The 55,579-nt window shown below is 64.6% G+C and carries 54 protein-coding genes (1 of these 54 cut by a window edge); 32 read left to right on the top strand and 22 right to left on the bottom strand.

Annotated elements, in window-relative coordinates; all coding sequences use genetic code 11:
* The 8 genes from metF to GCT19_RS16550 form a co-directional block, all read left to right on the top strand.
* A protein-coding gene (gene metF, locus GCT19_RS16585; protein WP_013090827.1) for a methylenetetrahydrofolate reductase [NAD(P)H] crosses the window boundary here: on the top strand, positions 1-673 show its 3' portion. Its footprint begins 158 nt before the window's first position; only the last 673 of its 831 coding nucleotides appear in the window; its start codon lies beyond the left edge, outside the window; it ends in the stop codon at positions 671-673.
* 173 nt (positions 674-846) lie between these two features.
* On the top strand, positions 847-2,490 hold the full coding sequence (locus GCT19_RS16580; protein WP_018432547.1) for an ABC transporter substrate-binding protein: 1,644 nt from the start codon (positions 847-849) through the stop codon (positions 2,488-2,490).
* A gap of 204 nt (positions 2,491-2,694) precedes the next feature.
* Complete coding sequence (locus GCT19_RS16575) at positions 2,695-4,326, top strand: ABC transporter substrate-binding protein (RefSeq protein WP_152852545.1); 1,632 nt, start codon at positions 2,695-2,697, stop codon at positions 4,324-4,326.
* A 140-nt stretch (positions 4,327-4,466) separates the two neighbouring features.
* Complete coding sequence (locus GCT19_RS16570) at positions 4,467-5,477, top strand: ABC transporter permease subunit (RefSeq protein ID WP_018432549.1); 1,011 nt, start codon at positions 4,467-4,469, stop codon at positions 5,475-5,477.
* Between the two features lie 6 nt (positions 5,478-5,483).
* Positions 5,484-6,401 (top strand): ABC transporter permease subunit, encoded by a 918-nt coding sequence (locus GCT19_RS16565; protein WP_013090823.1) that lies wholly within the window; start codon positions 5,484-5,486, stop codon positions 6,399-6,401.
* 2 nt (positions 6,402-6,403) lie between these two features.
* Positions 6,404-7,408 (top strand): ABC transporter ATP-binding protein, encoded by a 1,005-nt coding sequence (locus GCT19_RS16560; RefSeq protein WP_152852544.1) that lies wholly within the window; start codon positions 6,404-6,406, stop codon positions 7,406-7,408.
* Positions 7,405-8,424, top strand: a complete 1,020-nt coding sequence (locus GCT19_RS16555) for a peptide ABC transporter ATP-binding protein (protein WP_152852543.1) — start codon at positions 7,405-7,407, stop codon at positions 8,422-8,424. Before GCT19_RS16560 ends, GCT19_RS16555 begins: the two co-directional genes overlap by 4 nt.
* Entirely contained in the window at positions 8,417-9,685 is a 1,269-nt protein-coding gene (locus GCT19_RS16550; protein ID WP_152852542.1) for a TraB/GumN family protein, read from the top strand. The genes GCT19_RS16555 and GCT19_RS16550 overlap by 8 nt, the downstream gene beginning before the upstream one ends.
* Before the next feature lie 65 nt (positions 9,686-9,750).
* Here the strand turns inward: GCT19_RS16550 and GCT19_RS16545 are convergent, their stop codons facing one another.
* From GCT19_RS16545 to pxpB, 5 genes are all read right to left on the bottom strand, one after another.
* Positions 9,751-10,707 carry a DUF979 domain-containing protein gene (locus GCT19_RS16545; RefSeq protein WP_018432553.1) on the bottom strand — a complete coding sequence of 319 codons (957 nt, stop codon included), beginning with the start codon at positions 10,705-10,707 and terminating at the stop codon, positions 9,751-9,753.
* Positions 10,704-11,477: a DUF969 domain-containing protein gene (locus GCT19_RS16540; protein ID WP_018432554.1), complete on the bottom strand. Its 774-nt coding sequence runs from the start codon at positions 11,475-11,477 to the stop codon at positions 10,704-10,706. Before GCT19_RS16540 ends, GCT19_RS16545 begins: the two co-directional genes overlap by 4 nt.
* Positions 11,478-11,685: 208 nt before the next feature.
* A complete protein-coding gene (gene pxpA, locus GCT19_RS16535) occupies positions 11,686-12,438 on the bottom strand; it encodes a 5-oxoprolinase subunit PxpA (RefSeq protein ID WP_152852541.1) in 753 nt (250 codons plus the stop codon).
* 20 nt (positions 12,439-12,458) lie between these two features.
* A complete protein-coding gene (locus tag GCT19_RS16530) occupies positions 12,459-13,511 on the bottom strand; it encodes a 5-oxoprolinase subunit C family protein (protein WP_018432556.1) in 1,053 nt (350 codons plus the stop codon).
* Positions 13,508-14,161: a 5-oxoprolinase subunit PxpB gene (gene pxpB, locus GCT19_RS16525; protein ID WP_018432557.1), complete on the bottom strand. Its 654-nt coding sequence runs from the start codon at positions 14,159-14,161 to the stop codon at positions 13,508-13,510. Before pxpB ends, GCT19_RS16530 begins: the two co-directional genes overlap by 4 nt.
* 211 nt (positions 14,162-14,372) lie before the next feature.
* Here pxpB and GCT19_RS16520 point away from each other — a divergent pair, with 211 nt between their 5' ends.
* Complete coding sequence (locus tag GCT19_RS16520) at positions 14,373-14,885, top strand: winged helix DNA-binding protein (RefSeq protein WP_018432558.1); 513 nt, start codon at positions 14,373-14,375, stop codon at positions 14,883-14,885.
* A gap of 50 nt (positions 14,886-14,935) precedes the next feature.
* On the opposite strand, the gene GCT19_RS16515 is transcribed toward GCT19_RS16520, so the two are convergent.
* A complete protein-coding gene (locus GCT19_RS16515; RefSeq protein WP_018432559.1) occupies positions 14,936-15,478 on the bottom strand; it encodes a 5-formyltetrahydrofolate cyclo-ligase in 543 nt (180 codons plus the stop codon).
* Between the two features lie 77 nt (positions 15,479-15,555).
* On the opposite strand from GCT19_RS16515, the gene GCT19_RS16510 reads away from it, so the two are divergent.
* From GCT19_RS16510 to GCT19_RS16495, 4 genes are all read left to right on the top strand, one after another.
* A complete protein-coding gene (locus GCT19_RS16510; RefSeq protein WP_152852540.1) occupies positions 15,556-17,523 on the top strand; it encodes a lytic transglycosylase domain-containing protein in 1,968 nt (655 codons plus the stop codon).
* An 82-nt stretch (positions 17,524-17,605) separates the two neighbouring features.
* Positions 17,606-18,559, top strand: coding sequence for a complex I NDUFA9 subunit family protein (locus GCT19_RS16505; RefSeq protein WP_018432561.1), 954 nt, complete (start codon positions 17,606-17,608; stop codon positions 18,557-18,559).
* Between the two features lie 29 nt (positions 18,560-18,588).
* Entirely contained in the window at positions 18,589-19,242 is a 654-nt protein-coding gene (locus GCT19_RS16500) for a glutathione S-transferase family protein (RefSeq protein WP_018432562.1), read from the top strand.
* A complete protein-coding gene (locus tag GCT19_RS16495; RefSeq protein ID WP_152852539.1) occupies positions 19,239-20,471 on the top strand; it encodes a multifunctional CCA addition/repair protein in 1,233 nt (410 codons plus the stop codon). The genes GCT19_RS16500 and GCT19_RS16495 overlap by 4 nt, the downstream gene beginning before the upstream one ends.
* Before the next feature lie 15 nt (positions 20,472-20,486).
* On the opposite strand, the gene GCT19_RS16490 is transcribed toward GCT19_RS16495, so the two are convergent.
* Both GCT19_RS16490 and GCT19_RS16485 read right to left on the bottom strand, forming a co-directional pair.
* Positions 20,487-20,681 carry a DUF2905 domain-containing protein gene (locus GCT19_RS16490; RefSeq protein ID WP_013090808.1) on the bottom strand — a complete coding sequence of 65 codons (195 nt, stop codon included), beginning with the start codon at positions 20,679-20,681 and terminating at the stop codon, positions 20,487-20,489.
* Positions 20,682-20,712: 31 nt separating this feature from the next.
* Positions 20,713-21,915, bottom strand: coding sequence for a class I SAM-dependent methyltransferase (locus GCT19_RS16485; RefSeq protein ID WP_018432564.1), 1,203 nt, complete (start codon positions 21,913-21,915; stop codon positions 20,713-20,715).
* Positions 21,916-21,928: 13 nt separating this feature from the next.
* Between GCT19_RS16485 and GCT19_RS16480 the strand changes: the two genes are divergently transcribed.
* The 6 genes from GCT19_RS16480 (at position 21,929) to GCT19_RS16455 (ending at position 28,413) form a co-directional block, all read left to right on the top strand.
* Positions 21,929-22,756, top strand: a complete 828-nt coding sequence (locus tag GCT19_RS16480; RefSeq protein WP_018432565.1) for an SDR family oxidoreductase — start codon at positions 21,929-21,931, stop codon at positions 22,754-22,756.
* An 89-nt stretch (positions 22,757-22,845) separates the two neighbouring features.
* Positions 22,846-23,241, top strand: coding sequence for a dihydroneopterin aldolase (locus tag GCT19_RS16475; protein WP_018432566.1), 396 nt, complete (start codon positions 22,846-22,848; stop codon positions 23,239-23,241).
* Between the two features lie 3 nt (positions 23,242-23,244).
* Positions 23,245-24,246, top strand: a complete 1,002-nt coding sequence (gene ttcA / locus GCT19_RS16470; protein ID WP_152852538.1) for a tRNA 2-thiocytidine(32) synthetase TtcA — start codon at positions 23,245-23,247, stop codon at positions 24,244-24,246.
* 141 nt (positions 24,247-24,387) lie between these two features.
* The gene (glmU, locus tag GCT19_RS16465; RefSeq protein WP_152852537.1) at positions 24,388-25,749 is read left to right on the top strand and encodes a bifunctional UDP-N-acetylglucosamine diphosphorylase/glucosamine-1-phosphate N-acetyltransferase GlmU; all 1,362 of its coding nucleotides are present in this window, start codon (positions 24,388-24,390) and stop codon (positions 25,747-25,749) included.
* 59 nt (positions 25,750-25,808) lie between these two features.
* Positions 25,809-27,626, top strand: a complete 1,818-nt coding sequence (gene glmS, locus GCT19_RS16460) for a glutamine--fructose-6-phosphate transaminase (isomerizing) (RefSeq protein ID WP_152852536.1) — start codon at positions 25,809-25,811, stop codon at positions 27,624-27,626.
* Between the two features lie 187 nt (positions 27,627-27,813).
* Complete coding sequence (locus tag GCT19_RS16455; RefSeq protein ID WP_152852535.1) at positions 27,814-28,413, top strand: rhomboid family intramembrane serine protease; 600 nt, start codon at positions 27,814-27,816, stop codon at positions 28,411-28,413.
* A 49-nt stretch (positions 28,414-28,462) separates the two neighbouring features.
* Here the strand turns inward: GCT19_RS16455 and GCT19_RS16450 are convergent, their stop codons facing one another.
* Entirely contained in the window at positions 28,463-28,723 is a 261-nt protein-coding gene (locus tag GCT19_RS16450; RefSeq protein ID WP_018432571.1) for a DUF6723 family protein, read from the bottom strand.
* 95 nt (positions 28,724-28,818) lie between these two features.
* On the opposite strand from GCT19_RS16450, the gene GCT19_RS42745 reads away from it, so the two are divergent.
* The 4 genes from GCT19_RS42745 (at position 28,819) to GCT19_RS16430 (ending at position 31,971) form a co-directional block, all read left to right on the top strand.
* On the top strand, positions 28,819-29,193 hold the full coding sequence (locus tag GCT19_RS42745) for a hypothetical protein (protein ID WP_193727402.1): 375 nt from the start codon (positions 28,819-28,821) through the stop codon (positions 29,191-29,193).
* A 59-nt stretch (positions 29,194-29,252) separates the two neighbouring features.
* Entirely contained in the window at positions 29,253-29,936 is a 684-nt protein-coding gene (locus GCT19_RS16440) for a lytic transglycosylase domain-containing protein (RefSeq protein WP_018432573.1), read from the top strand.
* A 190-nt stretch (positions 29,937-30,126) separates the two neighbouring features.
* Positions 30,127-30,939 (top strand): DUF2242 domain-containing protein, encoded by an 813-nt coding sequence (locus GCT19_RS16435; protein WP_152852534.1) that lies wholly within the window; start codon positions 30,127-30,129, stop codon positions 30,937-30,939.
* Between the two features lie 780 nt (positions 30,940-31,719).
* Complete coding sequence (locus tag GCT19_RS16430) at positions 31,720-31,971, top strand: hypothetical protein (RefSeq protein WP_018432576.1); 252 nt, start codon at positions 31,720-31,722, stop codon at positions 31,969-31,971.
* 78 nt (positions 31,972-32,049) lie between these two features.
* Here the strand turns inward: GCT19_RS16430 and GCT19_RS16425 are convergent, their stop codons facing one another.
* Positions 32,050-32,979: a DMT family transporter gene (locus tag GCT19_RS16425; protein ID WP_152852533.1), complete on the bottom strand. Its 930-nt coding sequence runs from the start codon at positions 32,977-32,979 to the stop codon at positions 32,050-32,052.
* Between the two features lie 237 nt (positions 32,980-33,216).
* On the opposite strand from GCT19_RS16425, the gene GCT19_RS16420 reads away from it, so the two are divergent.
* Positions 33,217-33,969 carry an IclR family transcriptional regulator domain-containing protein gene (locus tag GCT19_RS16420; RefSeq protein WP_018418696.1) on the top strand — a complete coding sequence of 251 codons (753 nt, stop codon included), beginning with the start codon at positions 33,217-33,219 and terminating at the stop codon, positions 33,967-33,969.
* A gap of 269 nt (positions 33,970-34,238) precedes the next feature.
* Positions 34,239-34,448, top strand: a complete 210-nt coding sequence (locus tag GCT19_RS16415) for a hypothetical protein (protein WP_018432578.1) — start codon at positions 34,239-34,241, stop codon at positions 34,446-34,448.
* Between the two features lie 151 nt (positions 34,449-34,599).
* On the opposite strand, the gene GCT19_RS16410 is transcribed toward GCT19_RS16415, so the two are convergent.
* Entirely contained in the window at positions 34,600-34,878 is a 279-nt protein-coding gene (locus tag GCT19_RS16410) for a hypothetical protein (RefSeq protein WP_026228116.1), read from the bottom strand.
* Between the two features lie 53 nt (positions 34,879-34,931).
* Entirely contained in the window at positions 34,932-35,690 is a 759-nt protein-coding gene (locus GCT19_RS16405; protein WP_018432580.1) for a Mut7-C RNAse domain-containing protein, read from the bottom strand.
* A 93-nt stretch (positions 35,691-35,783) separates the two neighbouring features.
* Between GCT19_RS16405 and GCT19_RS16400 the strand changes: the two genes are divergently transcribed.
* Complete coding sequence (locus GCT19_RS16400; protein WP_152852532.1) at positions 35,784-36,653, top strand: NAD(P)-dependent oxidoreductase; 870 nt, start codon at positions 35,784-35,786, stop codon at positions 36,651-36,653.
* Positions 36,654-36,760: 107 nt separating this feature from the next.
* Positions 36,761-37,396, top strand: a complete 636-nt coding sequence (locus GCT19_RS16395; RefSeq protein WP_152852531.1) for a LysE family translocator — start codon at positions 36,761-36,763, stop codon at positions 37,394-37,396.
* Positions 37,397-37,705: 309 nt separating this feature from the next.
* Here the strand turns inward: GCT19_RS16395 and argC are convergent, their stop codons facing one another.
* From argC to GCT19_RS16375, 3 genes are all read right to left on the bottom strand, one after another.
* Positions 37,706-38,653, bottom strand: a complete 948-nt coding sequence (gene argC / locus GCT19_RS16385; protein ID WP_152852529.1) for an N-acetyl-gamma-glutamyl-phosphate reductase — start codon at positions 38,651-38,653, stop codon at positions 37,706-37,708.
* 217 nt (positions 38,654-38,870) lie between these two features.
* On the bottom strand, positions 38,871-39,443 hold the full coding sequence (locus GCT19_RS16380) for a flavodoxin family protein (protein ID WP_026228117.1): 573 nt from the start codon (positions 39,441-39,443) through the stop codon (positions 38,871-38,873).
* A 91-nt stretch (positions 39,444-39,534) separates the two neighbouring features.
* Positions 39,535-40,131, bottom strand: coding sequence for a YbhB/YbcL family Raf kinase inhibitor-like protein (locus GCT19_RS16375; protein ID WP_152852528.1), 597 nt, complete (start codon positions 40,129-40,131; stop codon positions 39,535-39,537).
* 269 nt (positions 40,132-40,400) lie between these two features.
* Between GCT19_RS16375 and GCT19_RS16370 the strand changes: the two genes are divergently transcribed.
* Positions 40,401-41,090, top strand: a complete 690-nt coding sequence (locus GCT19_RS16370) for a response regulator (protein WP_152852527.1) — start codon at positions 40,401-40,403, stop codon at positions 41,088-41,090.
* A 160-nt stretch (positions 41,091-41,250) separates the two neighbouring features.
* Here the strand turns inward: GCT19_RS16370 and GCT19_RS16365 are convergent, their stop codons facing one another.
* Positions 41,251-41,937 (bottom strand): orotate phosphoribosyltransferase, encoded by a 687-nt coding sequence (locus GCT19_RS16365; RefSeq protein ID WP_013090785.1) that lies wholly within the window; start codon positions 41,935-41,937, stop codon positions 41,251-41,253.
* Positions 41,938-42,250: 313 nt separating this feature from the next.
* Here GCT19_RS16365 and GCT19_RS16355 point away from each other — a divergent pair, with 313 nt between their 5' ends.
* Together GCT19_RS16355 and GCT19_RS16350 are read left to right on the top strand one after the other, a co-directional pair.
* Positions 42,251-43,495, top strand: a complete 1,245-nt coding sequence (locus GCT19_RS16355; protein WP_152852525.1) for an MFS transporter — start codon at positions 42,251-42,253, stop codon at positions 43,493-43,495.
* Between the two features lie 293 nt (positions 43,496-43,788).
* Positions 43,789-46,071, top strand: coding sequence for an NADP-dependent malic enzyme (locus GCT19_RS16350; protein ID WP_152852524.1), 2,283 nt, complete (start codon positions 43,789-43,791; stop codon positions 46,069-46,071).
* Between the two features lie 160 nt (positions 46,072-46,231).
* On the opposite strand, the gene GCT19_RS16345 is transcribed toward GCT19_RS16350, so the two are convergent.
* On the bottom strand, positions 46,232-49,831 hold the full coding sequence (locus tag GCT19_RS16345; protein WP_152852523.1) for an indolepyruvate ferredoxin oxidoreductase family protein: 3,600 nt from the start codon (positions 49,829-49,831) through the stop codon (positions 46,232-46,234).
* 388 nt (positions 49,832-50,219) lie between these two features.
* Between GCT19_RS16345 and GCT19_RS16340 the strand changes: the two genes are divergently transcribed.
* Positions 50,220-50,420 carry a hypothetical protein gene (locus GCT19_RS16340; RefSeq protein WP_018432591.1) on the top strand — a complete coding sequence of 67 codons (201 nt, stop codon included), beginning with the start codon at positions 50,220-50,222 and terminating at the stop codon, positions 50,418-50,420.
* Between the two features lie 138 nt (positions 50,421-50,558).
* On the opposite strand, the gene hppD is transcribed toward GCT19_RS16340, so the two are convergent.
* Complete coding sequence (gene hppD, locus GCT19_RS16335) at positions 50,559-51,656, bottom strand: 4-hydroxyphenylpyruvate dioxygenase (protein WP_152852522.1); 1,098 nt, start codon at positions 51,654-51,656, stop codon at positions 50,559-50,561.
* 188 nt (positions 51,657-51,844) lie between these two features.
* Between hppD and GCT19_RS16330 the strand changes: the two genes are divergently transcribed.
* On the top strand, positions 51,845-52,342 hold the full coding sequence (locus tag GCT19_RS16330; RefSeq protein ID WP_018432593.1) for an Lrp/AsnC family transcriptional regulator: 498 nt from the start codon (positions 51,845-51,847) through the stop codon (positions 52,340-52,342).
* 86 nt (positions 52,343-52,428) lie between these two features.
* On the opposite strand, the gene GCT19_RS16325 is transcribed toward GCT19_RS16330, so the two are convergent.
* The 4 genes from GCT19_RS16325 to GCT19_RS16310 all read right to left on the bottom strand — a co-directional run.
* A complete protein-coding gene (locus tag GCT19_RS16325) occupies positions 52,429-53,097 on the bottom strand; it encodes a GNAT family N-acetyltransferase (RefSeq protein ID WP_152852521.1) in 669 nt (222 codons plus the stop codon).
* Positions 53,098-53,375: 278 nt separating this feature from the next.
* Positions 53,376-53,987, bottom strand: a complete 612-nt coding sequence (locus GCT19_RS16320) for a TetR/AcrR family transcriptional regulator (protein WP_018432595.1) — start codon at positions 53,985-53,987, stop codon at positions 53,376-53,378.
* Between the two features lie 17 nt (positions 53,988-54,004).
* Positions 54,005-54,820 carry a DUF1835 domain-containing protein gene (locus tag GCT19_RS16315; protein WP_152852520.1) on the bottom strand — a complete coding sequence of 272 codons (816 nt, stop codon included), beginning with the start codon at positions 54,818-54,820 and terminating at the stop codon, positions 54,005-54,007.
* Between the two features lie 175 nt (positions 54,821-54,995).
* On the bottom strand, positions 54,996-55,579 hold a 584-nt coding region (locus tag GCT19_RS16310; protein WP_152852519.1), incomplete at its 5' end, for a 2Fe-2S iron-sulfur cluster-binding protein.

Raw genomic sequence — 55,579 nt, 5'->3', positions numbered from 1 at the left:
TACCGTCATCGACATGGCGAAAGAAGGGCTCGAGGCGGCGCCGCACCTGTCGTGCATCGGCTCGTCGAAGGAAAGCCTGCGCGCGATTCTTAACGAGTACCGCGCGCACGGCATCCGCCATATCGTCGCGCTGCGCGGCGATCTGCCCTCGGGCATGGGCGCGGTCGGCGAGCTGCGCTATGCGTCGGAGCTCGTCAGCTTCATCCGGGCCGAGTTCGGCGACTGGTTCTGGATCGAGGTGGCCGGCTATCCGGAATACCATCCGCAGTCGCGCTCGCCGCGTCACGATCTGGAGAATTTCGCGCGCAAGGTGAAGGCCGGCGCGAACTCGGCGATCACGCAGTACTTCTTCAACGCGGACGCGTACTTCCGCTTCGTCGACGATGCGCGACAGCTCGGCGTCGACGTGCCGATCGTGCCCGGCATCATGCCGATCACGAACTTCTCGCAGCTGATGCGCTTCTCCGAAATGTGCGGCGCCGAAGTGCCGCGCTGGATCGCGCGCCGGCTCGAGAGCTTCGGCGACGACCGCGAGTCGATCCGCGCGTTCGGGCTCGACGTGGTGACGGATCTGTGTCAACGGCTCGTCGACGCGAACGTGCCGGGTCTGCACTTCTATACGCTGAACGCCGCCACGTCGACCAAGGCGATCTGCGAACGGCTCGCCGTGTAACGGCCATGCCCGCGCGGCCACAACGGCCGCGCGGTCCCCGCCAGTCGGGCGTGGGTCTTGAATTTGTCCCAAATAGCGTGGTAAGTCCCTGTTGAAGCTCATTTTTGGGCTGTCTATCATCGAAAAGCAGCTACCCCGGCTGCTGTGCGGAGGACGATATGACAGTGACAAGAATGACTGCGGCACACCGACTGTTCGCGCTTCACCAGTTCTGCCTGCCGGCTCTCGCCGCGCTCGCGGTCGCCACGAGCGGCCTCGCGCCCGCCGCGTCGCAGGCGGCCACGCTGCCCGACAAGACGCTGATTTTCTGCTCCGAAGGCAGCCCGGCGGGCTTTGATACCGCGCAGTACACGACCAGCGTCGAGTTCAGCGCCGGCTCGTACACGGTCTATAACCGGCTCGTCGAATTTGCGCATGGCAGCACGGACATCGAGCCGGGACTCGCCGAAAAGTGGGACGTGTCGCCCGACGGCCTCACCTATACCTTCCATCTGCGTCGCGGCGTCAAATTCCAGACCACGTCGTATTTCAAGCCGACCCGCGAATTCAACGCGGACGACGTCGTGTTCACTTACGAGCGCATGCGCGATCCCGAGAATCCGTTCCGCAAGGCGTATCCGGTCAATTTCCCGTACTTCAACGATCTCGGTCTCGCGAAGAACATCGCCAAGATCGAGAAGCTCGATCCGTACACGGTGCGCTTCACGCTGAAGGAAGTCGACGCGCCGTTCCTGCAGCAGATCGCGATGCCCTTCGCATCGATCCTGTCGGCTGAATACACGGATCAGCTGCTGAAGGCGGGCAAGGCGTCGGATATCAACCAGTACCCGGTCGGCACGGGTCCGTTCATCTTCCGCAGCTATACGAAGGACGACACGATCCGCTTCGACGGCAACCCCGACTACTGGAAGCCGGGCGTCGCGAAGGTCGGCAAGCTGATCTTCGCGATCACCGTCGATCCGGCCGTGCGCCTGCAAAAGCTGAAGCGCGGCGAATGCCAGGTGATGTCGTATCCGCGTCCGGCCGACATCCCGACCGTGAAGGCCGAGGCGTCGCTCGCGATGCCGAGCGAAGTGGGCTTCAACCTCGGCTATATCGCGTACAACACCACCAAAAAGCCGCTCGACAACGTGCTGGTGCGCCGCGCGCTCGACATGTCGGTCAACAAGAAGGCGATCATCGAAGCGGTCTACCAGGGTGCGGGCCAGCTCGCGACCAACCCGATGCCGCCGACGCAATGGGGCTACGACAAGAGCCTGAAGGACGCGCCGTACGACGTCGATAAGGCGAAAGCGCTGCTGAAGGAGGCCGGCTACCCCGACGGCTTCGAGCTGACGCTGTGGGCGATGCCGGTGCAGCGCCCGTATAACCCGAACGCGCGCCTGATGGCCGAAATGCTGCAGTCGGACTGGGCGAAGATCGGCGTCAAGGTGAATATCGCCACGTACGAGTGGGGCGAGTACATCCGCCGCGGGCACGCCGGCGAGCATCAGGCGATGCTGATCGGCTGGACCGGCGACTACGGCGACCCGGACAACTGGCTCGGCGTGTTGCTCGGCTGCGACGCGGTCAACGGCAGCAACTTCTCGAAGTGGTGCTACAAGCCTTACGACGATCTGATCAAGCAGGGCCGCAGCACCACCAAGATGCCCGATCGGCTGAAGGCCTATACGCAGGCTCAGGAAATCTTCAAGGACCAGGTGCCGTTCACGCCGATCGCGCATTCGACCGTGTATCAGCCGATCAGCAAGAACGTGACGGGCTTCAAGATCGATCCGTTCGGACCGACGCAATTCCTGGAGGTCGGGGTGAAGTAAGCGGACGCGGCGCGCTTTTCGCGCCGCTTTCGTCGCCGGGCGGCTCGAACGGGCCGTCCGGACCGTGTCAGTACCGTGGCAAAAACGTTTGCACGAAGTGTTTCCTATCGTCAACAGAGGGATTTTGCTCCGCTTGGTGGCCGGCCCAAGCTCAAGTAATATCCCGCTACGCCGGCGCAAGCCGGCCCTGAACCTGGAGGAAACATGAAGCAAAACAATCTGTTGCGCGTCGCGCGTGTGTCTACGCTCGTCGCAGCCGCAGCGGCATCCCTGCTTGGCGTCACGAGCGCGCAGGCCGCTGGGATTCCGAACAAAACCCTCGTTTACTGCTCGGAAGGCAGTCCCGCGGGTTTCGATCCGGCCCAATACACCACGGGCGTCGACTTCACGGCCAACACGTTCACCGTCTATAACCGCCTCGTCGAATTCGAGCGCGGCGGCACCAAGGTCGAGCCCGGCCTCGCCGAGAAGTGGGATGTGTCGCCCGATGGCAAGACCTACACGTTCCATCTGCGTCACGGCGTGAAGTTCCAGACCACCTCGTTCTTCAAGCCGACGCGCGAATTCAACGCGGACGACGTGGTGTTCTCGTTCCAGCGCATGCTCGACCCGAACCAGCCGTTCCGCAAGGCGTATCCGGTGCAGTTCCCGTACTTCACCGACATGGGCCTCGACAAGCTGATCACGAGCGTCGAGAAAGTCGACCCGTACACGGTCAAGTTCACGCTGAAGGAAGTCAACGCGCCGTTCATCCAGAATCTGGCGATGGAATATGCGTCGATCTTGTCGGCCGAATATGCGGATCAGCTGCTGAAGGCAGGCAAGGCCGCCGACATCAACCAGTTCCCGGTCGGTACCGGTCCGTTCATCTTCCGCAGCTACACGAAGGACGCGACGATCCGCTTCGACGGCAATCCGGAATACTGGAAGCCGAACGCGGTGCAGATCTCGAAGCTGATCTTCTCGATCACGCCGGACGCCGGCGTGCGCGTGCAGAAGATCAAGCGCGACGAATGCCAGGTGATGAGCTATCCGCGCCCGGCCGATATCGCGCCGCTGAAGGCCGAGCCGAACATCGACATGCCGTCGCAGCCGGGCTTCAACCTCGGCTACCTCGCGTACAACGTGACACACAAGCCGGTCGACAAGCTCGAAGTGCGTCAGGCGCTCGACATGGCGATCAACAAGAAGGCGATCATCGACTCGGTCTACCAGGGCGCGGGCCAGCTCGCGACGAACCCGATGCCGCCGACGCAATGGTCGTTCGTCAAGAACCTGCCGGCCGCCTCGTACGATCCGGCCAAGGCGAAGGATCTGCTGGCGAAGGCGGGCTACCCGAACGGCTTCGACCTCACGCTGTGGGCGATGCCGGTGCAGCGCGCGTACAACCCGAACGCGCGTCTGATGGCGGAAATGATCCAGGCGGACTGGGCGAAGATCGGCGTGAAGGCGAAGATCGTCACGTACGAATGGGGTGAGTACATCAAGCGCGCGCACGCGGGCGAACACGACTCGATGCTGATCGGCTGGACCGGCGACAACGGCGATCCGGACAACTGGCTCGGCACGCTGCTCGGCTGCGAGGCGATCAACGGCAACAACTTCTCGAAGTGGTGCTACAAGCCGTTCGACGATCTGATCCAGAAGGGCCGCACGACTTCGGACGTGCCGACCCGCACGAAGATCTACGGCGACGCGCAACATATCTTCGCGCAGCAACTGCCGTTCTCGCCGATCGCACACTCGACCGTCTATCAGCCGGTCAGCAAGAAGGTGGTCGACATGCGCATCGAACCGCTCGGCTACGCGCGCTTCGACGGCGTCAGCATCAAGTAATTCGTAAAGTTCGCACAGTACGCCGCAGTAGAGTACGCTTTCGCACGGTTAGAAAACTGGTCGAAATGGTCCGGCGACCGGGGTCACGAGCCCTCGTCGCCGGTTGCGTTTTTTCATCACCAGTACTATAGGAGCGAACTATGTTCCGCTTCGTTTTGCGCCGCATCGGCATGGTGATACCGACGTTCATCGGCATCACGATCCTCGCGTTCGCGCTGATTCACCTGATCCCGGGCGACCCCATCGAAGTGATGATGGGCGAGCGCGGCGTCGATCCCGCCATGCATGCGGCCGCGATGCACCGCCTCGGGCTCGACGAGCCCTTGCCGATCCAGTACTTCCACTACATCGTCCGAGCCTTGCACGGCAACCTCGGTACCTCGATCATCACCAACACCAGCGTGATGGGCGAATTCCTCGCGCGCTTTCCCGCCACCGTCGAACTGTCGATCTGCGCGATGCTGTTCGCGCTGATCGTCGGTCTGCCGGCGGGCGTGTTCGCGGCGCTGAGGCGCGGCACGGTGGTCGATCACGGCGTGATGGGCACCGCGCTGACCGGCTACTCGATGCCGATCTTCTGGTGGGGCTTGATCCTCATCATGGTGTTCTCGGTCAAGCTCGGCTTGACGCCGGTGTCGGGCCGCATCGCGGTCGAATACGACATTCCGCACTTGACCGGCTTCATGCTGATCGACTCGCTGATGTCCACCGACGAAGGTGCGTTCAAGTCCGCGCTCAGTCACCTGATCCTGCCCGCGATCGTGCTCGGCACGATTCCGCTCGCGGTCGTCGCGCGCATGACGCGCTCGTCGATGCTCGAAGTGCTGCGCGAGGACTACATCCGCACCGCGCGAGCGAAGGGCTTGTCGCCGGGACGCGTGATCGTCGTGCATGCGCTGCGCAATGCGCTGATTCCGGTCGTCACCGTGATCGGCCTGCAGGTCGGCACACTGCTTGCGGGCGCCGTGCTGACCGAAACGCTATTCTCGTGGCCGGGCATCGGCAAATGGCTGATCGACGCGATCGGCCGGCGCGATTATCCGGTCGTGCAGGGCGGTATCCTGCTCATCGCGACGCTGGTGATCGTCGTGAACCTCGTCGTCGATCTGTTGTACGGCGTGTTGAATCCCCGCATCCGCCATACGAGGTAAATGACAATGGCTGATATCCAAAACACCGTCCCCCAAGCGGTCACCCCACCGAGCGGCCGCGCCATCGCGGCACGCGAATTCTGGGCGAACTTCTCGCGCAACCGCGGCGCGGTCGGCGCGGGCATCATCGTGCTGGTGCTGATCTTCATCGCGATCTTCGCACCGCTGATCGCGCCGCACAGCCCGATCGAGCAGTATCGCGACTCCGTGAAGATTCCGCCCGCGTGGCTCGACGGCGGCAACTGGAAGTTCATTCTCGGCACCGACGAAGCGGGCCGCGACATCCTCTCGCGTCTGATGTACGGCGCGCGGCTGTCGTTCTGGATCGGCTTCGTGTCGGTCGTGCTGGCGCTGATTCCGGGCGTCGTGCTCGGCCTCATCGCCGCGTTCTTCGAGAAATGGGCCGACACGCCGATCATGCGCATCATGGACGTGCTGCTCGCGCTGCCGTCGCTGCTGCTCGCGGTCGCGGTGGTCGCGATCATCGGTCCGGGTCTCGTCAACACGATGCTCGCGATCGCGATCGTCGCGCTGCCGGGCTATGTGCGTCTGACGCGCGCGTCCGCGCAGGGCGAGTTGCAGAAGGAGTATGTGACCGCTTCGCGCGTCGCGGGTGCGAGCACGTTGCGGCTGATGTTCTCGCAGGTGCTGCCGAACTGCACCGCGCCGCTGATCGTGCAGGCCACTCTCGGCTTTTCGTCGGCGATTCTCGATGCCGCCGCGCTCGGCTTCCTCGGCCTCGGCGTGCAGCCGCCGTCGGCGGAGTGGGGCGCGATGCTCGCGTCGGCGCGCGATTACATCGACAGCGCATGGTGGATCGTCACGATGCCCGGTCTGTCCATCCTGATCTCGGTGCTGGCGATCAACCTGCTCGGCGACGGGCTGCGCGACGCGCTCGACCCCAAACTGAAACGGATGGCCTGACCATGAGCAATCTACTGACCATCCGCAATCTCGCGGTCAACTTCAGCGGCTTGCCCGCGGTCGACCGCATCAATCTGGACGTCGCGCCGGGCGAAGTGCTCGGCGTGGTCGGCGAATCGGGCTCGGGCAAGAGCGTGACGATGATGGCGCTGATGGGCCTGATCGACGCGCCCGGCAAGGTCACCGCCGACGAAATCACGTTCGACGGCAAGAACCTGCTGAACGCCTCCGCGAAGGAACGCCGCAAGATCATCGGCAAGGACATCGCGATGGTGTTCCAGGACGCGCTGACGAGCCTGAACCCGAGCTACACGGTCGGCTATCAGATCAAGGAAGTGCTGAAACTGCACGAAGGCTTGCGCGGCAGCGCGCTCGACAAACGCGCGCTCGAACTGCTGGATCAGGTCGGCATTCCCGATGCGAAGAACCGCGTCGGCGCGTTTCCGCATCAGATGTCGGGCGGCATGAACCAGCGCGTGATGATCGCGATGGCGATCGCCTGCAACCCGAAGCTGCTGATCGCCGACGAGCCGACCACCGCGCTCGACGTGACGATCCAGGCGCAGATCATGGAACTGCTGATGCGCCTGCAGAAGGAACGCGGCATGGCGCTCGTGCTGATTTCGCACGACCTGGCCGTGGTGTCCGAGGTCGCGCAGCGCGTCGCCGTGATGTACGCGGGCGAGGTGATCGAGACGAACAAGGTGCCCGACATCTTCGCCGCGCCTCATCATCCGTACACAGAAGCGCTGCTGGCCGCGATTCCCGAGCACAACGTCGGCGCGGTGCGGCTCGCGGCGCTGCCGGGCATGGTGCCGGGCCGCGACGACCGGCCCAAGGGCTGCCTGTTCGCGCCGCGCTGCAAGTACGTGGTCGACGACTGCATGAAGGCGCGCCCCGCGCTCGCTCCACTGCCCGCTCACGCGGAGTTCACGCGCGTGCGCTGCATCAAGCCGCTGAACCTCGAGAAGGACGCCAACGTTCACACGCAAGGAGGCGCCCGATGAGCGCAGCACTCGAACCCCGTCGCCAGTCGGATCGTACTGGCGACCAGGTGCTCGTCGCCGACCAGCTCGCGCGCTACTACACCGTCAAGCGCGGCATGTTCGCGCACGGCACGGTGAAGGCGCTGAACGGTGTGTCGTTCGCGCTCGAACGCGGCAAGACGCTGGCGGTAGTCGGCGAATCCGGCTGCGGCAAGTCGACGCTCGCGCGTCAGCTGACGATGATCGAAACGCCGAGCGCGGGCCGCCTGCTGATCGATGGCGAGGACGTGGCCGGCGCGAATCACGAGAAGATCGCGGCGCTCAGGCGGCGCGTGCAGATGGTGTTCCAGAACCCGTTTGCATCGCTCAATCCGCGCAAGACCGTCGAGCAAACGCTCGGCGAACCGCTCGCGATCAACACGCAGATGAGCGCGACCGAGCGCGCCGAGCGCATCGCGCAGATGATGCGCACGGTCGGCCTGCGGCCCGAGCACGCGAAGCGCTATCCGCACATGTTCTCCGGCGGCCAGCGTCAGCGGGTCGCAATCGCGCGCGCGATGATCCTCGATCCGCAGATCGTCGTCGCCGACGAACCGGTGTCCGCGCTCGACGTGTCGATCCAGGCGCAGATCCTGAACCTGTTCATGGACCTGCAGGACGAGTTCAAGACCAGCTACGTGTTCATCTCGCACAACCTGTCGGTGGTCGAGCATATCGCCGACGACGTGATGGTCATGTACTTCGGCGGCGTCGCCGAGCTGGGCGACAAGAAGCGCATCTTCTCGAAGCCGCGCCATCCGTACACGCGCGCGCTGATGTCGGCGACCCCGTCGATCTTCGAGGCGGACCGCACGATCAAGATCAAGCTGCAAGGCGAAATGCCGTCGCCGCTGAATCCGCCGTCGGGCTGCACGTTCCATCAGCGCTGCCCGTACGTGATCGATCGTTGCCGCAGCGAGGTGCCGAAGCTGCGTGAAGTGGACGGGCGCCTCGTCTCGTGTCACCGCGCCGAAGAGGTGGGGGACATGGATGCCTGATGGGGTGGCGGCGCGTCGTCTTGCGCGCCGCTTGTGTGAGGGCGGCGGGATAGCCGCCTTCGCGCGGCGCCGCGGGGCGCGGGCGCCGGGAGGCGCCGCGCCCTGCGGCGCATTTGCTGGAAGCTTCGTCAGCGAGTTTTTTCCCGCGTTTTTCTGTGCGTTTGTCGATGCGCTCGCGCGCGCCTTGTTTTCCGTATTTTTCCCCGCGTCGCTGTCCGCTTTTTTGCGGCTAGGCTGCGCGCTGTCGGTCGGCGTGGCCGTGCCCGGCATCGCTGACGCGGCCGGCGCGGCGGCCAATACGCCAGTCCAAAGTGCCCAGGCGGCCCAGGCGGCCCGGCCGGCGGTCACTGTGCCAGCCACGCCACCGCCGTCGATTGCGCCGCCCCCGGTGCCCGGCACCACCGCGAGCGGACCGGTGCGTCAGCAACCGGCGCGCATGCCGTTCTATGTCGCGACACGCGGCAATATCACCATCTATGTGCTCGGCACGCTGCACGTCGGCGATCCGGCCGACTATCCGGCGGGACAGCCGTTCCGCGCGCCGATCCTCGCGGCGCTCGCCGCGTCGCCAACGCTCGCGCTCGAACTGTCGCCGGACGAACTGCTGGTGTCGCAGGACGACGTCTCCAGGTACGGCGTGTGCAAGCACGACTGCCTGCCGGGCCTGCTGCCCGAACCGTTATGGCACAAGCTCGCGCTGCGGCTGCGCGGCAACCCGGCCGCGCTCGATGCGATCAAGAAGATGCGGCCGTGGCTTGCGTCGCTGGTGGTCGAGACCTACGACTCGCTGTCAGCGGGTCTGCAGACGGAGTACGGCACCGAAGCGCAATTGCAGAACGTGTATCTGAAGACGCGCGGCAAGATCGTCGGACTCGAAACGCTCGCGCAGCAGATGCGTTCGTTCACCGGACTGTCGGCCGCGCAGCAGCGAGAGATGCTCGCCCAGGATCTGGTGCAGACGCCGGCGCAGAACGTTCAGGACGTGCGCACGCTGCATCGTCTGTGGCAGGTCGGCGATGCCGATGCGATCGCCGCGTGGCAGGCCGCCAAATCTGAGAAGCTCGCGCGCGATCTCCGCATCTCCGATTCGATTGACAACCGGATCGTCTACGAGCGCAATCGCCGCTTCGTCGCGAAGATGCTGCAGCTCGCCGCGCCGAACAAGCCGCTGTTCGTCGCGATCGGCGCGCTGCATCTGGGTGGGCCGAAGGGCGTGCTGCAGCTGTTGCGGCAGCACGGCTTCGTGGTGGAGGCGGGGTGAGCGACGCAAGACCGTTCGCGTCTTTTCACGCGCCGCTTGTCTGAACGACGCGCTTGTCAGCAGCACTAGAGAAACATCAAGAAATTGAGCAGAAAAATATTGATCACCAGCAGCGTCAACGCCGTCGGAATCTGCGCCTTGATCACCGCATTCTTGTCGGGTAATTCGAGCAGCGCGACCGGCACCATGTTGAAGTTAGCGGCCATTGGCGTCATCAGCGTGCCGCAGTAGCCGGAGAACATGCCGATCGCGGCCATCACGGCCGGGTTGCCGTGGAATACGCCGACGAGGATCGGCACGCCGACGCCGCCCGTCATCACCGGAAACGCCGCGAAGCCGTTGCCCATCACCATCGTGAACAGCGCCATGCCGATGCAGTACACGGCCACCGCAACGAAGCGGTAGTCGAGGCTGATATACGACGTGGTCAGGTGCGCGACCGCCTTGCCGACGCCCGCGTCCGAGAACACGAGGCCGAGCATGCCGAGCATCTGCGGCAGCACCGCGGCCCACGACAGCGCATCGACGAGGCGGCGCGCCTCCTTCATCGACTGACCGACCGTGTCGCGCGTGATCACGCAGGCGATCGCGAGCGCGATCACACATCCAAGACCAAAGCCGATCAGCGTGACGTTGGCCTTCTCGATCAACGGCACGCCACCGAACACCAGGTGGCTTGCGGCCAACGTGATGATCACGGTGACGACCGGAATCGTCAGCGCGGGGACGAACAGCTTGTTGCGCAGACGCGCGGCGCTCGCCTGGCGTGTTTCGAGCGACAGCGTCTTCGGCTTGCCCGCCGTGACGCCGCCGAAGCCCGCGATCAGCGCCATTGCGATCACCGCGACTCCGACCACGGCCGGCGGCAGCCGGTCGCCGACCAGGAAGATCAGCGCGTAAAGAATCCAGAAGCCGCCCGCCGTGAAGCGGCGCGGATGCTGGCGGTCCGTAACGATCATGCCGCCGACGATCAGCAGCACGATGCCGAGCAACCAGAACAGATAGGTGATCGTGAAGGTCATGCTTCGTCTCCGGTAGCACGCGGGGCCGACGACGGTTTCGATGTGGCAGTCGCTTTTGCGCTCGAAGTACCGCCCGACACCTTGCCGCGCAATTCACGCTCGAGCCACCGGTCGAGCAGCCAGAGCCGGAAGCCATGCACGATGAACGCGCTGATCGCGGTCGGAATGCCCCACACCGCCACGTGAATCGGCTCGACGACGATGCCCGCTTCCTTCAGGAAGGTCGTCATCAGCACGATCGCGCCGAACGCGACGAAGATGTCCTCACCGAAAAACAGGCCGACGTTGTCAGTTGCGGCAGAGAACGCGCGCAGCCGGAAGCGCACCGCGTCGCTGATCTTGCCGAAGCGGTTCTCGGTCGCGCCCTCGGCCATCGGCGCGATCAGCGGACGCACCATCTGCGGATGGCCGCCGAGCCCGGTCAGGCCGACCGCGGCGGTCAGCTCGCGCACGGCCAGATAGACGATCAATAGCCGCCCGGCGGTCGCCGCCTTGATGCCGCTGATCCACGCCTGCGCGCGTTCGCGCAGGCCGTGCCGTTCGAGCAGGCCGATCACCGCGAGCGGCAGCAGGATGATCAGCGGGATGTTGCGCGTCTTGATGAAGCCGGTGCCGATCAGCGCGAGAATTTTTTCCGGCGGGAAATGCGCGGCGAAACCGGTGATGATTGCGGCCACGGCCACGATCAGCATCGGATTGAAGCGCAACAGAAAGCCAACGATGATGACGGCCACTCCGATGAGCGGCCATAGACTGACGGTTGTCTGCATCAGGGTCTCCAAAGAGGTGATTCAACTTCGCCGCGGGTGGCGGCTGACGTGAACCGGTGCATGCGGCCCCATGCGCCGGCGTGCTGCCGCGGCTCTGCGGCCGCGTCGAACTCTCTTTACCTGCCCCGCGGATGCGTGTGCATCGGCATCGGCGGGTTTGCAGCGGGCATCACCGCGCGCGCGGTGTGCACGGCGGTGATGCGAACGCTCAGACGCGCGCGGCGCCCGCCGGGTGCACTTCGATGCCGGCGTCGGCGAGCGCGGCCCGAATGCGTCGCGCGAACGCGAGCGCGTGCGGTCCGTCGCCGTGCAGGCAGATGGTTTGCGCCTTCAGCGGCACCCACTGTCCGTCGACGGCCTTCACGCGTTGCTCGCGGATCATCGTGAGCGTGCGCGCGAGCACTTCGTCCTCGTCGTCGAGCAGCGCGCCAGGCTCCTTGCGCGGCACCAGCGAGCCGTCGGCGCGATAGCCGCGATCGGCGAACACCTCCTCGATCGCGGTCAGGCCCGCGTTGCGCGCGGCGCTGACGAGCCCGCTGTTGGCGAGCGCGAACACCGCCACCGACGGATCGAAGTCGTGCACCGCGGAGACGATCGCGTCGGCGATTTTCGCGTCGCGCGCGGCCTGGTTGTACAGCGCGCCGTGCGGCTTCACGTGCGCGATGCGCCCGCCCTCGGCCTGCGCGATCGCCGACAGCGCGCCGAGTTGATACAGCACGCCCGCATAGATCTCGCCCGCCGGCAGATCCATTTCCTTGCGGCCGAAATTCTCGGGATCGTTGAAGCTCGGATGCGCGCCGATCGACACGCCTTTCTGCACAGCCCAGCGCACGCAGTCACGCATCGCGTTGGGACCGCCCGCATGCCAGCCGCACGCGATGTTGGCCGAGCTCACGAGGTCGAGCAGCGCCTCATCGGAGCCGCAACCTTCGCCGAGATCGGCGTTCAGATCGATTTCCATGGGGATTCCTCTATTCACCGTTACAGCGCCGCGAGCGCCGCCTGGCGCGTGCAACGCTCTTCATGCATCGCGATCGCGGCATCGATCTGCCGCAGATACGTGCGTTCTTCCAGCAAAGCCTGGCGCGCCTCGTAGGGCGTCGTCGGGATGAAACGGACCGCCGCGTTCAGCCGCACCTGCGCGAGCTTCCACAGATCGGCTTGGATCACCGCGCCGATCTTCGGATAGCCGCCGGTGGTCTGCGCGTCGCTCATCAGCACGATCGGCTGACCGTTCGGCGGCACCTGGATCGTGCCGGGCAGCACCGCGTGCGACAGCAGATCGGTCTTGTGCGTGCGTTTGAGCTCCGTGCCGGCGAGGCGGTAGCCCATGCGGTTGCTGTTCGGCGTGACGAGCCACTCGTCGGACCAGAACGACTGCTGCGCATCCGGGGTGAAGCTGTCGTATTCGGGGCCGCGCAGCACGCGGATCGGAATCGCCCACGGCACGCCCGACGGATGCCGGCCGCGCCGCAGCGGCTCGGGGACCAGCACGAATTTGCACCATGTGGGCGCCTTCACGCCGAACGCGGGCGCCTCGGGCGCGAAGCCGAGGTGGCCGCGCTGCGGCGGCGCGCCGACCGGCAGACGGTCGCCGTCATTGAGCGCGCGGCCGCCGAGTCCACCGAAGCGGCCGGCGAGGTCGGTGCTGCGCGAGCCGAGCATCGGCAGCACGTCGATGCCGCCCGCCACGCAGACATAACCGCGCATGCCGCGCTTGGCCGCGTTCAGCACGAGCTCCTGGCCGGCCTGCACGGGCAGGCTCCACCATGAATAGACCGGCTTGCCGTCGAGCGTCGAGCCGAAGTCGGGACCGGCGATCGCGACGCGCGTTGCGCGCAGAAAGCGCAGCACGGTCGGGCCGAAGGTGATTTCGAGCCCGGCCGCGTCGGGGCGATTGCCGACCAGCCGGTTGCCGACTTCGAGCGACAGCCGGTCGAGCGCACCACTCATCGCGACACCGAGATGCCGGTAGCCGTGGCGGCCGAGGTCCTGGATCGTGGTCTGGAGACCCGCGCGGATCACGTCGATCATGTGTGCATCCCCGCGATCGTGAAGCGCACCCGGTCGCCGGGCTGCAGCAGGGTGGGCGGGCGGCGCGCCGGGTCGAACAGCGGCACCTCGGTGCGGCCGATCAGCTGCCAGCCGCCCGGCGACACCGCCGGATAGATGCCGGTCTGCTCGCCGCCGATGCCGACCGAGCCCGCCGGCACCTCCAGCCGTGGCGACGCGCGGCGCGGCGTGTGCAGCGCGGCGTCGAGCCCACCCATATAGGCGAAGCCGGGCTGGAAGCCGAGAAAGAACACGACGTAAGCGCCGCCCGCATGACGCTCGACAACCTCGCTCGCGCTCAAGCCCGTATGTTCGGCGACCGCCTGCAGATCGGGGCCGAATGCGCCGCCGTACTGCACCGGTATTTCGACGTCGCGTCCCGGCGCGGCGACTTTGGCCGCTGCGTTCCACGCCGTCAGCAACTGCTCGCCGAGCGCATCGGCGTCGGTTGCGAGCGGGTCGAACACGAGCGTCAGATTGTTCATGCCGGGCACGACTTCCAGCACCTGCGGCCACTCGCGCGCGGCTTCAGCGGCAGCCCATACGCGCTGCTGGCACTCCAGCGTGGCGGGCGGGGGCGCTTCGCAGACGAGCGCGGCATCGCCGAGTGGAAAGATTCGTGGTTGGCTCATGTGTGGGCGGCCCGGATCGAGTCTGAAAATGAGGCGGACGGCGCGACGCGTGGGCGCAGGTCCGGCATGGAGTCGGCGACGATTGGAGAATACATTATCAATAAAATATCGACGATTTACCAATAAGCGTTTTTGCCAGGCTCGTCGGCGATGAGGCATCGTCGTACACTTGCGACACTTTTCCAGCCCATTTTCGTCACGGGAACCTCGTATGACGCGTCATCCCACCAAGATCGTTTCGTCGGAACACCTCGTCTCCGAGAGCAGCGCGGAACTGTCCGAGCTCGAGTACGCGCTGATCATGGCGGGCAATGCGTTCAACCGCTGGATGGTGCGCTGCATGTCGGCGGCCGGCGACAAGGACATGACCGCAATCGAGGTGTCGCTGCTGCACCACGTGAGCCATCGCGAGCGCCGCAAGAAGCTCGCGGACATCTGCTTCGTGCTGAACATCGAGGACACGCACGTCGCGACTTACGCGTTGAAGAAGCTCGTAGCTAGAGGGTACGTAAAAAGCGAAAAGACCGGCAAGGAAGTGTTCTTTTCCGCAACCGAGGCGGGCCGCGAGCTATGCCTGAAGTATCGGGAGGTGCGCGAAAACTGCCTCATCTCGACGCTCAAGGAAAGCGGCCTGACCAACCAGCAGATCGGCGAGGCCGCGCAGTTGATGCGCAATGCGTCGGGTCTGTACGACACGGCGGCGCGCGCGGCCGCTTCGCTGTAACGACGAAATACCGCGCAAACGCTGCGCATCACACGCCGTGCATCGCGCGTTCAGTCCGGCAGCGCCGGATGAAACCCCGCTTCGGTCACGATCAGATCGAGCGGAATGTCGTGGGCCTCGCGTTCCAGCGTGTCGGTGCGGCACGCTTCGTACGCGATGCCTACCGTGATCGGCTTGTGAGCTGCCGGCCAGCCGGCCAGCGTGCGGTCGTAATAGCCGCCGCCATAGCCGAGGCGGTAGCCGTCCGAGTCGAAACCCACGCAGGGCACGAACAGCAGCTCGGGCAGCACGACGCGCCCCGAGGTGGGCTCGGCAATCTTGTGATGACCGATTTTCATCGGCGTCGCGGGCGTCCACGCATGGAATTCGAGTGCCATGCCACGTTCTTTAATGATTGGCAGACTGGCTTCGTGATGCGGGTCGGTGGCGAGCCAGACCCCGATCGCGCCGCGCGCGTCGAACTCGCCGGCGAGCGGCCAGTAGAATCCGGCGCTGCGTACCGCGTAGTGCTTCAAAGCATCGAGCATTCGACGCCCGAGCGCGGCGTTCTTCGACGGCTCGGAAGCCGCTTGCAGACGGCTTTCCAGCAACATCCGGCGCAGCGCCTTTTTCGTTGCGGGGACAGGGTTGCATGCTATGCTTGGGTCCAATTCGCGCTCCAGAAACAACGATGTCAAAACGCCTTTTTCGAGTATATCGCGCGGCCGGTATCGCGCTGGCCGCAGCGGGACTCGTGGCCTGCAGCACTGCCTCGGCCGTCAAGCCTCTTCCGATCGCCCAACTCACGAACGACGACCAGATTTTCGTCCAGCTTCGCGAAGCCGCGCGCACTAACGACGCAGCGCGTGCAGCCCAGCTAGCGAGCATGATCCCGAATTATCCGGCGCCCTCGTATCTGGAGTACTTCCAGATCAAGCCGCAGCTGTTCGATTCGACCGGCCATGCGCGCATCGACGCGCCGGACGCGCCGGTGCTCGCGTTCCTGCAGAAGTACGACGGCCAGGCGATCGCCGATCGCATGCGCAACGACTATCTGACCGTGCTCGGCACGCGCCATGACTGGCGCAACTTCGACCAGCAGTACGCGAAGTTCGTACTCGACGACGACACTCAGGTCAAGTGCTACGCGCTCGAATCGCGCGCGTCGCGCGGTGAGAACGTCGCGGACGCGGCGCGCGCGCTGCTCGTCGATCCGAAGTGGTACGGCGACGGCTGCGTCGATCTCATCACGGTGCTCGGCGTGAACCGCCAGTTCAGCGCCGACGACATCTGGGCGCAGATCCGTCTCGCGTACGAACAGAACTACACGAACACCGGCAGCAAGCTCGTGGACGCACTCGGCGACCAGCCGCCCGACCCAGTGCTGTTCAGCCAGGCCGCCAATACGCCGCCGCTACTGCTCGCGCGCGGCGTCGGACCGGATGCGCAATCGCATCAGCTAGCGCTGCTCGCGATCACGCGCATGGCGCGCAACGATCCGGCCATGGCCGCGGCTACGTTCGCGTCGGTCGCGCCGTCGCTGAATTCGCCGGAGCGCGCGATCGGCTGGGGCACGATCGGCTATCAGGGCGCGCTCAAGCAGATGCCTGGCGCGGTCGACTGGTTCCGGCTGTCGGCGAACGCGCCGCTGTCGAATCCCGCGTATGAATGGCGCACGCGCAGTGCATTGCTCGCCGGCGACTGGAACATGGTGCGCTGGTCGATCGAGCAGATGCCCGAGTCGCTGCGCAAGCAGCCGTCGTGGGTGTATTGGCACGGGCGCGCGCTGAAGCAGGCCGGCGACACGGCCACGGCCAACCAGGAATTCCAGTCGATCGCGTCGAACTTCAACTTCTACGGCCAGCTTGCGCTCGAAGAACTCGGCCAGAAGATCACCGTGCCGCCGAAAACCACGGTCACCGACGCCGAAGTGCAGCAGGCCGGCACCACGCCGGGCTTCGATCTGGCGCAGCGCTTCTATGCGCTGAATCTGCGGCTCGAAGGCAATCGCGAGTGGAACTGGCCGCTGCGCGGCATGACCGACCGGCAACTGCTGGCGGCCGCCGAGTACGCGCGCCGCATCGAGCTGTACGACCGCACCGTCAACACCGCGGACCGCACGAAGAGCGAGCACGATTTTTCACTGCGCTATCTATCGCCGTTCCGCAACGTCGTCGAGCAGGACGCGCAGTCGAGCGGGCTCGACGTCGAGTGGGCGTACGGGCTGATTCGCCAGGAGTCGCGCTTCATCATCAACGCGCGCTCGGACGTCGGCGCGGGCGGACTGATGCAGCTGATGCCCGCCACCGCGCAACTGGTCGCGAAGAAAATCGGTCTGGGCCCGCTCTCGCGCGAGCAGATGAACGACATCAACACCAACATCCTGCTCGGCACGAACTACCTGGCGATGATCTACAATCAGTTCGACGGGTCCGCCGTGCTGGCCACCGCTGGCTACAACGCAGGTCCGGGCCGTCCGCGCAACTGGCGGCAGTCGCTGCAGCGCCCGGTCGAAGGCGCGGTGTTCGCCGAGGCGATTCCGTTCCAGGAAACTCGCGACTACGTCAAGAATGTGCTGTCCAACACGGTCTACTACGCGGCATTGTTCGAAGGCCGTCCGCAATCGCTGAAGGCGCGCCTGGGTTACATCGCACCGTAAGCGCCTTGCCGCCGCAATCTCGTTTCGAGATTGCGGCGCGCTTCGCCAGCCGTTGCCGCGGCTTCCATCAGGGAGTCGAAAAATGCGACATCAAGCTATCGCGGTCATCGGCGGCTCCGGATTCATCGGCAGCTACCTCGTCAACTCGCTCGTCGAAATGGGCAAGGACGTGCGCGTCGCCACACGGCGACGCTACAACGCGCGCCATCTGACCATGCTGCCAATCGACGTGCTCGAAACCGACGTGTTCGATCCAGTGCAGCTCGCGCGCTTCGTCGAAGGCGCGGATTGCGTGATCAACCTCGTCGGTATCCTGAACGGCAAACGCGGCAAGCCTTATGGACGGGAGTTCGCGCATGCGCACGTCGAGCTGCCGACGCGCATCGTCGCCGCCTGCGAAGGCAAGGGCGTGCATCGGCTGATTCATCTGAGCGCGCTCGGCGCCAATCCGAGCGGCCCGAGCATGTATGCGCGCTCGAAGGGCGACGGCGAGAAAGCCGTGCATGCGGCGAACGTCGCGTGGACGATTTTCCGGCCGTCCGTCGTGTTCGGTCCCGAGGACGCGTTTCTGAACAAGTTCGCGTTTTTGCAGCGCGTGTTTCCGGCCATCCCGCTCGCGATGCCGGACGCGCAATTCCAGCCGGTCTATGTCGGCGACGTCGCGAAGGCGATCGTCAACGTGCTCGATATGGATGGCGCGAGCGGCCGCACCTACGAACTCGGCGGCCCCACCGTCTATACGCTCGAAGACCTGGTGTCGTATTGCGGCGACGTGATCGGCAAGCATGCGCGCATCATCCGTCTGCCCGAGCCGCTCGCGCGGCTGCAGGCGCTGAGCTTCGAATTGGCGCCGGGCGAACCGGTGATTTCGCGCGACAATCTCGATTCGATGAAGGTCGCCAATATTCTGAGCGGGCCGCTCGCGCCGGAGCTCGGACTCGAACCGGTCAGCATCGAAGCGATCGTGCCGACGTATCTGACCGGGGCGGCCTCGGGTTCGCGACTCGACACGTTCCGCGCCAGCGCGGGGCGCTGAAACCTATTTCCCACTCCCTGATAACAAGCATGAAACTGCTGATTGGTGACAAGAACTATTCGTCGTGGTCGATGCGTCCGTGGCTGCTGCTCACGCACTTCGGCATTCCGTTCGACGAGGAACTGATCCTGCTAAACGAAGCGGACACGAATGCGAAGATCCGCGCTCAGGCACCGCGCGGACCGGGCAAGGTGCCGTGCCTGATCGACGACGCCGGGCAGGCCGTGTGGGATTCGCTCGCGATCGCCGAAACGCTTGCCGAGCGCTTTCCCCAACACGCGCTGTGGCCGCGCGACGCGGCGGCGCGCGCGCATGCGCGCAGCGTCAGCGCCGAGATGCATTCGGGCTTCGGCGATTTGCGCTCGAACATGTGGATGAACATCCGCGCGTCGTTCCCGGGCAAGAACGCGACGCCCGGCGCGCTCGCCGACATCGCGCGGATCGAGACGATCTGGCGCGACTGCCTCGACACCTACGGCGGTCCGTTCCTGTTCGGCGAATTCGGCATTGCCGACGCGATGTACGCGCCGGTCGCGATGCGCTTCAACACGTGGAAGCCGGCGTTGTCGGCGGCCTCAGTCGCTTATGTCGAGCGGCTTACCGAGCTGCCCGCGGTCAATGCATGGATCGACGCCTCGCGCCGCGAAACGCACGCGATCGCCTATCAAGACGAATGCCCATGAATATCTATGCAGTAGGTGGCGCGGTCCGCGACGAACTGCTCGGCGTACCGGTGCAGGACCGCGACTATGTGGTGGTGGGTGCGACGCCCGAGCAGATGGTCGCGCAGGGCTATCGGCCGGTGGGCAAGGACTTTCCGGTATTCCTGCATCCACAGACGCACGAGGAGTACGCGCTCGCGCGCACCGAGCGCAAGACGGCGGCCGGCTATCACGGCTTCCAGTTTTTCTATGCGCCCGACGTGACGCTCGAAGAAGACCTCGCGCGCCGCGATCTGACGATCAACGCGATGGCGCGCGAGGTGCGCCCGGACGGTGAGCTGACCGGCCCGGTGATCGATCCATTCAACGGCCAGGCTGACTTGCAGGCGCGGCTGTTTCGCCATGTCAGCGATGCGTTCCTGGAAGATCCTGTGCGGATTCTGCGCATCGCGCGTTTTGCGGCGCGCTTCGTCGACTTCACGGTCGCGCTGGAAACGCTGGCGCTGATGCGCGAGATGGTCGCCGACGGCGAAGCCGATGCACTGGTGGCCGAACGTGTGTGGCAGGAAGTATCGCGCGGGCTGATGGAGAAGAAGCCGTCGCGGATGTTCGACGTGCTGCGCGACTGCGGCGCGCTCGCGCGGATTCTGCCGGAGATCGACGCGCTGTTCGGCGTGCCGCAGCGCGCCGACTATCATCCCGAGGTCGATACCGGTGTCCACGTGATGATGGTGCTGGACCATGCCGCGCAGCAGGGCTACACGCTGCCGGTGCGCTTCGCCGCGCTGACACACGACCTCGGCAAGGCGACCACGCCCGAGGAGCAACTGCCGCGGCACATCGGCCACGAGGGCCGCAGCGTCGATCTGCTGAAGCCATTGTGCGAGCGGCTGCGCGTACCGAACGAGTGTCGCGATCTCGCGGTGCTGGTCGCGCGCGAGCACGGCAATATTCATCGCGTGATGGAGATGGGGGCGGCGGCGCTGGTGCGCCTGCTCGAGCGCAGCGACGCGATCAGGAAGCCGGCGCGCTTCGCCGAGGCGCTGCAAGCCTGCGAGTCCGATGCGCGCGGGCGGCTCGGCCTCGAGATGAGCGAGTACCCGCAGGCCGAGCGGCTGAGGGTGGCGTTAGTGGCCGCGCGAGGCGTGGATGCGGGAGCGGTGGCCAAGCGGCTCGCCGATGCGCCGGCGGGCATCAAGGACGCCGTGCATGAGGAGCGGGTGCGCGCGGTGGAAGCGGCGCTTGCCTGAAGCGGCGCGCGGTGCCTACAGCACCCGCGCCAACAGCGACAACAGTATCGACAGCACCAGCGTCGACATGAACGGAAACGGATACTCGCGGCCGAACAGCCGCAAGGTCACGTCGCCGGGCATCCGGCCGATGCCGAGCTTCCTCAGCCAGGGCCAGCACGACGACAGCACCGCGACGGCGACGAAGGTAGTCAAAAGCCAGCGAATCATCGCGAGTCCTCGAACCTGAGCGGCTTCACAATCACAGCGTATGCGAGCGGTCGCCGCTCGAAAAGGCGCGCAGCGTATCGTCGAGTCCGCGCGAAAACGCGATCACCTTGAAGAGCTCGCCCATCTCCGCCTCGGACAGCAGCTTCTGTACCGCGTTGGCCGCTGGCAGAAAACGCCTGGTGTCGGCGGGATCGATTTCGCCGAGCACCTCGGTGACGCCCGCGTTCAGCAGGAAGCGCGCTTGCGACGTGAAGCCGAGCAGATCTGCGCCGGTCTCGACGCCCGCCTCGGCGATGCCGGTGAATTCGACGTGCGCTGTGATGTCCTGCAGACCGGGGTACAGGAACGGGTCGCCGTGCGCGCGATGCCGGTAGTGGCACATCAGCGTGCCCTGCGCGCGCTGATCGTGGTAGTACTCGTGGCGCGGAAAGCCGTAGTCGATCAGCAAGATCGCGCCGCGCGCGAGCATCGTGCAGATCGTGCGCGTGAAGGCGCGCGCGGCTTCGTGCGTTTCGGTCACATAGCCGTCGCCGGCGTTCTCGCGATCAGTATCGATTTCGGTCAGCAGCGCTTGATCCGCGGCGGCCGCGACGGGTCGGTCGTCGAACCCGAATGCGCCGTCGCGCCACACCACGCCGCGCTCGTGCCAGACAGCGCCGTTATGCGCGAAGAGCCGCACCGGCATCGCATCGAGCACCTCGTTGCCGATCACCACGCCTTCGAAGCGCTCCGGCAGCGCGTCGAGCCAGCGCACTTTGGCGAGCAGCGCGGGCGCGGCCGCCGCGATCGTTTCGCGCTGCCGCTCGCGCAGTTCACCCGATAGATCGACGATCGAATAGCTGGCGAATTCGGCGCCGAGCGTGTCGAGCGCATTGAGCAGTCCCGCGGCGAGCTTGCCGGTGCCGGCGCCGAACTCCATCACGTCGCGCGTGCCGCTCGCCTCCAACGCTTCGGCGACCGGGCGCGCGAGCGTCGCGGCGAATAGCGGCGACAATTCCGGCGCGGTGACGAAGTCGCTGCCGTCGTCGGCGCGCAGGCCGAATTTGCGCGCACCGCCGCTGTAGTAGCCGAGCCCCGGCGCGTACAACGCGCGCTCCATGTAGCGGTCGAACGGCAGCCAGCCGCCGGCCGCGTCGAGCTGTGCGCGGATTTCGGCGACGAGCGCGTCGGACTGCGCGAGCGCGCTCGGGCCGGGAGCAGGTAAACTATCGGGTTGGTGAGCTTTCGGATTCATCCCCGCATTGTAAATGACCGTTTCTCCGGACATCGCTGCCCGCGCCGCCGAAGCGCCGACTGAACCGCCCCGCGTCGTGCTGATTACCGGCGCCGCGCGCCGCATCGGGCGCGCGCTCGCTCTCGGCTTCGCCGCACGCGGCTGGGACGTGGCCGTGCACTACGGCGCCTCCCGCGAGGACGCCGACGAAGTGGTCGCACAGATCGTCAAGCTGGGCCGCCGCGCAGTCGCACTGCACGCCGAGCTCGGCGACGAAGCGCAGGTCGCGCGGCTGCTGCCGGACTGTGCCGCGGCGCTCGGACGGCCGTCGTGCATCGTCAACAACGCGTCGCGCTTCGAGGAAGACACGGCGCGCGACGTCGGCTATGACCTGCTGCTGAAGCTGACCGCGATGAACGTCGGCGCGCCGCTGGTGCTCGCGCGCATGCTTTACGAAGCGACGCCCGATGCCGCGTTGCGCGACGAAAGCCAGCGCAGCGTGGTGATCAATGTGCTGGACCAGAAGCTATACAACATGAACCCGGACTATCTGTCGTACACGCTGTCGAAGGCGGCGCTGCAGACCGCGACGGTCGCGCTCGCTCAGGCGCTCGCGCCGAAGGTCCGGGTGGTCGGGCTCGCGCCCGGCCTGACGATGCAATCGGGCGACCAGACCCAGCACGGGTTCGAGGCCGCTCACCGTATGACGCCTCTGGGCCGTGCGTCGCGGCCCGAGGATATCGTCGCCGCCGCGCTGTATCTCGCGGATGCAGCCGGCGTCACCGGAACGACGCTGGTGGTCGACGGCGGGCAGCATCTCGTGCCGCTGCCGCGCGACGTAATGTTTTTGACGGGCGCCTGATACACGCGCGCGGCCGGCCTTCGAGGCCGCCGTCGCGTGTAGCGCAGCGTCCCTTTGCGTGCCCGCACGCTTTTTTGATTGGAACGAACATGTTTGCCGCTCTTTCGCACCCCCGGCTCGCCGATTGCCGCCGGCTGTTTCTGCGCAATTACGAAGTGCACATCAATATTGGCGTGCACGACTTCGAAAAGCGCGGCGAGCAGCGCGTCGTGATCAACGTCGAACTGTTCGTGCCGCTCGCGATGTCCACGCCGGTGCACGACAAGCTCACCGAAGTCGTCGACTACGACTTCATGCGCTCGACGATCGCCAGGCGCGTGTCGCAAGGCCACATCCATCTGCAGGAAACGCTGTGCGACGACCTCGTGCGCGTGATGCTCGAACATCCGCAGGTGCGCGGCGCGCGCGTGTCGACCGAGAAGCCGGACGTGTATCCGGACTGCGATGCGGTCGGTGTCGAAGTCTTCCGCATCAAGGAGGACTGAGCGATGAATGCACCGGAAATGCTGAACGCAGGCAACCAGGCCGCCGAGACCAGCGCGGCGCCGAACGCGGCGCGCGCCCCGAAATCGCCGCTCACGCGCCGCGAACAGAAGGAAGCGTACGAGAACAACAAGCTGTTCAAGCGCCTCGCGCGCCAGGTCGGCCAGGCGATCGGCGACTACAACATGATCGAGGACGGCGACAAGGTGATGGTGTGCCTGTCGGGCGGCAAAGATAGCTACGCGATGCTCGACATCCTGATGCGGCTGCGCGAGCGCGCCCCGATCAATTTCGACATCGTCGCGGTCAACCTCGACCAGAAGCAGCCGGGCTTCCCCGAACACGTGCTGCCCGAGTATCTGACCCAGCTCGACATCCCGTTTCACATCGAGAACCAGGACACCTACAGCATCGTCAAGCGGCTCGTGCCGGAGGGCAAGACCACCTGCTCGCTGTGCTCGCGGCTGCGGCGCGGCATCCTGTACCGCGTTGCCGGCGAGCTCGGCGCGACCAAGATTGCGCTCGGCCACCATCGCGACGACATCCTGCAGACGCTGCTCTTGAACCTGTTCTACGGCGGCAAGCTGAAGGGCATGCCGCCCAAACTGCAATCGGACGACGGCAAAAACATCGTGATCCGGCCGCTCGCCTACGTGAAGGAAACCGATCTGGAGAAGTACGCGGAGCTGCGCGAATTCCCGATCATTCCGTGCAATCTGTGCGGTAGCCAACCAAACCTGAAGCGCGCGGAAATGAAGGCGCTGGTGCGCGACTGGGAGAAACGTTTCCCGGGCCGCATCGAGAACATGTTCAATGCGTTGTCGAACGTCGTGCCGTCGCATCTGATGGATCACCAGCTGTTTCCGTTCGCGGGGCTGCGCGCGACCGGCGAGGCCGACCCGCAAGGCGACATCGCGTTCGACGAAGAACCGTGCTCGACCGGCGACGAAGGCGCGCCGCTCAGCGGCGCGAAGACCATTCCGCTGGTCCAGTTCGACGAGCTGTAACGAGTGAAAATTGCTTGTTTTGGCGGCATTCCGGCGGTTTTTCGCTGGCTTGCGCGCCCTGCGGAGGCCGCGTCTGCGGCCTTTTTTGCAGGTGCAGCATGATAGAATCGTCCGCTCCAAACTCGTCTATTTGCCGACGCCATGAACATCGTCATTTTGGCGGCAGGTACCGGCAAGCGCATGCGGTCCGCGCTTCCCAAGGTGCTCCATCCTCTGGCCGGCCGGCCGCTCCTCGCTCATGTCATCGACACCGCCCGCGCGCTTAAGCCCGCGCGCCTGATCGTCGTGATCGGCCACGGCGCCGAAGCTGTGCGAGAAGCTGTCGCCGCGCCCGATATCCAGTTCGCGGTGCAGGAGCAACAGCTCGGCACCGGCCACGCGGTGCAGCAGGCGCTGCCGCTGCTCGATCCTTCGTCGTCCACGCTGGTGCTCTATGGCGACGTGCCGCTCACGCGCGCGCAAACGCTGCGTGCACTGACAGAGCGGGCCGGCCAGGACGGCTACGGCGTGCTCACCGTCACGCTCGACGACCCGACCGGCTACGGCCGCATCGTGCGCGATCAGCACGGCAACGTGCAGCGCATCGTCGAGCAGAAGGACGCGAATCCCGAGCAGCTGAACATCGCTGAAATCAACACCGGCATCATCGTCGCGCCCACCGCGCGCCTCGCCGGCTGGCTCGCGGCGCTCAAGAACGATAACGCGCAAGGCGAGTTCTATCTGACCGATGCGGTCGAGATGGCGATCGAAGCCGGCCTCGAAGTCGTCACCACGCAGCCCGACGACCAGTGGGAAACGCTCGGCGTCAACAGCAAGCAGCAGCTCGCCGAACTCGAGCGGATTCATCAGCGCAATGTCGCCGACGCGCTGCTGGTCGCGGGCGTGACGCTCGCCGACCCCGCGCGCGTCGACGTGCGCGGCACGCTCGAATGCGGCCGCGACGTATCGATCGACGTCAACTGCATGTTCGAAGGCCGCGTGTCGCTCGCCGACAACGTCAGCATCGGGCCGAATTGCGTGATTCGCAACGCGCGTATCGGCGCGGGTACGCGCGTCGATGCGTTCACGCACATCGAAGGCGCGGAAGTCGGCGCGAATGCCGTTGTCGGTCCGTATGCGCGCTTGCGCACAGGCGCGGCGCTTCAAGACGAGTCTCATGTAGGGAACTTCGTCGAGATCAAGAACGCGGTGCTCGGTCATGGCTCGAAAGCCAACCACCTCACCTACATCGGCGATGCGGATGTCGGCGCGCGCGTGAACATCGGCGCGGGCACGATCACCTGCAACTACGACGGCGCCAACAAATTCCGCACCGTGATCGAGGACGACGTGTTCGTCGGCTCGGACACGCAACTGGTCGCACCGGTGCGCGTGCAGCGCGGCGCGACGATCGCGGCCGGCACTACGGTGTGGAAAGACGTCGCCGCCAACGCGCTGGTGTTGAACGATAAAACCCAGACGAGCAAGACGGGCTACGTGCGCCCTGTCAAAAAGAAAAGCTGATCGATACGGCGTGTCCACGAGGCGCGCTCACTGAATCCGGCACTGAAAAGGAATACACCATGTGCGGCATTGTCGGCGCGGTTGCGCAACGTAACATCGTTCCCGTCCTGATCGAAGGACTGCGGCGCCTCGAATATCGCGGCTACGATTCGTGCGGCGTCGCCGTGCTTGGCGCTCGTGGGCCGAGCCGCGCACGCAGCGTCGCGCGCGTCGCCGACCTCGACGCTCAGGTGCGCGAAGGTCACCTCGAAGGCGTGACGGGCATCGCGCATACACGCTGGGCCACGCATGGCGCACCGGTCACCGATAACGCGCACCCGATCTTCTCGCGCGACGCGCTGGCGTTGGTACACAACGGCATCATCGAGAACTACGAGACCTTGCGCGAAATGCTTCGTGGCAAGGGTTATGAGTTCGTGTCGCAAACCGACACCGAGGTTATTGCTCACCTGATCCATAGCCTGTATCGCGGCGACCTGTTCGCCGCGGTGCGCGAGGCGATCGCGCAGCTGCACGGCGCGTATGCGATCGCGGTGCTGCATAAGGACCAGCCGCATACGGTGGTCGGCGCCCGCCAGGGCTCGCCGCTCGTAGTCGGACTCGGCGACGGTGAAAACTTCCTGGCCTCGGACGCGCTCGCGCTCGCGGGCAGCACCGAGCGCTTCATCTTCCTCGAGGAAGGCGACGTCTGCGAACTGTCGCTCGATGGCGTGCGCATCGCCGATCGCCAAGGCGAGATCGCGCAACGCGAGGTGCGTCAGGTCGCGGCCTATGGCGGCGCGGTCGAACTCGGCCCGTATCGCCACTTCATGCAGAAGGAAATCTTCGAACAACCGCGCGCGATCACCGACACGATTCCGCAAGCCGACGCGTTCGATGCGTCGATCTTTGGCGAAGGCGCACGCCAGGTGTTCGCGGACATCGATAGTCTGCTGATTCTCGCGTGCGGCACCAGCTACTACTCGGGACTCACGGCCAAGTACTGGCTCGAATCGGTCGCGAAGATTCCGACTCAGGTCGAGATCGCGAGCGAGTATCGCTATCGCGAGTCGGTGCCGAATCCGAAGTCGCTGGTGGTGGTGATCTCGCAGTCGGGCGAAACCGCCGACACGCTCGCGGCGCTCAAGCACGCGCAGGAACTCGGCCACAAGCACACGCTCGCGATCTGCAACGTCGGCACGAGCGCGATGGTGCGGCAAACCGAGTTGTCGTTCCTCACGCATGCGGGCCGCGAGATCGGCGTTGCATCGACCAAGGCATTCACGACCCAGCTGGTCGCGCTGTTCACGCTGGCGGCCACGCTCGCGAAGCTGCGCGGCCGCCTGAACGACGAGCAGGAAGCGAGTTATCTGAAGCAGTTGCGCCACCTGCCGGCTGCGCTCAACAGCGTGCTCGCGCTCGAGCCGCAGATCATCGCGTGGTCGGAGGAGTTCTCGCGCAAGGAACATGCGTTGTTCCTCGGACGCGGCATGCACTATCCGATCGCGCTCGAAGGCGCGCTGAAGCTCAAGGAGATTTCGTATATCCACGCCGAGGCGTATCCGGCCGGCGAGCTGAAGCACGGGCCACTGGCGCTCGTGACCGAAGCGATGCCGGTGGTGACGGTCGCGCCGAACGACGCGCTGCTCGAAAAGCTAAAGTCGAACATCCAGGAAGTGCGCGCGCGCGGCGGCGAGCTGTATGTGTTCGCCGATGCGGATACGAAGATCGTCAACGACGAAGGACTGCATGTGATCCGGATGCCGGAGCACTATGGCTTGCTGTCGCCGATCCTGCACGTGGTGCCGCTGCAGTTGCTCGCGTATCACACCGCTTGTGCGCGTGGCACGGATGTGGATAAGCCACGCAACCTGGCGAAGTCGGTGACGGTGGAGTGACGAAGCCGAAGACGTAACGGCGCGAACGAACCAGGCCGCACAGGATCGCGCCAAATCAGCCGCACCACCATGCGGTGCGGCTGACCAAACATCCACCGCTCCAATCGGCATCTGTGGTCCCACGATGCCTCGTCGTGACGACGCCACATCGACTACCCTCTGTCGACATCCCCGTGGCCTCGTTACTATGAAGACCTCATCTCCCAACACGCTCACCGAGAGGCTCAAGTTGCGAGTCGGACTGATCGCGCTGTTCGTCGGTTCGATGTGGGCCGTGTTCTTTCTGTCGGTTGCGCTGCCGTTCCTGCATCTGGACGAACACGGCGTCGTGCCGCGTTCACTCGATGGCTTGCAGGGAATTCTGTTCGCGCCGTGGCTGCATGCGAGCGTAGGGCACATCGCGGCCAACACGAGCGGGCTCGTCGTGCTTGGCTGGCTGTGTACTTGGCCGGACATCGGCGGCTTCTGGCGCGCGACCATCGGCGCGATGCTCGGCGCCGGTCTTTGCGCGTGGCTCTTCGGTGCGCCGTATTCGGTGCACATCGGCGCAAGTGGACTGGTGTTCGGCTATGCGGGTTACCTGGTCGCACGCGGCTACTACACGCGCAATCTGGTGTCGATCCTCGTGGCTCTAGTCGTGGTCGGCAGCTACGGCTTGAGTTTGCTGTTCGGTGTGCTGCCGATCTATCCCGATGTGTCGTGGCAGAGCCATATCGGCGGCGTGATCGGTGGTGTGCTCGCGGCGCGTTCGGGGGCCGGGGCTGCGCGCCGGGTGCGGGCGCGTTGACGGAGATCTCCGGTTCGTTGGGATGGGCCCGGTTCGAGGCCGTATCGGCCTACAACTCCGGCCGCGCCAGATCGCTCGCGACGATATGTTCGCCATACACCTGAGCGGCCGCGAGCGCTTCGACGCGGGTTGGATGTGGGCCCAGTTCGGGCGCCCCGTCGAACGGAAACAGTACGCGGCCGTCGGTCGTGCGCACGACCTTCAACACGCCGAAGAAGCGTCGATAGCCGGCCATCTTCGCGCTCGCCGAAATCTCGAAGTCGTCCTCCGATGTGCCGGGGACGCTGGGAATAAACGCGGTCTTGCTCATAGCTGAAAACATCGGTTGTTCATCGAGGCGGTGCGCAACGAGACGCACGGCCGACGCGCATTGTCTCAAATCCGCGCGAACCATGATGCGAGCAGGTGACCCGTCGCCGCGCGATCGAGCGCTTCGAGCCTGAAGACCCGAGCCTTCATCCGCCCGCGAGCAGGTCCGATTGCTACCTCCTCGACGCAAAAGTGCAACTAACTGAACATGGGTTGCACGGCAAAACGCTGTTTGACCAGCCCGCGCCGGTCGCTCTGCGCGTGAACGTCGACATGACCGACGCGCCGCTGACGCGCAAAACGGACGAGCGTCTGGTCTGGCCCGAGCCTGATATCGACGTCGCCGCCGCGGTCCTCGTGACGCTGACCGACGGTTATGACCTGAAGGCCAAGGCGGGCAAATACGCGGATCGAAAAACCCGAAGAGTTCTGGTCACCCTTGATTTAAAAGACAAAAACTGTCGACGATAGGCGCCGCCCGGCACAGCGGCGCTATAATGCGCGGATCTTTGCTTCCTCAAACGTCCGCTATGAGCCGGTTACTTTGCCTGATCGTGCTTTCGCTCGGCCTCGCGCAAACCGCGTCGGCCGACGAAAACACCGACCGAATATCGGCGTACCTGACGCGGAAGTTCGGTGTTGGCAAAGAAAAAGCTCAAAAGATCTCCGACGCGGTGCAATCCGCCGCCAACAAATACTCCCTTCCTCCGGCGCTGCTGCTCGCCATCATCTCGATCGAATCCCGCTTCAAGGAAAAGGCCCGCGGCGCCAATGGCGCGACGGGCCTGATGCAGGTCGTGCCACAGGCGCACCGCGGGCTGCTGCGCAATGTGAAGGACCTGACCGAACCGGGTGCGAACATCGAAGCCGGCTCGGCGATCCTTTACGGTTACATGCGCTCGGCGAACGGCGATCTGAATATCGCGCTAAAGAGCTATGGCGGCTCGAAGGCCTACGCGCAGAAGGTGAATCTGCGCGTCGAAGATTTCGCGGCGGTTGCGACGCCCGCGGACGGCGCTTCAGGAGCCGCTGGACGGGCCCCGTCGTGCGAAGCCGACCGTTGCGCCGGCGTGAACCCGTGGGCCGACGCGTTCAGCGTGCCGGCGGCGCTCAATACACCTGCGGCGAGCGGCGCGGCCGCGGCATCGTCGGTCGCGGCCTCGGGGTCGACTTCGGCCGCAACAGCGGGTTCGACGCGCTCGACATCGAACTAGGCGCGCTCGCGCGGCCCGGTTTCGCCCCGTATGCGCTGCGAAGGCCGAGCGGCGTGCATCAAGTTGAGGTGCTGCGTTACCCGTTGTAATGGGGTTCCGGCTCCTGCTTGCACGCTTTTTACGCACGTGGCGCTGCCCGCTCTACAATGCATTCCCATTCGCGCTCATGAGGCGCTTCTTGCACCTGATCATGCAGATCCCCTTCTCCCGCACCACCGCCGCGGCCCTGTTCGGCCTGTTCGCGCTCACGGCATGCAGCAGTAGCACGCCGCAACCCAAATTCACTCAGGAACTGTTCGAAACCGGCGCAAGCCCGTACGCGCGCAATTTCAATTCGAGTACCGGCGATAGCTGCGAAGCCGCGCGCCGCGCACTGCTGAGCCAAGGCTATCTGACGACGATGTCGCGCCCCGATACCGTCGACGGCACGAAGAATTTTCAGCCGACCGGCGATTCACACGTAGTCGTCGAGTTTCACGTCGTCTGCACGTCCGGCGAAGAGGCGGCCGATACCAGCATCGTTTATGTGAACGCGGTGCAGAACGGCTTCGCATTGAAGAAGAGCGATACGTCGGCGAGCGTCGGGCTCAGTGTCCTCGGTTCGCTGTCGCTGCCGATTCGCTCGAATAGCGACGCGATGGTGAAGATCTCGAGCGAAACGATCCCGTCTGGCAAGTTCTACGACCGCTTTTTCGGCCTCGTCGATCATTACTTGCAGACGGTCGTGCGTACGCAACCGGTGACGAGCAGCTCGATCGAAACGCGCACGCTGCCGATGCAGGTAGCCACGCCGCTGCAGCTGACGATTCCTGACCCGGTCCCCGAACCGGTACCTGCGGCCGCTCCAGCTGCCGTTCAGTCGACGCCGGCGCCAGTGCAGTTAACCGCGCCCGCGCCGGTTCCGTTAACGACGCCGTCGCCGTCCTCCCCGGTGCAACCGATAGACCCGATCGGCCAGGCCGCAGCGATCGCACCCGCGAGCGGCACGGCGCCGGTGCCGTGACAGCGGCGCAGCGGCTTTCGCATCGAGGCTGATCAAGATCCGATCAGCCTCTGAATGAGGCGCGCAGCGAGATTCACCTTATGGTGTTTACTTGATACGTATACATACGTAGTAGTAGTTAACAAGGGTTAACCGATTCTGTGGATAAGTCGCAAATGTCGCGGCGCTTCAACATCCTGCGAAACCGATAACCCTGCGGAACACATCGGTAGAAAAACTACATAACTGGGATAAGTTCGAACACGCGTTAACCGACCCCGCCTTTATCAAGATTTCGCGCACAGGCTGTTCGTTGCGCTATCCCGAAGTTATTCAGAGGTCGCTGTGGATAACTACTGCCTCCAAACGACACTTCCTGTCGCCCGTCCCAACGCTTCGCGCGATGCGAAGCGCTCGCCAACGCACAGAGTTTCGCCTACCGAACGCGCACATTGATAACGCGGTACGAAGATTGCGCGCGTTCTTATTGCAAGCGCAACTGTTGCTATTTCGTCAAAACCATTTGCCCGGCGAACAATCCGGCATAGAGTTAAAGTGCTTTGTGAGGTTTCTGGTGCAGTGCGGGGGATGTATGAAACGCAGATCAGCACGACAGCTAGTCCGTCTTCTCTCGGACCTTCGACATGCGGCCCATTGCAGATCGTTGCGCGCAGCCGCGACCAATCGGATGATGGCGCTGGCAGCCGCCGAGGCTGCCGAGAACGGCGACACCACTCGCGACGACGACAGTCCCGAGTCCACGCGCGATGCGCAGCGCGACAAGCTGTTCCGGAGCCGATCATGAGAACCGCGAGCGAACAGTCGTTGCGGTTTCTGGTCGACAAGTGGCTTTCGCCATCGCCGGCCGAGCCGGTTCACGTGACGGAGTTCAGCCGTACGCGCGCGGGCGGGCGGCGTTATGTGCGGGTGGAAACTTCGTCGGAACAGGGCGGGCGCGGTTTGTTCTTCTTTCGCCACGACGACGGCTGCTGGTGCGTGTTTCCGCCGACCGCCGATACGCCGAGCCTATTCGCTCATCCGCGCGCGGCATAGTTGGACGAATCGGCAAGACGCCTGCCGGTGCGCGTCGCGCACTGAGCGTCGGCGTCGAATCGTTTTAACCGCTGTCAATCACAACCCCTGCGGAGCACGCTGCCGGGCGCGTTTCCAGCCCGGCACTATCTGACACACGATCAATCCCGCGAGCATCAGCGCACAGCCGAACAATGCGCGAGCCGTCAGCGTTTCGCCGAGCACGAGCCAGCCCCCGAACGCCGCGAACACGCCTTCCATGCTGAAAATCACCGCCGCATGCGAAGGCGCCGCATAGCGCTGCGCGACCACCTGGATCGTATACGCGACGCCCACCGATAACGCCCCGCCGTACGCGATCGTCGGCGCGGCTCGCGCAAGTACCGCGGCGCTGACCGGCTCGACGACGAGGCCGATCGACAGACACACGAGCCCGCAAGTCACGAACTGCACGAGTGCGAGCATCAGCGTGTCGTGGCGCGCCGCGAAGCGGCCGACCAGCATCATCTGCGCGGAAATCACCAGCGCCCCGGCGAGCTGATACCAGTCGCCATACAGCATCGAGAAGTGCTCGTCGACGCTCAGGAAGTACATGCCAACGGCCGCGAGCACCGCGCCAAGCCACGTACCGAGGCCGGTCCGGTGGCGAAACAGCACGCCAAGCACCGGCACGATCACCACGTACAGCGAACTGATGAAGCCCGCGTTCGCGATCTTCGTGTACTGCAGGCCGATCTGCTGCAGTGAGATCGACACGGCCAGCACGACACCGAGCAGCCCGCCCGCGCCAAGCAGTTCGCGGGCGCCGCCCGGCGCGCGCTTCGTCAGTTCGGCGAGCGCCGGGCGGCGCACGCAGACGATCATCGTCAGCACCACCACCGCGCCGAGCAGAAAGCGCAAGCCGGTAAACAGGAACGGGCCGATTGAATCGAGGCTCAATCGCTGCGCGACGAACGCGGAGCCCCAGATCATCGCGGCGATCAGCATCAGCACGTTCGCGCGCAGGTGTTGGCGGGTATCGGGATTCAAGGTTTGTTCTGATTTGTCGTGTGGATCGGGCTGGGACGCCGCAAGGGCTCGCCACGCGGGGCGCAGCCGGTAAGGAATCGCTCACATGATACGCGGGCGTCGAGCAGCGGGCAGGCAAAGGCCGCGCGCCGCGCGATAATCGCGCAACGGGCGCGCGGTCGCCGGCGTGCGGACCGCTGTGATCAGGCGACTTGCAAACCGGACCGTGATCCCTGGCGCTTTCCACGAGCAAACGAAATGGACGACAAGGACTGGATCGCGGGCGCCGCGAAGGCGCTCGCGATCATTGAAGCATTCGACGAAGAGCACGCGCGCATGACGCCCACGATGGTCGCCGCGCGCGCGGGCCTGTCACGGACGGCCGCACGCCGCTATCTGCTGACGCTGCGCGAGCTCGGCTACGTCGACACCGACGGCAAGCTGTTCTGGCTCGCGCCGCGCGTGCTGCGGCTCGGCCAGTCCTACCTCGACTCGGCGCGGCTGCCGCGCACGGTGCAGCCATTCCTGCAGCGAATCACTGCGACCGTGCAGGAAACCGCGCTGGTCGCGATCCTCGACGAACACGATGTCGTCTACGTCGCGCGCAACGGCGTGAATCGGGCGATGGCAGTCGGCTTCGTGACAGGCTCGCGCGCGCCGGCGCCGCTATCGTCGGCGGGGCTCGTGCTGCTCGCGTTTCAGCCGCCCGACAGCATCGACCCGTGGCTCGCGTCTTATCCGATCAAGGTTTTCACGCCGTACACCTATTCGACCGTGGAGCGGCTCAGGGAAGTGCTCGGCGAAATCCGCCGCAACGGCTACGTGGTCACCGACCAGCAGCTCGAGATCGGGGTGCGCGGCGTCGCGGTGCCGTTGCGTGACCGGCACGGTACGGTGGTCGCGGCGATCAGCGTCAGCATGCCGATCGGCGAGGAGTCGGCGAACGCCGCGCTGCACCGCGTTCTGCCGGCGCTGCAGGAAACCGCGAGTCTGCTGCGGAACCTCGTCTGAGCGTCGCGAAGCGGTCGGCGAGGCGCGCGGCAGAGGGAGTCGGAAGAACTTGGTAGTGTCCCTGGTACGGCTTGCAGGTCGGTGAAAGCACGCTGAAAGCAGGCTGTCTCCCGAAAAATACATATCGAGTTTTGCGCATGACAAACCGCCTACGCTTGGGTAATACTCTCCCGCGGGGAGCACAAGGCGCCTCGAGGTCCAGCCCGCTCTACCGTGCAGCTGTTGTATTCATTCACATTGACTAAGTCGTCTGGTTTGGGGATCAACACATGAAAAAAGTTATCGTCTCGCTCGCAGCCGCTTCGATCGCACTCGTTTCCGTTCAGGCTTTCGCACAGGCATCGGATGCCGCCGCTACGGAAGCAGCAAGCGCACCGAAGAAGCACCACATCAAGCAACTGAAGACCCACGGCAAGAAGGCACACGTTTCCGCTGCAGCTTCGGCCGCCGGCACGAACGACAAGGGCACGCAGAACTAAGCCGACGCCCGCTCGTCGGGCGTGCCATACCGCTGCATCGGGCCGCTTGCCGGTCGATGCAGCCGGTGAAGGCAGATGCGTTGCAAGCAAAAAGGCCAGAGCGCGAGCTCTGGCCTTTTTGCTTTTGCGGCGAATTTTGCGCGCGGGAAGATCAGTTCGCGAGCCCGCGCCGGATCACTTCATCGAGTAGCCCGTTCAGGCCGTCCGGATGCGCGGCGGCGCGTGTTTTCAATTCTTCCACCAGCCCGCTATTGAGCTTGCACGCAAACGGGACGAGGCCTTGCGCCTGATCGAGCTTGCGCTGCTCGCGCCGGTCGACTTTCGGCTCGGTCGCCACGTTCTTGCCGCCGCGGTTCACGGCCGCCTGCTTCATTGCGTTGCCCAGTTTCAGCGCCTTGTTCTTTTCAAGGTCGGTTTTTTTCATTGCCATTGGAAAGGCCTCTGCTAAATAGATCAACCCGCATTGTACGCAAGCGCGCGACGTCAGCCGACCCGCTCCGGCGCGCCAGTGGAGACGCTGTCCATCAACGCGCGCATCCTCTGCCAATGTGTGCCTTCCCAGAACACGCGTCCGCATACATCGCAGGTGACGAAGCGGCTATGCCGCAGCAGCACGCCGTGCGGCACGCGCGGGCCGGCTTCCTCGCGTCCGATGCGCCGCAGCGGCGCGTTGCATACCAGGCATAGTCGGAACGGTTGCGCGCTGCGCGCGAGATCGAGCCGCTCGAACACCTCGCGCAACTGCTCGCGCGGCCGCAGCGCGCGCACGTAGCAGCCATGCGTGATGTTGCGGCGTTTGAGCAACTCGCGGTCGCGCGTCAGCACGATGCGCTGCTGCGCGGCGGCGAGCGCCTCGATATCGGCGTCGGGAAAGTGGTTGTCGTACAGCGTATCGAAGCCCGCGAGTCGCAAAAGCGGCGCGAGGCCGCCGAGATGCGCGTCGGCGATGAAGCGCATCACGCGCAACGGACGCTCGCGCACACGTAGCAGCGGCTGGATGTCGAGCGCCTCGAACTTTGGATAGACGGCGACGCGGTCGCCGTCGGCGAGCGGATGATCGAAACCGACCGAGTCGCCGTTCACGAGAATCAGCTCGACCTCGGTATGCGGCACACCGAGCACTTCGATCATGTGCTTGGTCGTCGCGTCGCGCGCGCACACGCAGGTGAACGCGCGCCGGCGCAGCGGCCGGGCGATGAAGTCGTTCAGCTCCTCGTAGAAGCGGAATGTCGCGGTGACCATGCCAGCAGTATCGCACCGCCCGGGCTGCGTGTTGTCCTGCGCGTGTCGCATGAGTGTGCTTTACTTCGGGTTCTTTAGAAGACGGAGCGATAGATGGACATCGGTTTTATCGGTCTCGGCGAGATGGGCGCCGCGATGGTTGCAAACATTCTGAAAGCCGGGCACCAGGTGCGGGTGTGGAACCGCTCGCCGGAAAAGGCGCAGCCGCTGGCCGCGCTGGGCGCGCAAGTGGTCGCGACGCCGGCTGAAGCGTTTGCGGGCGACGCCGTGTTCTCGATGCTCGCCGACGATGCCGCGCTGCGCGAAGTCATCACCGCATCGCTGCTCGAACATGCACCGCGCGGGCTGATCCACGCGAACATGGCGACGATTTCCGTGGCGCTCGCCGAGGAACTGGCGACCGCGCACGCGTCGCGCGGCGTGCACTATGTGGCCGCGCCGGTGCTCGGTCGGCCCGACGTCGCGGCCGCGGGCAAGCTGACCATCGTCGCGGGCGGCCCGGCCGAATCGATCGACCAGATCCAGCCGATTTTCGACGTGCTCGGCCAGAAGACCTGGCGCATCGGCTCGCTGCCGCAGCAGGCGAACGTGATGAAGCTGGCCGCGAACTTCATGCTCGGCGCGGCGATCGAGTCGCTCGGCGAAGCGGCCGCGCTCGTGACGGGCCACGGCGTCGGAATGCAGGACTTCCTCGACGTGATCACGAGCGGCCTGTTCCCGGGACCCGTGTATTCGGGCTACGGCAAGCTGATCGCCGAGCAGCGCTTTGAACCGGCGCTGTTCAAAGCGCGTCTGGGACTGAAGGACGTGCGCCTCGCGCTCGCCGCCGCCGATGTGGTGACGACGCCGATGCCGGTCGCGAGCGTGGTGCGCGACAGCCTGATCGAGGCGATCGCGCACGGCGACGGCGAGAAGGATTTCGCGGTGCTGGGCCAGGTGGCCGCGCGGCGCGCCGGCCGTTGACGAAGGCCGTCGATCGCCGCACGCGAGCGATCGACGCAATGTGACCGCATGGAGTCACGCTGGGCGGCAAGGCATAATGGCCGCCCGATTCCCTCAACCCGATTTCGATGACTCTGCATACCTGGTGGCTGTTCGTCGCCACCGTTTTCGTCGTTTCCGCGATTCCCGGTCCCAACATGCTGCTCGTGATGACGCACGGCGCCCAGCACGGCCTGCGCCGCGCGACCGCAACGATGGCCGGCTGTCTGTCGGCGCTGGTGCTGATGCTGGCGGTATCGGCGGCGGGACTCGGCGTGTTTCTGGCGGCATGGCCGACCATGTTCAACGCACTGCGCATGATCGGCGCGGCCTATCTCGTCTATCTGGGCATCAAGGCGTGGCGCGCGCCGGCCGACGAAGCCGCCGCGGAAAGCGTCGACGACCTGACGGCGAGGTCCGCGCGCTCGCGCTTCGCGCTGTTTCGCAACGGCTTTCTGGTCGCGAGCAGCAATCCGAAGGCGATCCTGTTCGCGGCCGCGCTGCTGCCGCAATTCATCGATGCTACCGAACCGAAGTTGCCGCAGTTCGGCGTGCTGCTCGCGACGTTCGCATTGATCGAGGTCAGCTGGTATCTGGTGTACGCGGGATTTGGCACACGCATCGGCGCGAAGCTGAAGAGCCGCAGCGTCGCGCGGATGTTCAACCGGCTGACCGGAGGCGTGTTCGTCGGTTTCGGCGCGATGATGGCGCTGGTGCGGCACTAAGCGCCGCGCCTGCTGGCAGACAAGGGGAAACTGAAGCGTATTTATGTGACCGTTGTATGTTTGCAACATCGAGGGTCAACCCTAATTTGCATGTTGCAACGCACCAAGCGGTTTGCTATAGTACGTCTTGTCTCCTCCATGTCTCCTCTGATATGGATTCAGCCCGCCAACCTAGGCGGGCTTTTTTTTGCCCGGAATTCCCCCGCGGGTGCGCAAACGATCGGGTTCGCGGTATTAAAACGAAAAAAGCCGGTCTGCAAAGACCGGCTTTTTTCGTAGGGTCGCGGCGACGTCCGCGGGTCGACTCGCTTAGCGTTTCAGACCGCTGTCTTCGGCCGCGCCGATCGCGAGATTCATACATTGGATCGCCGCACCCGACGCACCTTTGCCGAGATTGTCCAGACGCGCGACGGTCACGAAGCGCTCCTCGTTGCCGAAGACGAACAGGTCGACGCGATTGGTGTCGTTATTCGCCTGCACGTCGAAGAAGCCGTTGTCGAGGTTCGCGTCGGCGTCGAACGGTGCGACGTGCACGAACGCTTCGCCTGCGTAGTATTCGGCAAACAGAGCCTGCACGTCCTGCGGCGTCGTCTCCTTCGCGAGCTGGCCCGGCGAGAAGTACGTGGTGACCGCGAGGCCCTTGTAGAAGTCGCCGACGATGGGCGTGAAGATCGGCGCCGACTTCAGGCCCGTATGCGCGGCCATTTCGGGCAGATGCTTGTGCGTGAGGCCGAGCGCGTACGGGCGCGGGCTCTTCAGCCTGTCGTTGCCGCCGGCTTCGTAGTCGGCAATCATCTTCTTGCCGCCGCCGCTGTAACCGGTGATCGAGTAGGCATGCGCGGCGAACTCGGGCGCGACGACGCCGCCTTCGACGAGCGGACGCATCGCGAGCACGAACGCCGAGGCGTGGCAGCCCGGCACGGCGATGCGTTTGGCGGTGCGCAGCCGCTCGCGCTGCGAACGGGCCAGCTCAGGCAGGCCGTACGCCCAGTCGGGCGAGGTGCGGAACGCGGTGCTCGCGTCGATCAGCACCGTGCGGTCGTTCTCGACGAGCGAAGCCGATTCGCGCGAGGCGACGTCAGGCAGACACAGGAACGTGACGTCCGATGCGTTGATGAGACGACGGCGCTCGTCGAGGTCCTTGCGCTTCGCTTCTTCGATACGCAGGATTTCGACGTCGGCGCGCTGCGACAGGTATTCAAAAATCTTCAGGCCGGTCGTGCCTTCCTGTCCGTCGACAAAAACTTTCGTGCTCATCTCAATCTCACTCGCTGAAAACGGGGCGCGACGCCGCGCCGGAACGTTATTTTAAGACGTCATCGCCGCGACCGTGCGGCACAGCGCGAAAAAACGACGATGCGCGCGCAACGTGACATCGGCGTGACCCGTTGCGCGGCGAATGCGGGCTGATGACCGAAGATGGACCAAAGATGCGGCGCGACGTCGTTTCGGCGCCGTTCAGCCGGTTCTGCCATCACCCGCGCGCCGCGATCCAGCGCGCGGTGACGCCCGCAATGCGCGCGCCGAACAGGCGCGCGGTTTCGAGATCGCCCGGCGGCGGCGCTTCGTCGGGCGACGCATCGGCCGCCGATTGCGTGAGCAGTCCGGTAAAGCCCCCGACGAAGTTCAAGTCGTTGCGCGTCGCGGCCTTCGTGTTCGACGGCATCATGCCGGTGCCCGCCCAGATCATGCTGTGCTGCATCGCCAGCGTGACGAAGTACTGGATCGTCGAGAACTTGTCGCCGTTCATCGTCGCCGAATTCGTGAAGCCGGCCGCGATCTTGTCTTTCCACGCCTGCGCGAACCACGGTTTCGAGCTCGCATCGGCGAACTTCTTGAAGTCGGCCGACGGGCCGCCCATGTAGGTCGGCGCGCCGAAGATCAGCGCGTCGGCGGCGGCGAGTTCGTCCCACGACGCGTCGTCGAGCTCGCCGACCGGCATCAACTTCGCCTGCGCACCGGCTTCGAGCGCGCCCGCGAGCACGGCTTCGGCGACCTTCTTCGTGTGGCCGTAGCCGCTGTGATAAACGATGACGATCTTCGACATGGACTGCTCCAGCAAGGCGGTCAGCAAGGTGAACGGGAAATGAAACGCGACGCGGCGCGGCGGTGCGCCACGACGACCGCGATGGCCGCCGCTAGCGCCCGTAGTTGACCACCAGCTTCGCGCTGCCGATCACGGCCGTGCCGATCTCGTGTTCGAACATCAACGCGGGACGTCCTTGCGCGAGACGCAGATCGGCCGAGTTCAGCGCGTACACGGTGATGATATAGCGATGCGGTTTGCCGGGCGGCGGGCACGGGCCGCCATAGCCGTCGGTATCGAAGTCGTTGCGCGCTTCGACTGCGCCGAGCTTGCGCAGGAAACCGGACGAACTCGCATTCTCGGGCAGGCTGTCTACCGTGGCGGGGATGCCCGCGACCGCCCAGTGCCACCAGCCGCGGCCCGGCGCATCCTCGTCGAACATCGTGATCGCGAAGCCGCGCGTACCGGCCGGCGCGGCGCGCCATGAGAGCTGTGGTGAACGGTTGCCGCCCTTGCAGTCGTTCTGGTCGAACACCTGCGCATTCTGCACGGCACCGCCCGCGCGCACGCTCGCGCTAGTCAGCGTGAACGGCTCGTCGGCCCGCGCACCGGCACTCTGCGCCGCCAAAAGCGCGAGCATCGCGCCGACGCGGAGCGATCGATGCCGCCAAGATGAAGCCAACGAAACAACCAGGCAACGCATGCGCATATGCCGGTTCTCCTGTCAGGGCGCGAGGCGCGGGTCCTCGCGATGGTCGTTGTCCTGAATTGTGCCCCAAGGTCGAATAAAGTCTAACATCAGCGCTGATTAGCTCTGCGACGCAATATGTTCGCGTCCCGCGGAATTAGCAGATAGGAAATCAGCTATAGTAAGAGGAATATCGTGCGATCCTGGCTGTATTTGTCTCGTTGAAATAGCGAGCGTCGAAAGAAGTGTTAGAAGTTGTGGAGACCGGTTTATCCGTCCAGAGGAGGACGATGCAAGTTTCACTCAGGGTCGTGGTGGCAGACGATCATCCGGTCATTCTGTTTGGTGCTGAAAATGCGCTGCATAAATTTCCCGGTATGCAAGTCGTTGGGCGCGCAAGACAGTCGACTGAACTCATCAAGTTGTTGCAATCCACCGGATGCGACGTGCTCGTCACCGACCTGGCCATGCCCGGCGGTCAGTACGGCGATGGCCTGCAACTGATCGACTATTTGCGCCGCAATTTCCCGAACCTGCCGATTGTCGTACTCACCATGCTCGAGAATGCCGCCTTGCTCAAACGGCTCAAGGAGCTTGGCGTGACGTCCGTCGTGAACAAGTCGGACGATCTAAGCCATATTGCGCTTGCGGTACAGCACGTCGGCCGTCGCATGACGTATATGAGCCCGTCGGTGAAGGCGGTGCTCGATGGATTGCGGGTCAATTCAGCCGGCATGCGCGACGACTCGAAGCTGTCGAGGCGCGAACTCGAAGTCGTGCGCCTGTTCGTGTCGGGTATGACGATCAAGGAAATTTCGGAGCGTTTGAATCGCAGCATCAAGACGATCAGCACGCAGAAGAATGCGGCCATGCGCAAGCTCGGAATCGATCGAGACTCCCAACTATTCCAGTATGCGCAGAGCAATGGTTTGCTGAATCTGTCGTCGAATTCGACCAGGAGCATCGCGAACGAGTCCTGATATCGCGCCTCGTTTCGCCCGCCGGGTAATGACCGAAAAGCAAGCGGCAATTAACAATCGGCGATAAGAAAAAAGCCGCCTGTTTCGCAACAGGCGGCTTTTTTATTCAATGCGCATAAAGCGGCTACATTTTTATTGTCACTGTTTTACCGAGATGGCTTTATTGCGGCGCAGACGTCGCACCGCCGTGCGCGGCGGACCACTCGGCCGGCGCGTGCAGAAATTTCTCCACTTCGTCGATCGTCTTCGTGTCGAAGTAGTTGTTTTGCTTCGCGACGCGCAGCACGTCCCACCACGTGGCGAGCGCGTGCAGATCGACGTCGATGTCTTTCAGCACCGACACGCTTTCTTTGAAGATGTTGTAGTGGAACAGCACGAAGCAATGGTTCACCGTCGCACCGGCGGTGCGCAGTGCGTTGATGAAGTTGATCTTGCTGCGGCTGTCGGTCGTCAGGTCTTCGACGAGCAGCACGCGCTGGCCTTCGGTCAGCAGACCTTCGATCTGCGCGTTGCGGCCGAAACCCTTCGGCTTCTTGCGCACGTATTGCATCGGCACCATCAGGCGGTCGGACAGCCATGCCGCGAACGGGATGCCCGCGGTTTCGCCGCCGGCGACCGCGTCGATCTGCTCATAGCCGACGTCGCGCAGGATCGTCGCTTCGGCCATTTCCATCAGGCCGCGGCGCACGCGCGGATACGAGATCAGCTTGCGGCAGTCGATATACACCGGGCTCGCCCAGCCGGACGTGAAAATATACGGTTTCTCCGCGTTGAAATGCACTGCTTGCACTTCGAGCAGCATTTTGGCGGTGGTGTCGGAGATCGTCTGGCGATCGAAGCCTGTCATGGGCGGATCCTTCGGAGTGAGCGGGGGAGAAGCGGGCGCTGGGCCCGGTGGCGCAGCAAGCGGGGTATGCCGCGCCATGCTGGGCGGGATACGCGGCCGGGGGACGAGCACAGACCGGCTTTTGCTGCGCGCGTGGGCGGTTATTTTACCTGAAATGGGTCGCACCGAGGAGGCCGTCGTGCGCGGCGCCGCCGCCGGCGGGCGCTTCGGCGCGCGCATCGTCTTGTGACTGGCTGGGGCCGCCTTTACACTCACGCGACTTTCCCCGGGCCGCTGCCCACGCAGACGCCTTCAGACCTACGGAATGCTTTCAATGAACGCCGCTCCACCCGCCTCTGCCGTCGCCCCCGATACCCGCCCCGCCGTCAAGCCGGGCCATGCGGGCCGCGCGCTGCTTGCGTCGGTGCTGGGCTATGCGATGGACGGCTTCGATCTGCTGATCCTCGGCTTCATGCTGCCGGTGATCGCCGCCGACCTGCATCTGAGTTCGTCGCAGGCCGGCGCGCTGGTCACATGGACGCTGATCGGCGCAGTCGCGGGCGGCGTGCTGTTCGGCGTGCTCAGCGATTATTTCGGCCGCGTGCGCATGCTGACGTGGACGATCCTGATCTTCGCGGTGTTCACCGGCCTGTGCGCGCTCGCGCAGGGCTACACGGACCTGCTGATCTACCGGACCATCGCCGGCATCGGGCTGGGCGGCGAATTCGGCATCGGCATGACGCTGGTCGCCGAAGCGTGGCCGGCGTCGCAGCGGGCGCGGGTGTCGTCGTATGTCGGGCTTGGCTGGCAGCTCGGCGTGCTGGCGGCCGCGTTGCTGACGCCACTGTTGTTGCCGGTGATCGGCTGGCGCGGCATGTTCGCGCTCGGGCTGCTGCCGGCGGTCATGTCGTTTTTCGTGCGGCGCCGCGTCGAGGAGCCGGCGCTTTTCAACCAGCGCGTCGCGCGCGGTATGCGCAGGCTGCCGCTGAAACTGCTGTTCGTCGATGCGCGCACGACGCGCGCGAGCCTCGGCGTAACGATCCTGTGCTCGGTGCAGAACTTCGGCTATTACGGGCTGATGATCTGGCTGCCGAGTTATCTGTCGAAGACCTTCGGCTATTCGCTGACCAGATCGGGGCTATGGACCGCCGCGACGATTCTCGGCATGGCGGCCGGCATCTGGCTATTCGGCATCGCCGCCGACCGCTTCGGCCGCAAGCCGACGTTCCTGTTCTACCAGGCGGGCGCCGTCGTGATGGTGTTCGTGTATGCGCAACTGACGACGCCGATGGCCTTGCTGTTCGGCGGCGCGGCGATGGGGGTGTTCGTCAACGGCATGATCGGCGGCTATGGCGCGCTGATTTCGGAGCTCTATCCAACCGATGCGCGCGCTACCGCGCAAAACGTGCTGTTCAACGCCGGCCGGGCCGTGGGCGGCTTTGGGCCGGTGGTGGTGGGCGCGTTGGCGGCGCGCTACTCGTTCGGCGCGGCGCTCGCGCTGCTCGCGTCGATTTACCTGCTCGACATCTTCGCGACACTATTTCTGATCCCTGAACGACGCGGCGCCGAGCTCGACTAAGCGTGTCGCCGCCACATGGCGGAAGAACACTGCCAGATGCAGCGACTCTGCATTTATAGCGGCTATTTCGCCAATTGCGAGTTCTGTTAACCACTCAGTGCATCGACACTTCCGGGGTGTACACTGATCGACCCGCGAAGCATTCCACATCGTCCCGTCTTCGTCGAGGTAAGCCATCGTGCCTTGCCGGGCGCGTGCGAAAACCACCTCGGTCGGCTATCCATTCGACAGATGAAAACGCCGCAACGGTGTGGGGCGCCGGGCCCAATCACTTACGTCTCGCAGGCCTAGAAATGGACGAACAACTCAAGCAAAGCGCTCTCGCATATCACCAGAATCCGAAACCTGGCAAGATTTCGGTGACGCCCACCAAGCCGCTGTCGAACCAGCTGGATTTGTCGCTCGCGTATTCGCCGGGCGTGGCCGCAGCCTGTATGGCGATTCACGAGGAACCGCTCGACGCGCAGAAGTACACGTCGCGCGGCAACCTGGTCGGTGTGATCACGAACGGTACCGCCGTGCTCGGCCTCGGCAATATCGGCCCGCTCGCCGCGAAGCCGGTGATGGAAGGCAAGGGGTGTCTGTTCAAGAAGTTCGCGGGGATCGACGTGTTTGACATCGAGCTCTCCGAATCCGATCCGGACAAGCTCGTCGAGGCGATCGCGATGCTCGAGCCCACGCTGGGGGGCATCAACCTCGAGGACATCAAGGCGCCCGAGTGCTTCTACATCGAGAAGAAGCTGCGCGAACGTATGAAGATTCCGGTCTTCCACGACGATCAGCACGGCACCGCGATCATCGCGTCGGCGGCGATCCTGAACGGCCTCAAAGTGGTCGGCAAGAAACTCGACGAAGTGAAGCTGGTCTGTTCGGGCGCGGGCGCGGCGGCGATTGCGTGTCTGGATCTGCTCGTCAATCTCGGTCTGTCGAAGAAGAACATTATCGTCGCCGACTCGAAGGGCGTGATCTACGAAGGGCGCGGCAACCTCGATCCGTCGAAGGAACGCTATGCGGCGCACACCGAAGCGCGCTCGCTCGCCGATGCGATCCGTGGCGCCGACGTGTTCCTCGGCTGCTCGAGCGCCGGCGTGCTGAAGCCGGAGATGGTCGCCGAAATGGGCTCGCAGCCGCTGATTCTCGCGCTGGCGAACCCCGAGCCGGAAATCCGTCCGGAAGAAGCGCGCAAGGTGCGCCCGGACTGCATCATCGCGACCGGCCGTTCGGACTATCCGAACCAGGTCAACAACGTGCTGTGCTTCCCGTTCATCTTCCGCGGCGCGCTAGACGTCGGCGCGACGACGATCACCGAGGAAATGAAGCTCGCGTGCGTGCGCGCGATCGCCGAGCTGGCCGAGGAAACCGACCAGGGCGATGAAGTCGCGAAGGCCTACGAAGGCCACTCGCTCGAATTCGGTCCCGAATACCTGATTCCGAAGCCGTTCGATCCGCGCCTGATCATCAAGATCGCGCCGGCCGTCGCGCAGGCCGCGATGGATTCGGGCGTCGCGACCCGTCCGATCCAGGACATGGACGCGTACCGCGAGCAGCTCGGCGCGACCGTCTACCGTTCGGGCATGGTGATGCGGCCGGTCTTCGCGGCGGCGAAGTCGGCACCGGCGCGCATCGTGTTCGCGGAAGGCGAAGACGAGCGCGTGCTGCGCGCCGCGCAGTTCGTGCTGCTCGAAAAGATCGCGAAGCCGATCCTGGTCGGCCGTCCGTCGGTGATCGAGATGCGTCTGAAGAAGATGGGCTCGAAGCTCAAGTGCGGCGAAGACGTCGAAATCGTCGATCCGGAAGACGATCCGCGCTATCACAAGAGCTGGCAGGCTTATCACGAAATCGGCGCGCGCGAAGGCGTGACGCCCGACGTCGCGAAGGCCGCGATGCGCAAGTTCAACACGCTGATCGGCGCGATCCTCGTGCATCTTGGGGATGCGGACGGCATGATCTGCGGCATGATCGGCCAGTACCACACGCACCTGAACTTCATCGAGCAGGTGCTCGGCAAGGCCGACAACGTCGATAACTTCGCCGCGATGAACCTGCTGATGCTGCCGGGCCGCAACCTGTTCATCTGCGACACGTACGTGAACGAAGTGCCGACCGCCGAGCAACTCGCCGACATGACGATGCTCGCCGCGCGCGAAATCGAGAAGTTCGGTATCACGCCGAAGGTCGCGCTGCTGTCGAACTCGAACTTTGGCAGCGCGCCGTCGTCGTCGTCGCAGCGCATGGCCGCGGCGCGCAAGCTGATCACGCAACGCGCGCCGTCGCTCGAAATCGACGGTGAAATGCACGGTGACGCGGCGCTGTCGGAGGCGATCCGCAAGGCCGCGTTCCCAGGCACGACGCTCGCCGGCGAAGCGAACCTGCTGATCATGCCGAACGTCGAAGCGGCGAACATCGCATACAACCTGCTGAAGGTCGTGGGCGGCGAGGGCGTGACGGTCGGACCGTTCCTGCTCGGCGCGGAAAAGCCGGTGCACATCCTGACGCCGGCCGCGACCGTGCGCCGGATCATCAACATGACGGCGGTCGCTTCGGCGAACGCGCGCAGGTCGGTGAACGCGAAGTAACGTGCATCGCGTGAGGTTGAAGCGGGCGCGGCAGTAACGCGCGCGCAACGGCCTCGGTAAAAGCGCTACGAAACTCCGGTTTCGTAGCGTTTTTTTGCGCCCGAAAAAAAAGCGGCGGTCCGTGAAGACCGCCGCTTTTCAGTCCAACTGCCAGAGTCGATCAAGCCGCGTGCTGCGTCGTCTTGCCTGCATCGTGCGAACGCCAACGCGTGAGCAGCTCGTTCCACTTGATGCGCACGCCTTTCAGGTTGTTCTCCTTCACGTGCCCATATCCACGGATGCCGTCGGGTAGGTTCGCCAGCTCGACCGCGAGATCGCGCTTCTGCGCAGTCAGTCCGCCGATCAATTCACGCACCAATGCCTCGTATTCGCCGATCAGCGCGCGCTCGGTGCGGCGCTCCTCGGTGTTGCCGAACACGTCGAGCGCGGTGCCGCGCAGGAACTTGAGCTTCGCGAGCACGTGCATCGCGCGGAACATCCACGGACCGTACTTCTTCTTCACCAGATGGCCGTGCGCGTCCTTCTTCGATAGCGTCGGCGGTGCGAGATGCAGATGCAGCTTCCAGTCGCCTTCGAACGTCGCGTTCAGCTTTTCGATGAACGCCGGGTCGCTGTACAGACGCGCGACTTCGTATTCGTCCTTGTACGCCATCAGCTTGTGCAGGTTCTTCGCGACCGCCTCGGTCAGCGGCATTTGGCCGTCGGCGGAATCGAGCGCTTCTTCGGCGGTCCGCACCTGCGACACCAGCGCGCGATAGCGCTCTGCGTACGCACTGTTCTGCCAGGCGGTTAGATAGTCGGCGCGCTTGTCGATCAGCGTGTCGAGCGCCTTCGGCGTATGTAGTGCGATGATCTTGCCGCTTGCGCTGTCGGCCGACTCGCCGCGTCCCTGCGTTTGCGCGAGCTTGCGTACCGCGGCCAGATCGTGCGCGGCACGCCGGCCCCATTCGAACGCGGCGCGGTTTTTCTCCACCTGCACGTTGTTCAGCTCGATCGCGCGAATCAGCGACTCGTGCGTGAGCGGCACCCAGCCGCGCTGCCACGCGTAGCCGAGCACGAACGGGTTCGTATAGATCGCGTCGCCGAGCAGCGCGACGGCGAAGTGATTTGCGTCGACGGCCGAGACGTTGTCGTCGCCGGCCGCGGCACGCACGTCGGCTTCGGTGCTGCTGCCGGGGAAGCGCCAGTTCGGGTTCTTGATCAGCTCGGCCGTCGGCGTGTGCGCGCTGTTCAGCACGACGCGTGTGCGGTTCGCCTGCATGCGCGACACGCACTCGTCGCTGGCGGTCACGATCGCGTCGCAGCCGATCACGAGGCTCGCTTCGCCCATCGCGATGCGGGTCGCGTGGATGTCGGCCGGCTGATTGGCGATCTGCACGTGGCTCATCACGGCGCCGCCTTTCTGCGCGAGGCCGGTGACGTCGAGCACGGTGACACCCTTGTTCTCGAGATGCGCGGCCATGCCGAGCAGCGCGCCGATCGTGACGACGCCGGTGCCGCCGACGCCCGTCACCAGCACGCCGTACGGACGCTCGATGGACGGCAGCTCGGGGTCCGGCACCGGCGGCATTTCGGCGCCGGCGCCCGACGCCGCCTTCGGCTTGCGCAACTGGCCGCCTTCAACGGAGACGAAGCTCGGGCAGAAGCCGTTCACGCACGAGAAGTCCTTGTTGCAGGTCGACTGGTTGATCTGGCGCTTCGTGCCGTACTCGGTGTCGAGCGGTTCGACCGACAGGCAGTTCGACTTGACCGAGCAGTCGCCGCAGCCTTCGCACACCGCCTCGTTGATCACGACGCGCCGTGCCGGATCGGGATACGCGCCGCGCTTCCTGCGTCGGCGTTTTTCGGTCGCGCAGGTCTGGTCGTAGATCAGGATCGTGGTGCCCGGGACCTCGCGCAGCTGGCGCTGCACGTCGTCGAGCTGGTCGCGGTGATGAATGTCGACGCCGGGCGCGAGGCCGACGTTCGCCGCGTACTTCTGCGGGTCGTCGGTGACGATGACGATCTTCGTCGCGCCTTCGGCGGCGAGCTGATGCGTGATCTGCGGCACGGTCAGCACGCCGTCGACCGGCTGGCCGCCCGTCATCGCGACCGCGTCGTTGTACAGCAGCTTGTAGGTGATGTTCGCCTTCGACGCGATCGCCGCGCGAATCGCAAGCAGCCCCGAGTGGAAGTAGGTGCCGTCGCCGAGATTGGCGAACACGTGCTTGTCGTTGGTGAACGGCGCCTGGCCGATCCACGCGACGCCTTCGCCGCCCATCTGGCTGAACGTGCTGGTGCTGCGGTCCATCCAGACCGTCATGTAATGACAGCCGATGCCGGCCATCGCGCGAGAGCCTTCCGGCACGTTGGTCGACGTGTTGTGCGGGCAGCCCGAGCAGAACCACGGCTTGCGCTCGACTTCGACGCGCGGCCGCGCGAGCGCCTTTTCCTTCGCTTCGATCACCGCGATGCGCGCGGCGATGCGGGCGCGCACGTCGGACGGCAGATCGAACTTGTCGAGCCGCGTGGCGATTGCCTTCGCGATGATCGCGGGCGACAGCTCGTAGTGCGCCGGCAGCAGCCAGTTGCCCATCGGCACCGACCATTCGCCGCCGGCGCCGTCTTTTTCGTCGAACTTGCCGAACACGCGCGGGCGTTGCGCGTCGGGCCAGTTGTACAGCTCTTCCTTGATCGCGTATTCGAGGATCTGGCGCTTTTCCTCGACCACGAGAATTTCATCGAGACCGCGCGCGAAGGCCTGCGCGCCTTGCGCCTCGAGCGGCCACACGCAGCCGACCTTGTACAGCCGGATGCCGATGCGCGAGCAGGTTTCGTCGTCGAGACCGAGGTCGGTCAGCGCCTGACGCACGTCGAGATAAGCCTTGCCGCCGGTCATGATGCCGAAGCGTGCATGCGGCGAATCGATTTCGACGCGATCGAGTTTGTTCGCCCGCACATAGGCGAGGCCCGCGTACCACTTGTAGTCGAGCAGACGCGCTTCCTGCACGAGCGGTGGATCGGGCCAACGGATGTTCAGCCCGCCGTCGGGCATCACGAAGTCTTCCGGCAGGATGATGCTGGTGCGGTGCGGATCGATGTCGACCGATGCGGACGATTCGACGACGTCGGTCACGCACTTCATCGCGACCCAGAGGCCCGAATAGCGGCTCATCGCCCAGCCGTGCAGCCCGAAGTCCAGATATTCCTGCACGTTCGACGGAAACAGCACGGGCAGCCCGCATGCCTTGAAGACGTGTTCGGACTGGTGCGCGAGCGTCGAGGATTTGGCCGCGTGATCGTCGCCGGCGAGCACCAGAACGCCGCCGTGCCGCGACGAGCCGGCCGAGTTGGCGTGCTTGAAGACGTCAGCGGAACGGTCGACGCCGGGGCCCTTGCCGTACCACATCGAAAACACGCCGTCGTATTTGGCGCTCGGGTACAGATTGACCTGCTGCGAACCCCACACGGCGGTGGCCGCGAGGTCTTCGTTGACGCCGGGCTGGAACACGACCTGATGCGCGGACAGGTGCTTTTTGGCTTTCCACAGTGACTGGTCGAGTCCGCCGAGCGGGGAACCACGGTAGCCGGAGATGAAGCCGGCCGTGTTGAGGCCGGCGGCGCGGTCGCGTTCCTGCTGCAGCATCGGCAGACGCACCAGCGCCTGGATGCCGCTCATGTATGCGCGGCCGCGATCGAGGGTGTATTTGTCGTCGAGCGTGACGGAAGACAACGCGGCTTCGAGCGAGGCTCGCTGACCTGCGTCTAGCGGGGCATTCATTATGTGTACTCCTCCACTTCAGCTTGGGATCACCAAAACTTTTCTGGCTCCCGGCATCTTGTGAATGCTGGGGCCGGGGTCGTCATATTGACGGGTTTCAAGCGATGGTAGCACTGGTGGAAACCCGCCGCAGCGGATCAAAAATCGCCCGCGCGAGGTCCGATTTCAGACGGTTTCGCGGCAAGTTGGCTACGTCTTGTCAGCAGTTGACGCGGGTTTTCAGTGGAATCGAGCTGGGTTTCGCCTGCGCATGTAACAAGCTGTAAAACCTACAAATCTGCGGAACCGCAGTGAAAAGCACTGTCTAATCCCCGACCTGCGAGCGATGCCGATCGCTGCGCATTCTGCGCAGCTTCTGGACAGCAGGGTAGCGAGAAAAGGAGTACGCATGCACACAAGAAACATCCAGACGTTCCTGATGGTTTCCGCCGCATTCTTCGCGATGAGCGCGCCGATGCACTCGAATCCGGGCAGCACGGGGGCGCTGTCGAACGCGATCGTTCGCACGGCGCAGGTAGCGCCGGCGCCTGTGGGAATGGGGCGGGCCGACGGTGCGATCGGCAACAACGGGTACCGGCAGAATTCGTGACGCGCCGCATCGCGCGCGTCTTATGACAACCGGCCGCCGTTCCGAAGAGAGCGGCGGCGTTGCAAACTGAAAGGGCGAGGATCCTGCGATCCTCGCCCTTTTTTCTTGTGCGCGCCGATCAGGCGCGAGTCACCGCGATCAGGTCTTGTCCTGCACGACGCCGCGGCGAATCTGGTCGAGCTCGATCGATTCGAACAGCGCCTTGAAGTTGCCTTCGCCGAAACCCTGGTTGCCCTTGCGCTGAATGATCTCGAAGAAGATCGGGCCGATCTGGTTTTCGGTGAAGATCTGCAGCAGCAGATCTTCGGGTGCGCCGTCGATCAGGATTTTGCGCTTGCGCAGTTCCTCGAGCGGCTCGCCATGATTCGGCACGCGCCGGTCGACGAGTTCGTAGTAGGTGTCGATCGTGTCGAGCAGCGAAATGTTCGACGCACGCAGGCCGTCGACGGTGCGGTAGATGTCGCTGGTGCCGAGCGCGATGTGCTGGATGCCTTCGCCGTGGTACGCGTCCAGATATTCCTGGATCTGGCCGGCGGTGTCCGAGCCTTCCTCGTTGATCGGAATGCGGATCTTGCCGCACGGCGAGGTCATCGCCTTCGACTTCACGCCCGTCACCTTCCCCTCGATGTCGAAGTAGCGCACCTCGCGGAAGTTGAACAGGCGCTCGTAGAACTCCGCCCATTCCTGCATGCGGCCGCGATGCACGTTGTGCGTCAGATGATCGATATAGGTCAGACCGTGGCCGACCGGATTGGGGTTCGCGCCGGGAATCGGCTCGAAGTCGACGTCGTAAATGTCGATGTCACCGATGCTGTTCGGCGCCGCGCCGTTCTTGCCGCGCCAGCGGTCGACGAAATAGATCAGCGAATCGCCGATGCCCTTGATCGCCGGGATGTTCAGCTCCATCGGGCCGGTCTTGTTGTCGAATCCCCACGCCCCTTTTTCGAGCGCTTGGGCGTAGGCCTTCGCGGCGTCCTGCACGCGGAACGCGATCGCGCAGATCGATGGGCCATGCAAGCGCGCGAAGCGCTGCGCGAACGAATGCTTCTCCGCGTTGACGATGAAGTTGATGTCGCCCTGACGATACAGCGTCACGTCCTTGTGACGATGCCGCGCGACGGCCGTGAAGCCCATCCGTTCGAACAGCTTGCCGAGCGCTTTCGGGTCCGGCGCCGTGTATTCGATGAATTCGAAGCCGTCGGTGCCGACCGGATTTTCCCAAGTAGAAATCTGCATTGTCTGTCTCCAATCCCATGCAAGGGGTTGCCGAGGCGCGCTGCCGGTGAGCGCGCGGGACGGTCGGCTGAGCACGACCGGATAGGGCAAGTGTAGAACGGTGATGGAGGCAAGAACTTGCGAACTTAATCGCGCGTGGCTACGCTTGAGCTACTTTATGGCTCGATTCGAAACAGACGTGGCAGAACATGGCTAATAACGAGATAGATGCGATCGATCGACGCATTCTGGCGATCCTTCAGGAGAATGGCCGGCTGTCGAATCAGGAGATAGCGGAGCGGATCAATCTGTCGCCAAGTCCGTGCCTGCGGCGGATTCGCCGGCTCGAGGAAAGCGGCGTGATTCGCGGTTATGTCGCGCTACTTGACGCGCAGCGCCTCGGACTCGACCTGCTTGCGTATGTCAACGTGCGGCTGGAGAAGGGTGGCGGTCGCGCGTTCAGTCCCCATGGCGAGGCCACGCACGCCGATCTGTTCGGCGCGGCCGTGCAGACGTGGCCCGAAGTGGTCGCGTGCCACGCGATGACGGGTGAGATGGATTACCTGCTGCGCGTCCAGGTGGAGGACATGGCGCACTTTTCGCGCTTCGTACAGGACCAGTTGCTGCGGCATCCGTCGGTGATCGATGTGAAATCGAGCTTCTCGCTCGAAAAGCTCAAGGAAACGACAGCGCTGCCCATTTTGTAGGCTGCACGCGTAACGGCCTGCGCAAGGCAGATAGAAAAAAAGGCGACCTTGCGGCCGCCCCAGTCTCATTTCCCCGTAGCGATTATTCAGGCGGCGACAGGCACCGGCATGAACGACTCGAACAGTCGCGATGCCTGGCGCGCGTGGCGCTTCAGTGCGTAGTCGAACACGGCGGCCTGCTCCTGCAGCATTTCCGCGAGGATGCTCGACTGGTCTGCCGGCGACAGCGTCAGATAGGCGTCGGCTTCGCCGTACGCGTACTCGATCTTCATGCCGGCCTTTTTGGCGATGTGCATCATGGTCGAGTTGCGGGCCAGGCAGTGGATGTACAGCGTCGTCACATGCGTGTTGCGGCTGCGGATCGCGGCGCGCTCGAACAGCTTCGAACCGATACCGATGCCGCGCGCGCTTTCGAGCACCGAGACGCCGAACTCGGCGGTGCGCTTGTTGCCTTCGGCCGGCAGGTAGGCCAGATGGCCGACGCCGCTCAGTTCCAGCTTGCTGTTGAACACGCCGAACACGGTGTCGCGCGTGAAGTCAATCGTGCGCACGTAGTTCTCGATCACGCGGTTCGGCACGACCTGGCCGAAGCGCAGCAGGCGGTCTTCTTCGTCGAGCGCGAGAAAGTGCGTGAGCAGGCGTTCGCGATCGACGGCGGTGAGTTCACGAACCAGAACGTGCGCGCGTCCAGCAGGCAGCGTCGCGGGATCGTTCGACGCGATCGGCTCGGTGGTGCGATGGGTCAGCGTGTTCATGGTTGGGTTCTCCTTTTAATCAGGCGGTGTTGTGCACCGCAAAACCGATTTTAGCGGAAACCCGAGCCATTCACTAGGGAAAACCCGTACCAAAAACTGAGGTGATTACCTGGAGCGCTGAAGCCCTAAATTTAGTTGCTTGAATTTAAACGAAAATTTAAAATGAACGCACGTTCGTGACACAATGCCGCACGCATTCCCGCGCTGACTTATTCCGTCTGAATGTTGTTGCTTTGCATCATCCGGGGCGCGGATAGCGATCGGTTCGGACAGTCGTCTCACTTGGCCGGCGCGGTGCCGAGACCATGCTCGACCATGCCGACCACCTGCTCTGCGAATTCGCGGTAGCCCATGCGGCCGTCCGGCTTGAGCCACGTGAAGGTCCAGTTGATCATCCCGAACACCATCATCGTCAGCGCGGTCTGGTTGTCGCGTGTCGCGCGTTCAGGGTAGGCGCGCGCGAGCTGTCGCGCGAACGCGGCGACCACGTCGCGCTGGCGGTTCAGGATGATCTCGCGCTGCGAATCGACCAGGTACTTGACGTCATTCAGCAGCGCGACGTGGCGGCTGTGCGACGTCTCGTACTCGGACAGGAACGCGCGGATTAGCTCCGCGAAGGTTTCCCGCTCGCTCAGTTCGCGCCGCTGGCTCGACCCCTCCACCTCGGCGATGATCAGCATCAGCCGCTTCGTGTAGCGATCGAGCAGGTCGAACAGGATCGCTTCCTTGCTCTCGTAGTAGTGATAGAGGCGCGCCTTCGAGGTGCCGCTCGCCGCGGCAAGATCGGCCATCGACGTGCTTGGATAGCTGGTCTGCGCAAACTTCGCGGCGGCCAGTTCGAGAATCTGCTCGCGTTGGGTTTCGTGGTCGGGGGCTCGGGTGCGGGCCATAGTTGTCTATTTTTATCTTATTGGGGGGAGCAGGGGGCGGATGCCGCGCGCAGTTCGAGCGAGCGCCATTCGTTCGCGTCGCCACGCAGGTGGATCCGTCGTTGCGTCGCGAGTTCGCGCATGCGCCACAGCACGATGCTGTCGCTGGCGAGAAACCACAGTTCGGCTGCCATGACGTAGGCGGCGGCGCGCGCGGCGGGCTGCCAGTCGTCGGCTGCACGTTCGAGGATCAGCGCGTCGATTTCGGCAAAGCTGCCGCTCGTGAAGGTGTTGTCACGCCAACGCCGCGTCTCGCCGTTCGCCTGCTTGACCTCCTGCCATTCGAGCGCGAGCCGGCTGATGCGCAGCACGGAAATCGGCGCAGCGTCCGGCAGATGGGCCTGCAATACGTCCGGCGCAAACATGCCGACCGATGTCGCGCGATCCTTGCGGGTATGCGCCCACGCTTGCGGATCGGTGAGGTCGGCGATCGACAGCCGCACTTCGTTCAAACGCTGCGGGCTGTTGCGTACCAGGTAGCAGACACGGCGCAGCATCAGCTGATCGGACGCGCTTTCGCCATGCCACACGACGAGATTCGCGGCATCGCTCGCGAGGCCGTCGAGCACTGCGGCCTGTTCACGGAATTCACGCACGAAGTCGCGTTTCGTGTCGGCGCTGACGCGTTCCCAAAAGGCGGCGCGCACGTGCAGAGCGTCGTCGACGCCGCGTAACGGGCCGACCGCCAGATCGTCCCGCAACGGCTGCACGCGATCGTCGCGGCCCGCCTGGGCCAGCGCGGTACGCAGCGACTCGGCGGCGACGTCGCCGTTGGTGAGGTGAATCGTGCTCATGGGCAAGGGCTTGCTATGACGCTTGCTGCTGTAACAAAAAGAGGCCGCTCGCCGACTGGAAACCGATGTCCCGAGCGACGAGCGGCCCCTAGTGTAAGCGGATCGCGAAACGGCCGAAAGCGGCGGCGGCCGTTACACGAAGCGAGTCCACGCCCAGGCCACGAAAACTCCAGAGTCAACGTTCGTCGTAACTGACGACGACCTTGTCGCTCACCGGATGACACTGACACGTCAGCACGAACCCGTCGCGGACCTCGTGCTCTTCGAGCGTGTAGTTCTTTTCCATCTTCACTTCGCCTTCGAGCACCTTCGCGCGACACGTGCAGCACACCCCGCCCTTGCACGCGTACGGCAGCGCGAGACCGGCGCGCAGCCCGACGTCGAGCACGCTCACGCCCTGGTACGGCAGGCGCAGCTTGCGCCGCTTGCCGTCGAGCACGATCTCGAGGTCGGCCGCCGGGGTGTCCGCGGTGATCTCGACGGGCGGCACGCCCGCCTGCGGCAGCGGCGTGCCAAAGCGCTCGACGTGCACTTTCGCGGGCGGCACGCCGGCGGCCTTCAGCGCCGCCTCGGCCGCGTCCATCATCGGCGCGGGGCCGCAGATGAACGCCTCGTCGATCGCGTCGGCCGGCAGCAGCTGTTCGAGGAACGCCGCGCACTTCTGCTGGTCGAGCACGCCGTTAAAGAGTTCGACGTCCTGCAGATCGTCCGACAGCACGTGATACAGCACGAAGCGGTTCATGAAGCGGTTCTTCAGAT

The organism is Paraburkholderia atlantica, assembly GCF_009362785.1.
In the GTDB taxonomy this organism is placed as follows: domain Bacteria; phylum Pseudomonadota; class Gammaproteobacteria; order Burkholderiales; family Burkholderiaceae; genus Paraburkholderia; species Paraburkholderia atlantica.
Note: the sequence above shows the minus strand (reverse complement) of the source record. Positions and strands in the feature narration are given on the sequence as shown.

Excerpts from the sequence above, each read along its gene's own strand:
- GCT19_RS16580 (WP_018432547.1), top strand. The coding sequence starts at position 847 with ATGACTGCGGCACACCGACTGTTCGCGCTTCACCAGTTCTGCCTGCCG.
- GCT19_RS16575 (WP_152852545.1), top strand. The coding sequence starts at position 2,695 with ATGAAGCAAAACAATCTGTTGCGCGTCGCGCGTGTGTCTACGCTCGTC.
- GCT19_RS16570 (WP_018432549.1), top strand. The coding sequence starts at position 4,467 with ATGTTCCGCTTCGTTTTGCGCCGCATCGGCATGGTGATACCGACGTTC.
- GCT19_RS16565 (WP_013090823.1), top strand. The coding sequence starts at position 5,484 with ATGGCTGATATCCAAAACACCGTCCCCCAAGCGGTCACCCCACCGAGC.
- GCT19_RS16560 (WP_152852544.1), top strand. The coding sequence starts at position 6,404 with ATGAGCAATCTACTGACCATCCGCAATCTCGCGGTCAACTTCAGCGGC.
- GCT19_RS16555 (WP_152852543.1), top strand. The coding sequence starts at position 7,405 with ATGAGCGCAGCACTCGAACCCCGTCGCCAGTCGGATCGTACTGGCGAC.
- GCT19_RS16550 (WP_152852542.1), top strand. The coding sequence starts at position 8,417 with ATGCCTGATGGGGTGGCGGCGCGTCGTCTTGCGCGCCGCTTGTGTGAG.
- GCT19_RS16545 (WP_018432553.1), bottom strand. The coding sequence starts at position 10,707 with ATGACCTTCACGATCACCTATCTGTTCTGGTTGCTCGGCATCGTGCTG.
- GCT19_RS16540 (WP_018432554.1), bottom strand. The coding sequence starts at position 11,477 with ATGCAGACAACCGTCAGTCTATGGCCGCTCATCGGAGTGGCCGTCATC.
- pxpA (WP_152852541.1), bottom strand. The coding sequence starts at position 12,438 with ATGGAAATCGATCTGAACGCCGATCTCGGCGAAGGTTGCGGCTCCGAT.
- GCT19_RS16530 (WP_018432556.1), bottom strand. The coding sequence starts at position 13,511 with ATGATCGACGTGATCCGCGCGGGTCTCCAGACCACGATCCAGGACCTC.
- pxpB (WP_018432557.1), bottom strand. The coding sequence starts at position 14,161 with ATGAGCCAACCACGAATCTTTCCACTCGGCGATGCCGCGCTCGTCTGC.
- GCT19_RS16520 (WP_018432558.1), top strand. The coding sequence starts at position 14,373 with ATGACGCGTCATCCCACCAAGATCGTTTCGTCGGAACACCTCGTCTCC.
- GCT19_RS16515 (WP_018432559.1), bottom strand. The coding sequence starts at position 15,478 with ATGTTGCTGGAAAGCCGTCTGCAAGCGGCTTCCGAGCCGTCGAAGAAC.
- GCT19_RS16510 (WP_152852540.1), top strand. The coding sequence starts at position 15,556 with ATGTCAAAACGCCTTTTTCGAGTATATCGCGCGGCCGGTATCGCGCTG.
- GCT19_RS16505 (WP_018432561.1), top strand. The coding sequence starts at position 17,606 with ATGCGACATCAAGCTATCGCGGTCATCGGCGGCTCCGGATTCATCGGC.
- GCT19_RS16500 (WP_018432562.1), top strand. The coding sequence starts at position 18,589 with ATGAAACTGCTGATTGGTGACAAGAACTATTCGTCGTGGTCGATGCGT.
- GCT19_RS16495 (WP_152852539.1), top strand. The coding sequence starts at position 19,239 with ATGAATATCTATGCAGTAGGTGGCGCGGTCCGCGACGAACTGCTCGGC.
- GCT19_RS16490 (WP_013090808.1), bottom strand. The coding sequence starts at position 20,681 with ATGATTCGCTGGCTTTTGACTACCTTCGTCGCCGTCGCGGTGCTGTCG.
- GCT19_RS16485 (WP_018432564.1), bottom strand. The coding sequence starts at position 21,915 with ATGAATCCGAAAGCTCACCAACCCGATAGTTTACCTGCTCCCGGCCCG.
- GCT19_RS16480 (WP_018432565.1), top strand. The coding sequence starts at position 21,929 with ATGACCGTTTCTCCGGACATCGCTGCCCGCGCCGCCGAAGCGCCGACT.
- GCT19_RS16475 (WP_018432566.1), top strand. The coding sequence starts at position 22,846 with ATGTTTGCCGCTCTTTCGCACCCCCGGCTCGCCGATTGCCGCCGGCTG.
- ttcA (WP_152852538.1), top strand. The coding sequence starts at position 23,245 with ATGAATGCACCGGAAATGCTGAACGCAGGCAACCAGGCCGCCGAGACC.
- glmU (WP_152852537.1), top strand. The coding sequence starts at position 24,388 with ATGAACATCGTCATTTTGGCGGCAGGTACCGGCAAGCGCATGCGGTCC.
- glmS (WP_152852536.1), top strand. The coding sequence starts at position 25,809 with ATGTGCGGCATTGTCGGCGCGGTTGCGCAACGTAACATCGTTCCCGTC.
- GCT19_RS16455 (WP_152852535.1), top strand. The coding sequence starts at position 27,814 with ATGAAGACCTCATCTCCCAACACGCTCACCGAGAGGCTCAAGTTGCGA.
- GCT19_RS16450 (WP_018432571.1), bottom strand. The coding sequence starts at position 28,723 with ATGAGCAAGACCGCGTTTATTCCCAGCGTCCCCGGCACATCGGAGGAC.
- GCT19_RS16440 (WP_018432573.1), top strand. The coding sequence starts at position 29,253 with ATGAGCCGGTTACTTTGCCTGATCGTGCTTTCGCTCGGCCTCGCGCAA.
- GCT19_RS16435 (WP_152852534.1), top strand. The coding sequence starts at position 30,127 with ATGCAGATCCCCTTCTCCCGCACCACCGCCGCGGCCCTGTTCGGCCTG.
- GCT19_RS16430 (WP_018432576.1), top strand. The coding sequence starts at position 31,720 with ATGAGAACCGCGAGCGAACAGTCGTTGCGGTTTCTGGTCGACAAGTGG.
- GCT19_RS16420 (WP_018418696.1), top strand. The coding sequence starts at position 33,217 with ATGGACGACAAGGACTGGATCGCGGGCGCCGCGAAGGCGCTCGCGATC.
- GCT19_RS16415 (WP_018432578.1), top strand. The coding sequence starts at position 34,239 with ATGAAAAAAGTTATCGTCTCGCTCGCAGCCGCTTCGATCGCACTCGTT.
- GCT19_RS16410 (WP_026228116.1), bottom strand. The coding sequence starts at position 34,878 with ATGGCAATGAAAAAAACCGACCTTGAAAAGAACAAGGCGCTGAAACTG.
- GCT19_RS16405 (WP_018432580.1), bottom strand. The coding sequence starts at position 35,690 with ATGGTCACCGCGACATTCCGCTTCTACGAGGAGCTGAACGACTTCATC.
- GCT19_RS16400 (WP_152852532.1), top strand. The coding sequence starts at position 35,784 with ATGGACATCGGTTTTATCGGTCTCGGCGAGATGGGCGCCGCGATGGTT.
- GCT19_RS16395 (WP_152852531.1), top strand. The coding sequence starts at position 36,761 with ATGACTCTGCATACCTGGTGGCTGTTCGTCGCCACCGTTTTCGTCGTT.
- argC (WP_152852529.1), bottom strand. The coding sequence starts at position 38,653 with ATGAGCACGAAAGTTTTTGTCGACGGACAGGAAGGCACGACCGGCCTG.
- GCT19_RS16380 (WP_026228117.1), bottom strand. The coding sequence starts at position 39,443 with ATGTCGAAGATCGTCATCGTTTATCACAGCGGCTACGGCCACACGAAG.
- GCT19_RS16375 (WP_152852528.1), bottom strand. The coding sequence starts at position 40,131 with ATGCGCATGCGTTGCCTGGTTGTTTCGTTGGCTTCATCTTGGCGGCAT.
- GCT19_RS16370 (WP_152852527.1), top strand. The coding sequence starts at position 40,401 with ATGCAAGTTTCACTCAGGGTCGTGGTGGCAGACGATCATCCGGTCATT.
- GCT19_RS16365 (WP_013090785.1), bottom strand. The coding sequence starts at position 41,937 with ATGACAGGCTTCGATCGCCAGACGATCTCCGACACCACCGCCAAAATG.
- GCT19_RS16355 (WP_152852525.1), top strand. The coding sequence starts at position 42,251 with ATGAACGCCGCTCCACCCGCCTCTGCCGTCGCCCCCGATACCCGCCCC.
- GCT19_RS16350 (WP_152852524.1), top strand. The coding sequence starts at position 43,789 with ATGGACGAACAACTCAAGCAAAGCGCTCTCGCATATCACCAGAATCCG.
- GCT19_RS16345 (WP_152852523.1), bottom strand. The coding sequence starts at position 49,831 with ATGAATGCCCCGCTAGACGCAGGTCAGCGAGCCTCGCTCGAAGCCGCG.
- GCT19_RS16340 (WP_018432591.1), top strand. The coding sequence starts at position 50,220 with ATGCACACAAGAAACATCCAGACGTTCCTGATGGTTTCCGCCGCATTC.
- hppD (WP_152852522.1), bottom strand. The coding sequence starts at position 51,656 with ATGCAGATTTCTACTTGGGAAAATCCGGTCGGCACCGACGGCTTCGAA.
- GCT19_RS16330 (WP_018432593.1), top strand. The coding sequence starts at position 51,845 with ATGGCTAATAACGAGATAGATGCGATCGATCGACGCATTCTGGCGATC.
- GCT19_RS16325 (WP_152852521.1), bottom strand. The coding sequence starts at position 53,097 with ATGAACACGCTGACCCATCGCACCACCGAGCCGATCGCGTCGAACGAT.
- GCT19_RS16320 (WP_018432595.1), bottom strand. The coding sequence starts at position 53,987 with ATGGCCCGCACCCGAGCCCCCGACCACGAAACCCAACGCGAGCAGATT.
- GCT19_RS16315 (WP_152852520.1), bottom strand. The coding sequence starts at position 54,820 with ATGAGCACGATTCACCTCACCAACGGCGACGTCGCCGCCGAGTCGCTG.